Below are 57,671 nucleotides of genomic sequence, written 5' to 3' on the forward strand. Positions count from 1 at the left end.
AATTTCTACCAATTATCAATGATAATATATATCGATCAATCAACCAGTAAAAATCCACACAAGTTGTTCTTCATAATCTCTTAATGATCTTTCTAACATCTCGTCAATGCTAGAAGCTGGACTCGAAACACTTAACAACTCAGCAACCTGCTTCGCTCGTTTCCGTGTATCTCGTCGGTATGGGGTGCATTCTAGAGCATTTCGAAATCATTGCAACCCCTTATTTAAACAAAAACTCATGCATGTTTATTTTTTAAGCAAATTTATGTTTTTTACACTAAAAAATACACAAAAACGATTAATTAAATTAAAAAACCCCAATTAAATTGAGGTTTTTCAGATCAAAAAGCTCTAAATCTTATTCTATGTATTTTTGAGTACTATAATATGAAGTAGGTAATTTTCGAATTGTTTTTATTTCTTGATGACCATCTATTGAATTTAAGTAATTTAAGAATGCTTCTGCATAGTCCAATCCAACATCTATTCGACGATCACCTGTAATTTTTTTCAATGTTTGATAGTAATCAGCCCCATCAGCTAAAAAATTGATGGTTACAATTTTATATAACTGATTTAAATCTAATGGCACAAGCTGGTCAGACCTATTTCTGACTTGAATATTTGTAATACGCTTTCCATTAGGCTGCGTCATATCAACTTGCCAAGTTAATCCAGCCGTATATGGATAACTTCCAGTATTTTTTTGTTCAATCACGCCTGAAATGGCATCTTCAAGCGTATCTTTAATTTCTTGACCAGTCATATTCAATTGAACGAGCGTATTTTTGAAAGGTAAGACTTGGTAGATATCTGCTACAGTGATATTTCCTTTCGCCAAATCAACTCTTACTCCACCTGCATTTTGAAATGAAATATCAGCATTAAAATATTCTTTGCCTTGTTTAAGAAATGCTTCGGCAACCATTTGTTGAATATCACCACCATGGGCATCGACATGCACATTCAAATTACACACATCACCTAAAGATGATCGTGAGCGATCAAATTGAGTTCCCGGCACACGTCTTGAACATAAATTATCAACTGCCTGCCCAACAACTTTGACTGCAAATAATTTTTTAGATTGCTTATAGGGCTCTAAGACACTCAAAATATTTTGATCTTCTTTAATAATAGAAAAAGGAGCTCGTTCTTTTTCGAATTGATGTTCTATATATTTTTTTTCTCGATCACTGACTCTTTCATTATTTTGCTTACGTTTAAAATCATCGCCAATTAACACATGCGGTGTACCCATACAACTTTGAACCGCACCATCTGCATTAAATTTTACGTTAAGTTCACCAACCAAATAACTGTATTGCCATGCTTGAGCAACACAAACAGATTCGCCATTTTTATTTTTCAATTGTAATGGGTAGGTAGAGACAGGAGACATACCATACTTTTCTAATATATGAGGTCCAAACAATGTGTGAGAGTCGCCTCCAATTATCACATCCACATCCGTAAGTTCTTGTGCTAATTTTTGATCTAGTTCATAGCCTACATGTGTTTGTAAAATAATTTTTTTAATTCCCTGTTTTTTGAGTTGATTAATCTCATTTTGAGCTACTGTAATTTCATCTCGGAATAATGTGTCTTGATTTGGTTGAGAGGAATTTTTAGTTTTTGATGCAATGGTGAGCCCCACAACCCCATATTTTTCCCCATCCCGCTCAAGAACAATAGATTTTTGAATCCGATCTGTCTGATATAAAGGTGAACTCACCCCAAATTCAACATTTGCAGAAAGAATCTCTGTTTGCTCTTTACAGTGTCCTTCGTCTAAAAAACCAATAAAATCTTTTAAGCCTTGATCTTTTGCATCAAATTCATGATTTCCCAAGGTAAAAGTATCAAAACACACTGTATTCATCATTTCAGCGTCAGCTTTTCCATTTGAGAGGTTATAATACAAATCTCCTGTTATCGCATCACCAGCATGAATTTTCACTACATTCGGATGATTTTCTGCCATTAGATTCATAAATGTTGCTACACGAGAAAATCCACCACGCGAAACGACTAGTTGTTCTTCACCATGACCTAAATCAAAATTAAAGCTAAGCTCTTCACCATCTAAATGGGAGTGATGGTCATTAATATGAAGAATTTTTAACTCTGAGGGTTGTGTAATATTAGGATTAGATTTTTGGTCATCTCCACCACAACTACTTAGTAATAACGATGTCGTTAAGAGAAGAGCTGTTATTTTTTTCTTGTTCTTCATTTGAATACTCCTTTTTTAAACCAAGAGTATTCAACGAAGATATGACATTATGATGGTGGATTTATGACACTTTATCGAAATGACTGATTTTATATTTTTCCGCAAATCGCTCAGCTAATGCCGTAATGGTCAAACTCGGATTAACACCGACATTCACAGGAATCGCACTTCCATCAACCACATATAAGCCTTGATAGCCAAAAACCTGATGATTAGAGTCAATCACACCTTTAGAGGAATCTTCAGCCATAACTGCACCACCCAATATATGCGCTGTAACAGATAAGTGCCCCATACTTTCCAATATATTATTCTGTGCTTGACCACCACTTACTTCAGCAAATTTTTCCGCAGCTTCATTTGCTAACGGTATAAAAGACGGCGCTCTTTCTCCAACTGAAACCTGCGTTTTCAAAAAACGCCTAAAACCTCTGAGTGCAGTACGTCCATATACAAATCGTAGTTGATTGTCTGCCTGTTGCATGACGGTTAATACAGTGACACGTTTATGCCAGTTTTTAGAACGCCATGATCGAGTTGAAACAAAGGGGTGCAGAAAAAAATGCTTTAAAACATAGAGTGCACGTTTTACAGGTTGATCGCCATTGACCAGTGGTCCCATATAAAACTTCATAAACTCATAACTTGCTGGAAATCGATTCTGAGTAATATGTGTTTTGTCATCTGCATGAAAATGACTGGAAATGGTCGTCCCTCTCGTCAAATCTATTGTTTTATCATTATTAGAGATTGCAACAATCGCCTCACTATTGGTTCGAATATGCTCACCTAACTGACCAGAAATATTCGGTAAGGTTTTGTACACTTCTCTTGAAGCAAACAGAATTTCAACGGTTCCTATAACACCTGCGGATAGAATGACCTGTTTCGCAGAGTAATCTTGTTTTTCTTTGGAGTTAAATGACTGATATGTATGAATGATATATTTTCCATCAACATGTGAAAGATGAGTCACTTTGGTTTCTGGAATAATCTCAACTCCATTTTTCTCTGCAAGATATAAATAGTTTTTATCCAAACTATTCTTCGCACCCTGCGCACACCCCGTTATACAATTTCCGCACTGATTACAACCTATTCGTTCGGGACCTTGACCATTCAATAGCGGATCACTCACCCATTGATGAGGATCACCAAAGTAAATTCCCTGTGGTACGGTGTCGAAACTATCTCCAGAACCCATTTTTTCTGCTGTTTGTTTTAACCACTCATCTTGCTGACCTTTATATGGATTTAAACTTACACCTAGCATGGACTGAGCCATCTGATAGTGCGGTTGTAATTCCCTCTCCCAGTCTTCTGACAAATGACTCCAAGTTGGATCACGATAAAACTTTTGACCTGGTTTTAACAACACAGCAGCATAAATAACACTGCCACCACCAACGGCAACCCCTCGAACCACACCCATATGTTGGAATACGTCTTGTGCAAGAAAACCCTTCATCCCTAACGTCGGTGCCCAATTTAAGTATTTAGAACTCCGACTTGCTCGATGTAAATCATCTTCAGTGAGCCTTCTTCCCTGCTCTAGCACAGCTACTTTTAATCCAAGCTCAGAAAATCTTAGCGCAGATACACTTCCACCAAAGCCTGAACCTACAATAATGACATCATATTCAAATTTTGATTTCATACATCACGACTTAGAATAAATGGAAATGAAAAATGCTTTAAAAAAGGAAGATTAATGATAGTCATACACAACATCGTATGTTCATCAAGCTGTCTTAACTCATCAACCACCCAACGCCATGGAATTGGTGCTGTCTTGCCATAATACAAGGCGATCGTTTGTTTTCCATCAATCAAAGACGCCTCTTCTAGACACTCCATTTGAAGCTTTTCACTTCTCTGCCCGCGATTGAGTAAAATATTAGTGACTAAATTTTGATTGATGAATTTTTTCCCAACCCCCCCCCAATCCACTTAAAAATAAACTCGGTGCTGCAGACACTCTTAACCACCAAGGACCAATAAACTGAGCCTTATATTCTCCTTGTCTCATGGCAAGTGGCGCGGATGAAAGTTGTTGATAGGTTGCCTTAATCGAGGACAACGAAGCAGTGATTAAATGCTCCTTACGGATCATGAATTTCTCCCTCAATGATTTTTGTTTTATTCAGCATGTCCTATGCTTCTTAATGAAATATATCAATCGTTTAAATTTTATTCCACATACATCCTTTGATCGATTGCATAAAAAAAGCCGAATGTATGTCACATCCGGCTTTTAACTCAAATTAATTTCACTTTATTTCTTTAAAAATCCTGATACAAGATTCAACACATTTTGTATATCTGAATTCGCTTCTTGTGGATCGGTCTTATTTGCTTGAGGTGTAAGCGAATCAATAATTTGTGGTAAGACTGAAGAAATCGCACTGTATACATCCTGTTTAGGAACTTGCGCTTCTTGTGCAACTTGCTCTACATCTTGCTGATCAAATAAATTTTGAACCTGTTGCGTGCTGACATTGGCATTTTCGCCAGGACCAGTTGAAACCCAATCATCCACTTGACTCGTCAGACCCTGACCTTTCAGTTGATCAAGAGCACCTTGCAAACCGCCATTTTTTTGAATCCAATTGAGAATTAAAGGAACTACTGCGATTAATAAGGTTTGAGCGTTTAGACCTGATGATTTGCCTACACCACCAGATTGACTACCCGATAAACCACCAAGTACAGATCCCAAAATCCCTCCCAATCCACCTTGTTGTTGGTTTTGATTGGTCTGATTATTTTGTCCCGTTAAACTCCCGAGTACCGAACCAAGTACACCACCCAATCCCGATTGATTAGATTGTGGATTACCGCCTAAAGCCTGTTTCGCTAAAACTTCAACGATATTACTTAAATTTGTCATCAAGACACCTTTACATTCTTATTTTCATTGATCAGCATATCGTTAAAAACATGGCTTTGTACATTGAAATTGTTGTGTTTTGATAAACTCAAAGTTTGCCATTACCATCGAAACTTATTCCAATTTTCTGGATTAGCCCAAAACTTAGAATTAAACCAATCTGGCACATGCTTATAATTCAAAATATTGAATTGCCATAAGGCGAAATCTTGCTCTGTATTTTTTTGCTCAATGAGCTGCGTGAATCCCAGACTTCTTAATAATTGTTCATCTGCAATATGACTCAACACGACGATTCTTTTTGCCATTAAATCACGCAGTTTTACCAGCATTTGTGATTTATGATGGGTTGATAGTGTATCCATCTGTTCATTATTTAAAATCACAACACCTAGATCATAGCGTTGCTGAAAAGGAAGCATTAAAAATTCAGTTACGTTAAAATGATTCCATTGGATTGTTTGAGCATAGTCTTGGCTGAGATCCTGACCAAGACATACGGCAGTTTGAATTGGCTGTTCTTTAGATAAATCGTCTAGCATTGACGTGATGACATTTTTCTCAGCCATGAGCTGCACCTTATTTGAGTGAGATTAAAGCATGGAATTACAGGGCATTTGTCATAAAATGCACGCTGGTTTAACCAACCTAAGTGTAACTGAACAACAAACACAACAGGCAAATGTTGAATATAAATTTATTTTAGATCGTTCAGAAATCAATCTCCCGTTCAACTTAGGTCAAGAAATTGAAATTGAATGGACCGGCAAAATTTACTGTGTTTCCTGTGGGAATAAAACACCAAAATCATACTCCCAAGGTCACTGCTTTAAATGCATGAAAACGAAAGCAGCCTGTGATATGTGTATTATGAAGCCAGAAACATGCCATTACCATTTAGGGACTTGTCGTGAAGAAAGCTTTGCTCAAGAAGTATGCTTTCAACCCCATATTGTCTATCTTGCCAATTCAAGTGCATTAAAGGTTGGCATTACCCGTTTAGGTCAAATGCCAACACGTTGGCTAGATCAAGGGGCTACCCAAGCTTTACCTATTATGAAAGTGGGCTCTCGTCGGTTATCAGGACAACTTGAAGTCATGTTTGGTACGCAAGTCGCTGATAAAACAGACTGGAGAAAATTGCTGAAAGGTGAAGCGGAAAAGGTAAATTTGTTAGAGATCAGAGATGAATTGCTCACGGAGTTTGAACCTCAAATTGAAACCATTCGAGATGAGTTCAGCATGAGCCTAGATTTCAATGAAAATGTAGAAATTTTAGAAAACGAACTTCCTCGTGAATTCATTTATCCTGTCGATCAATATCCTGAAAAAATTAAATCGCATAACTTAGACAAAACGCCAGTCATACGTGGAAAACTGCACGGTATCAAAGGACAATATCTGATTATGGACACAGGTGTAATCAATATACGCAAATATACGGGTTATGAATTAAAAATTCGTGCTGATTCATAATGCTAAATCAATAAGGCCTCAATATGAGGCTTTTTTTAAAGGATAGATAGAATTGCGTGCACTGGATCTTCATTTTGATCCGACAATAGTTGCTTGTGCATCGTCAACAATTGCATAGATTGTATTTTTGAGTTTTCGATATTCATCAACAACTCAATCTCATGTGCTAAGTTTTCTGGAGTTGCATCATTCTGGATTAACTCCTGAATTACTTTTTTACCTGCAATAATATTAGGTAAAGAATAATAAGGAATTTTCACTAAAAGTTTCGCGATCCAGTAGGTCAAACTATTTAATTTATAAAAAGTCACCATAGGACGATGCAATAACATCGCCTCAAGTGTTGCTGTACCCGATGCCAACGCCACAATATCACTGGCATCCATGACCATCCGACCTATTTTAGATTCCGCGTCAATATTTTCCATTAACTTGATATTATCTCTGAACCTATCTGGGTAACCTATTAGGATCTGCTCAATTTGTTGTTTACGAGCCTCATTGATGGCTGGAATTAAAAATTGATACTCAGGATATTTTTGATGGACAATCTTCGCTGCATCTAATACAAGCGGTCCTAACTTATCAACTTCACCACGACGACTTCCAGGCAGTAATGCGATATGTTTTTGTGCAGGATTTAAACCAAGCGCCTGCTTTGCATCGAGTATAGGATTTTCCAGCGGTAGTTGATTAGCGAGAGGATGTCCAACGAATACCGCTGGCACATTAAATCGATCATAAAAAGTTTTTTCGAATGGAAATAGACAAAGTACCAAGTCAATTGTGGCTTTAATCCCATGAACACGACCTTGACGCCATGCCCAAACTGAAGGACTCACATATTGAACAGTCTTAATTGGCAACGATTTTTGCTTTATTTTTTTTGCTAAGCGCAAGTTAAAATCTGGTGCGTCTATCCCTATAAAAATATCAATAGGTTGTTTAGTCCATTGATCAACCAAGCCATCTCGAACCGCAAAAAGTTTTTTAATATCTTTTAATACTTCAACAATTCCCATCACCGATAGAATATCCATCGCATAATAGCTTTTAAAACCCTCTGCAATCATTTGAGGACCGCCAATTCCTTCAAATTCAGCATCAATTCCCTGCTCTCGAAAACGACGTATTAATTTGGCGCCTAAGGTATCACCTGAAACTTCACCAACCACAATGCCAATTTTAAGTTTTCGATTTTGCAAATGAATATCCTCTCTCATGCTCTACAAGTATCTTAACATAAGCAGCTCATAACAGATTGAGTTCTTGAAATATCTTAACTTAGCGATGCTTTATCTTATTTTTGAATAAGTAAATGAATAATCAAGACAACAGCTTATATTCAAAAATCATAAGATATGCCGGTTTTCTGATAAGTAGCATAAACGATGTACGGTTCTATTGAATATATTTTAGCAGGTGTTTTAGTTGGATTCTGTGTAGGGGTTACTGGCGTAGGTGGCGGCTCACTTATGACTCCTATCTTAATTGGTTTATTTAAAATTGAACCACATATTGCAATTGGTACAGATCTACTTTATGCCGCGATTTCTAAGTTTTGCGGCTCTTTTGTACATGCAAAAAAGCTTAATATTGTTTGGCCCATCGTCATTTGGCTTGCGATCGGAAGTATTCCAGCCTCTTTAGCCACAACTTGGGTTTTAGACAACTATTTGAGTCAATCTACACATTACAAAGCCATTCTCACGATGGTCTTAGGCTTTATGCTGACCATTACTGGTATTTCAATTGTATTCCGTACCCAGGTAGAAAAATTCTTCAAGAAATTTTCTAAAGAAGTTACTGAAGAGGAAGTTGAATTAACTCGAGAAAAATTAAAGCAGAAGCGTTTATATATTGCTTTAATGGGTATTGTATTGGGTATTTTTGTGACCTTATCTTCAGTTGGCGCGGGTGCATTCGGCATTATGGCGCTGATCATCATGTTCCCTAATTTACCTATGATTAGAATTATTGGTTCTGACGTTGTCCATGCAGTTTTACTGACGCTCGTGGCAGGTATGGGGCATATGAATTCAGGTAATGTGGATTTCAATTTATTGATGTGGCTTTTAGTCGGGTCAATTCCTGCAATCATCGTTGGTACGTTGGTGAGCTCCCATTTACCAGAAAAAATTATTCGTAAGGTACTGGGCATCACCTTATTTGCCATTGGTGTTAACTTCATGCTTAATCCAGTCAAAGCAAAACCTGTGACCGCGCCTGAGGCAGTTATTGAAACATCAACTCAAGCTCATTCTTAATTTAGTATCATGTTCAAACTATAACCTCAGTGAAGCTGTATATTTCACTGAGGTGAAATTAAATGATTTATTCGATTTAATAATTTTCAAAATTTAAAATCATTCTATACAATACAAGCAGAAACTCTGATTAATACCAAAAAGACAATTTCATTACTTTTTTTTATTAAATCCATTCAACTTTTTGATAACAAATGATCTACTGAATCATGCTATATTCAATAGATTGAACATTTTCTTGTAAAAACGAACCAGTGACGGCAATGAATACTTTACAGTCAAATTCTATCACCCAAAACGACATTGATGACGTGAATGTACAAAGCATTCAGCCTCTTGTTACTCCTGCTGAATTAAAAACAGAATTACCGTTAACTGATAATGCATACCAAACAGTCCTAAAAGGTCGTGAAACTGTACGTAATATCTTAGATGGCAACGACAAACGTTTATTCGTAGTCATTGGACCGTGCTCTATTCACGATCCTGCAGCAGCTCATGATTATGCTGATCGTTTAAAAGTTTTAAGCGAAAAAGTGAAAGACACGCTTTATATCATCATGCGCGTGTATTTCGAGAAGCCTCGTACAACAGTGGGTTGGAAAGGCTTAATTAATGACCCTGACATGAATGACTCTTTCAACATTGAAAAAGGTTTACGTTTAGGCCGTAAATTATTGCTGGAACTCAATGAGAAAGGTCTGCCATGCGCAACTGAAGCGCTTGATCCCAACTCTCCACAGTACTACCAAGACTTAATTTCTTGGTCAGCAATCGGTGCACGTACAACAGAGAGCCAGACACACCGAGAGATGTCTTCAGGTCTATCATCTCCTGTTGGCTTTAAAAATGGTACGGATGGCGGTCTCACTGTTGCGACCAATGCGATGCAGTCTGTAAAACATGGTCATAGTTTCCTTGGCTTAAATGACCAAGGTCAAGTTTCAGTTATTCGTACTAAAGGTAACCAATATGCCCATGTCGTTTTACGTGGTGGTAATGGCAAACCGAATTATGATGCTGGCTCTGTAGCAGAAGCTGAAAATGCATTAGCGAAAGCAAAAGTAAGCAACAAGATCATGATTGATGCGAGTCATGCCAACTCTAATAAAGACCCATACCTTCAGCCATTGGTTCTAAAAAATATCACTGAACAAATTTTAGATGGCAATAAATCGATCGTAGGTATTATGGTTGAAAGTCATTTAAAAGGTGGCCGCCAAGATATTCCTGCAAATCTTTGCGATTTAGAGTATGGTAAGTCTGTTACAGATGGATGCATCGATTGGGAAACAACTGAAAAAGTTTTGTTGGAAATGGATGCAGCTTTGAAAGACGTTCTACCACAACGTTAATCAGATAAAACGCCATCACACGATGGCGTTTTTTTATAAGGTTAAATCATGGATCAACTCGAAAAAGAACTTAGCTCAATCCCCCATTTTCAATTTGTTCATGAGCATTTGTTTAGCTCAGGTCAGCCAAACGAAGAACAACTTAAATCGATTAAAGCTTATGGTATCGATACCATCATTAATCTCGCTTTTAATGATGCTACACCGAACTTAAATCACGAGGATCGCTTAAGTGCTGAAATTGGTCTTAACTACATCCAAGTCCCTATTGATCCAGAATTTCCACATGACGATCAATGTTTATTTGTGCTCGATCTGATCGACCATCTCGTTAAAGAGAAAATGGTCTGGATACATTGCACCAAAAATCATCAATGTAGTTCATTAATCTATCTGTACCGACTACATTATATGAATATGGATTTATCTACAGCACATGAGCTATTACACCAAGTATGGGAACCCAACAACACTTGGACTGGGTTAATGCACGCAGTCGGCTTACAGTTGCAAGGACGTAAAGCCACTCAAGAACTGCAAGCCTCTTTGATGAAAGCGCAAAACTTTGAATGATCAAAATTGTTTATTGATGACTAATCAATACGGTCGCTGTAGACAGAATTCCTTCCTGACGACCAGTAAATCCTAATTTTTCAGTGGTAGTGGCTTTAATACTAATCTGATTGATATCCACACCAAGTACATCTGCAATACTTTGACGCATATCTAAATTATGTTTCGCTAATTTTGGACGCTCACAAGCCACTGTAATATCCGCGTTATTCAGTTGATAACCACGATCCAATATCAACTGATAAACATGCTTTAATAAAACCTTACTGTCCGCGCCTTTGAACTGTTCATCAGTATCTGGAAAGTGCTGTCCAATATCACCGAGCGCTAAAGCACCCAACAATGCATCACAAAGTGCATGTAAAACTACATCTCCATCAGAGTGTGCTTTCAAACCATGTGTATGCGGAATACGAATACCAGCCAATGTGACATAATCGCCTTCCTCAAAAGCATGAACATCAATACCTTGACCTATACGAATAGCTAAGCTCACATTGAACTCCTTTACACAGTTTTTGAAAATGAAATCTTGTATTCTTTGATTCTTGTTCGCTATAGTAGATGCGCAAACATTTGAAAGTATAAGCGATGATGTTGTCAAAAAGCGTATCAAGTTGGATGAAACCTTTAATTTCTATCTTTTTCATTGGATTAAGCAGTGTTTCTGTCGCACAGGCACAACTTATTCAATGCGATAAGCCTCAATCAAATTTTAAAAATTCCATGATTTGTTCTGTTGATTTTTCATCTTTGAGAGATGAATTGAATGAACGCTTTTTAACATCCTACTTAGTTACCGATGCACCAACTCGATTAATTCAAGATACACAACAGCTTTGGCTGAATCGACTGCAGCAGTGTAAAAATAAAAATTGTGTGTCATTACAAATCAATCAACGCATTGATGATTTAAACTTTTACATGTCAATGAATCAAACGCTTACTCAGCATTACATCAAGTTTGAACAAGGTAAAATTGCAGCGCAACCTGTACACCTTAAGATTCATCAATTAAGCAAGGATCGCGTCAAAATTGAAGGTATTGCTTATCGTAGCCCTAACAATCGCCTAGAAACCCAGACCATCCCATTATTGGCTTATACAACCACTCAAAACAAACACGAAATTATTGATAATGAGCATGATTGTCAGTACAAACTCAAATATCAAAAATCATTACTGATTGTCTCAACTGAGCAAACAGGCTGTGAGCGCTTTAGTGGAATCTATCGACTATATGATTAAACAGAGTGTATGCAAGTTCACAGTTAAATTGCGAATGCTAAACACAACACTCCTGTGATCGCTAACAGAATACCTAAGCTGTTTTTTAGGGTTATTTTTTCTTTAAAAACTAATATACCTGCGATCACACCTAACACTACGACTAGAATATTCATACCAGCGAATACGATTGCAGGTGAATCCTTTAACAACATATGTGCTTTCACATAAAGTGCAATATTGGCAAAATTCAATACACCTAAACTTAGTCCAGCAAGAAAATTTTGCAATGACCATGATGTTTGACGCAGGGACAAATATCCCATGGAAATAATGAAAGCAAACACAAACATCAAGTTTAAACTGACTGCAAATTTTAACCCTAAACTTGTACTGTATTTTAACAGAACATCTACGAGTGCATAGCCAAGCCAAACTGCGAGCAAATACATTCCTGCTTTTTTTGTTTGCAATGTTGGTGTCGATGTTTTAGAAAAAATGATCAAAACAATTGCACTCAAACCCAATGCAATACCAATCAATTTCAGGGTGCTAAATTTTTCTTGGAAAAGAAAATAGGCTGCCAACAATGAAAGAACAACGGATAATCTTTGCGCGATTTCAGTTCTGATAATTCCAGCTTGATCAAGTGATTTGGAAAGCAGCAAGAATATTGAGGGTAAAGCTATTCCCAACAACCCAATAAGCCACCAAGGTGTGGAGGTTAATGATATTTGGTAGAGATCTGGCTCAAACCAAAAAAAACAGAGTATCGTGGCGATGGCATAATTCCACGCAATCATTTGCATGACATCAAATCCACGAGACTTACTAAACTTCAATAAAATCGATACTAGTACACTGCATAAAGCTGCTGAAAAAATCAGTTCCATAATTTGCTCTTGTTTTTTATTCAAGAAAAAGCCCACAATCACTGTGGGCTTTTTAAAATTATAAATAATTTTATTAATTATTTATAACGATCTACCATTTTCTCTAAAGAAATTGGGCGAATCTTGTCAGCATGACCTGCTGTACCAAATGCAGTATAACGATCTACACAGATTTGCTTCATTGCTTCAACAGTTTGAGCAAAGAATTTTCGTGGATCAAATTCACTTGGTTTTTCAGCCATCATACGACGCATAGCACCTGTTGAAGCTAAACGTAAGTCAGTGTCGATATTGATTTTACGTACACCGTGTTTAATTGCTTCAACCAACTGCTCAACAGGAACACCGTAAGTTTCTTTGATGTCACCACCGTATTGGTTAATAATCGCTAACCATTCTTGTGGAACTGAACTTGAACCATGCATTACAAGATGAGTATTTGGAAGTGCAGCGTGGATCTCTTTAATACGATCAATCGCTAAAATATCACCTGTAGGTGGACGCGTAAATTTATAAGCGCCGTGTGAAGTACCAACCGCAATTGCTAACGCATCAACGTTAGTATCAGCGACAAATTGAGTCGCTTCCTCAACCGAAGTAAGGAGTTGTGAATGATCTAGAACGCCTTCAGCGCCAACACCATCCTCTTCACCAGCCAAACCAGTTTCAAGGCTACCTAGGCAACCAATCTCACCTTCTACAGATACACCACACGCATGTGCCATTTGAACAACACGACGAGTTACATCTACGTTGTAATCATAAGTTGTTGGTGTTTTACCATCTGCACCTAATGAACCATCCATCATTACAGATGAAAAGCCCAATTGGATTGAGCGTTGGCAAACGTCAGGATCAGTACCATGGTCTTGGTGCATCACAACTGGAATGTGTGGCCATTCTTCGATTGCAGCCAAAATAAGATGGCGTAAGAATGGAGCACCAGCATATTTACGAGCACCAGCAGATGCTTGAACAATAACAGGTGAATTTGTTTCATCTGCGGCTAACATAATCGCGCGCATTTGTTCTAAGTTGTTTACGTTAAACGCTGGTACGCCGTAACTATGTTCTGCGGCGTGATCCAAGAGCTGGCGCATTGAAATAAGAGCCATAATTTCCTCCCAGGTAATGCTCCATATTCTAACCTGACCTGTGTTTCAATTCAGCAACAATTGACAGTATTTCATAAAAAATCCCTGCAATTGCAGGGAGATTTTCAATTTAATACTTATTGAAGTAGAAAATCACTCCGCCGTTGCTTGATCAGCAGGTGCATTTGCAACTTCTTCAGGAACATCAGTATTATTTTCATCTTGTAATGGCTGATCAATAGCATCGATAGCCGCTTGTTGTTCAGCACTAATATCTGATGCTTCAACAGCAACTTCTGATGTTGATGTTTGATCTGCCGCTGGTGCACTTTCTTGTTTAGAACAAGCCGTCATTGCAAGAGTAGCAGTCAATAGTGCAATTACGCCTAATTGTAATTTCATGATGTTATTCCGCATGATAAATCAGATTATGATCATAATATTTCAAAATTATTTCATTTTCATGACGAAAATTAGTCATAAAAAAAGACCTTCTTAGAAGGTCTTTTTTCTTAAATCCAATTAAGCGCGTTCAAGTAGAACAGCGACTGCTGGTAATGTCTTGCCTTCTACAAATTCAAGGAAAGCACCCCCACCCGTTGAGATATAACCAATTTTGTCAGCAACTTCATACTTATCAATCGCAGCTAAAGTATCACCACCACCGGCAATAGAGAAACCTTCAGATTCTGCAATCGCTAAAGATAGCGCTTTCGTGCCCTCACCAAATTGATCAACCTCAAATACGCCTACTGGACCATTCCAAAGAATTGTTTTTGAAGTTTTTAAAATTTCAGCAAACGCTTGAGCTGTTTCTGGACCAACATCAAGAATCATGTCATTGTCAGCAACATCTTCAACTTTTTTCACTACGGCTTTTGCTGCCGCTAATGAGCCAAGGAAGTCATCAAAGTTAATTTCTGATGCGTCAGCAACAACAACATCTGTTGGCAATGGAACCGATACTTTCGCAGCAATTGCTTTAGCTGTATCGATTAAATCATTTTCACAAAGTGATTTACCAACGTTATAGCCCGCAGCTGCTAAGAATGTATTCGCAATACCGCCACCGACAATGAGCTGATCACAAATATCTGATAACGATGTTAAAACATCAAGTTTAGTCGATACTTTTGAACCCGCTACGATAGCAACCATTGGTTTTTCAGGCGTCTGAAGCGCACGACCGAGTGCGTCTAATTCAGCGGCAAGTAATGGACCTGCTGCTGCAACTTTAGCAAGACGAGCCACACCTTCTGTCGATGCTTCTGCACGATGTGCAGTACCAAATGCATCCATCACAAACACATCACAAAGTGCTGCATATTTTGCTGCTAACTCTGGATTATTTTTCTTTTCGCCTGTGTTAAAGCGACAGTTTTCAAGTAACACAACTTGGCCTGGCGCAACTTCAACACCATCCAAATATTCAGTGAGTAATTTAACTTCTCGACCCAATGCTTCAGTTAAGTAGGCAGCAACAGGTGCAAGTGATTGTTCAGCTTTAGGCTCACCTTCAACTGGACGACCAAGGTGAGAATAAACCATTACTGCTGCGCCTTTTTCAAGAGCGGCTTTAATTGTTGGCAATGCAGCGCGTAAACGTGCATCACTCGTAATCACACCATTTTTAACAGGAACGTTTAAGTCTTCACGGATCAGAACACGTTTACCTGCTAAATCGAGGTCAGTCATACGCTGAAAGTTCATGTATAGCTCACTTTATAGATATCAAAACCGCATAGATTCTAAATGATTATGCTAAAAAAGGTGAGTAAAATTTCAGAAAAGCTGTAGAAATCTTTAGATTTGATTATGATAGATGGAGTCGAACCACAAAGTGTTGCTATGTCTATCCATCCAGATCCAAGTATTAATCGTTTAAATGTTTTCGGCGAACCGCTCGCCAGTTGTTGTTTTGATCCTATTACAGGATATTTCAGAAATGGTTTTTGCCACACTGCGCCCTCTGATTTAGGTCAACATACAGTCTGTGCCGAAATGACGTCTGAATTCTTAAGTTTCTCGCAACGAATTGGGAATGATTTGACAACACCACTACCCGAAGTTGGTTTTCCCGGTTTAAAGCCTGGTGATTTCTGGTGTATTTGTGTGACGCGCTGGGTTGAAGCTTATCAGAATGATATGGCACCGAATTTAAAACTTCAGGCTTGTCATCAATCAGTACTTGCTTATGTCCCGATCGACATTTTAATGGAATTCTCAGTGTAATGAATCATCATGTTGCTTCAACGTCAGCAAGAATTATTTTAGCTTCTGGCAGTCAGACACGTAAGGAACTACTTAATCGATTACATATCGATTTTGAACAAATATCACCCGATATCGATGAGACTCCGCGTGGGGAAAGCCATGCCGATGATCTTGCCTATCGACTTGCATATGAAAAAGCAAAATATTTTGCTGAGAAAGATCCAGATGCGATCGTTATCGGTTCTGATCAGGTGGCTTGGCGTGAAGGCGCACCTGACATATTTATTGGAAAACCTTTATCTCCTGAAAAAGCAATCAAACAACTTCAAGCAAATTCAGGAAAAATTGTTTATTTCAGTACGGCATTGAGTGTTCAACACGCTTCATCTGGGTTTGAAGAAACCATTGTTGAACATTATAAGGTCAAATTTAGGCATTTAAATCTGGAAGAAATTCAGCGTTATGTCGCACTTGAACAACCTTTACAGTGTGCTGGAAGTTTCAAATGCGAAAGTTTGGGCATCAGCTTATTTGAAGAAATGATCGGTCAGGATCAAACAACTTTAATGGGTATGCCGATGATCCAATTGTGTAAGATTTTACGTGAATTGAAAATTCTAGTGCCTTGATACGTTGCTTATTAATAAATAAGACCGAGTTCAATGACTCGGTTTTTTTGGAATTATTTGTTACTAGCAACTGATGAATGAAATAAATACCCTATTTTTAGCTCAAATAATTACAACTGAGCTAAATTAATTTATCTACACAAAGCTGTGGAAAATTGATCGATAAGCGATCTCAAAACATAGAAATTGTAAAAAAGTTCAAATGATCATATTTGGGTTGTTCATTTCAAGTTAAGAATATGAATTACATGAACAAGTTAAGAAACTTTGTATAACATCCATTATCTTAGTTTAAGTTATCATTGTTAAAGTTTTTTTCAATTTTGGATAATATCTTTAGGGGGATACATATGCATGATAACTACTGGAATAGATTTCTACATATAGAAAAAAAACTAAAAGAATTTAGTACTCACGTAGATTTTGACATTAGAAACAATGAAACTTTTTCTATAGAAATAATGAATTTGTATCTTACAATTTGTTCAGAAATTGAAGCTATTTTTAAGGCTTGTACATCTAATATTGGTAATTCATTCAACTTTAGAGATTTTCGTGAATACTATAAAGATGAAACACAACTACAAAGTCTATCTCTCTTAAAGTCTGACGTAAAAATTAAATATACATCTTTAAAATTCACTCCATTTGATAAGATAGATAGCGATGAAACAATTTTATGGTGGAATCACCATAATAAAATTAAGCATGATCGTGAGATTAATAGAAATCTCGCGAACTTAAAAAATCTATTAGACTCAGCGAGCGCACTTTTTTTACTTAACTTAGTCTACAGATTTGTAGTTCAAGAAAAAATATACCTTATACCCCCTCCTGAAATTTTCGAAACAAAAGACTTCTTGGTCAGCATTCATTCTTCAGGAGGTGGGCTTCTATATACATCCAAAGCCTGTATAAATAGTTTTGGTGCTGAAAGCCCTTTTGATGATGATTAGTTTAGTTAATATTTGATTCAATAAATCTGCCTCATTTAACATAATGGCTGTTATACGATATGAAATTCCCCTCAAAGTGTAAATTAATTATTTCTTTAAAATAGCTATATTCATTTTTTTCATATTCATTTGTATCATCCATAAGCAAGAAAACATGCGCTTTTAAAGCCGTGTCACTTGCAGAACTTGCATCGTTCAAGGGACAATAAGCCAAACTAAATTGTAGTCCTTATTATGTCCCAAACTTTAGACGTTCTCGGCGGTATTAGCGCTGAACAATTCCTTACGGAATATTGGCAAAAAAAACCGCTCCTCGTTCGTAATGCAGTTCCTGAAATTGTGGGTTTACTTGAACCCAATGATGTTATGGAGCTTGCACTCGATGAAAACGTGACTGCACGTTTGATCAAACAAAAAGATCGTGACCCTAATCAATGGAATGTGAAGTCATCGCCACTGCTCAAAGCAGACTTCCAAAAAATGCCAAAATTATGGACACTACTCGTTCAAGCGGTCGATCACTATTCGTTTGATCTTGCTGAGTTATGGAAAAAATTTCCTTTTATTCCTCAATGGCGTCGTGAAGATATTATGGTGTCTTACGCACCACAAGGTGGTTCTGTCGGTAAACACTTCGATTTTTATGATGTATTTTTAGTTCAAGGTTACGGACATCGCCGTTGGCAATTAGGGCAAATGTGTGATGAACAGACAGCACTCGTTGCAGGTCAGCCTTTAAAACTTTTGCAAGAAATGGAAGTTCATTTTGATGAAGTTTTGGCGCCGGGAGATTTACTATACGTCCCACCTGGTCTTTCTCATTATGGCGTAGCTGAAGATGAGTGTTTAACCTATTCTTTCGGGTTCCGCATGCCAAATATCTCAGACATGATGGATAGTCTTGGTGATTCTTTTTCAGAACAAGAGCAACTGAAAAAACCATTATTAGATATCACACGCTCTGTCAGCACTGCTGTCGGCGAAATTTCAGATCATGAGCTTAGCTATTTGCGCGAACAACTTTTAGCTCAACTGCAAAATCCTGAGATGCTAAATGAAGCCATCATGTGTCTCGCTTCGCAACCTGGTTATCCTAACAATATTCCAGAAAATGACGAAATTGGAACAGGTGATTTAGAAGAAGCACTTGAAGAAGGTTATTTATTAAAAATCGAACCTGCTTCACGTTTGCTTTATAGCAACTTCAATGATGAACTTAACTTTTGGGCAAATGGAGAGCGCTTATGTATCTCCGAAGAATTTAAACCTCATTTAAAACGTATCGCTGATGGTGAAATGATCGCTTTAGATGAAAGTTTATATGATCAATATATTCTTGAAGATCTCGCGGAACTCTTGAATAGTTCGATCATTATGTTGCTTCCTTCGGAAGAAAACTAAACCCATAAATATAAATTGTTAGCTTACAGCTGTAAGCTAACAATTCACTACTTGTCTGATTCCATAGAAGTTCGTATGGTAATTGCAGTAAAGAACGATGGAAAATAAAAATGGCAAGTCCTGCTCAAGTAATAAGACATAAATTACTGAACACTTTTTTTTCAAGACATTCTGTATGGTTCGCTTGTATTATCATCGCCCTGAGTATTACGTGGCTTAGGCTATTTTACAGCCCCCATTATATTTATTATTTTCTATCCGACAGTGTCATTAATATTATTTGGCTACTGACCAGTTTACTCAGTGTCTTAGGCCTATATGATGTACTTCAAAATAAACATTCAATTTTAAAGAACTACCCAATCATGGGGCATTTTCGCTTCTTATTTGAAGATTTCAGACCCGAAATTCGTCAATATTTTATTGAATCAGACCAAGACGCTTTACCCTTTTCAAGAATGCAACGTAGCTTAGTTTATCAGCGTGCAAAGAATGAAAATGCTGATAAGCCTTTTGGTTCAATTATTGATGTATATCAAGATGACTATCGTTTCATTACTCACTCTCTTGCACCGAAACTCCCAGCTGATACCAGCACCTTCCGTATTAAAGTGGGTAATGATCAGTGTGCTCAACCTTATAGTGCATCAATCATGAATATCTCAGCAATGAGTTTTGGGAGTTTAAGTGCTAATGCAATACGCGCACTTAATCTCGGTGCCCACATGGGTCAGTTCTATCATGATACTGGCGAAGGAAGCCTAAGCCCCTACCATCTTGAAAATAATGGAGATATTGTTTGGCAAATCGCCAGTGGATATTTTGGTTGTCGAACTGAAGACGGTCTATTTGATCCTGAAAAATTTAAAGCTCAAGCCAAACATCCCAATATCAAAATGATTGAGCTAAAACTGTCTCAAGGTGCAAAACCAGGTCACGGCGGTATTTTACCCAAACATAAGATTACAGAAGAAATTTCGAAGATTCGTGGTGTTCCTCGTGATCGCGATTGTATTTCCCCGCCAAGCCACCCTAGCTTTAATACACCGATTGAAATGATGCATTTTATTCAAAAGTTACGTGAACTATCAGGTGGTAAACCTGTTGGATTCAAATTATGTATCGGACAGCCTTGGCAATTTATGAGTATTGTCAAAGCGATGCTTGAAACCAATATTGTTCCTGATTTTATCGTCGTAGATGGATCAGAAGGTGGAACCGGTGCTGCACCGATTGAATTTAGCGATAATATCGGAACGCCACTGCGTGAAGCGCTCTTATTTGCACACAATACCTTAGTAGGTGCTGGATTAAGAGATAAAGTAAAAATTGGCGCAAGTGGTAAAATCATCAGTGCTTTTGATATTGCGAGTACCTTTGCCTTAGGTGCAGATTGGGTGAATTCAGCTCGTGGATTTATGTTTGCTGTCGGTTGTATCCAAGCTCAAAGTTGCCATACCAATCAGTGTCCAGTTGGGGTAGCAACACAAGATGCTGAGCGCCAAAAAGCAGTCCATGTACCAACGAAAGCAGAACGTGTTTATAATTTCCACAAAAATACATTGCATGCACTGGCGGAAATGATAGCAGCTGCAGGTTTAAATCATCCGAGCGAAATTAAAGCTCATCATCTCGCGCAACGTATAAATGATCGTGAAATCAAAAATTATGCTCAATTACATTTTTGGTTAGAATCAGGTCAATTATTAAACTGTAAAGATAGAGATGAAGAAAATTTCTATTTCAGAATGTGGAATTTGGCAGATGCCAGCAAATTCTAGTTTCGTCAAAAAGGTGCTGAAATCAGCACCTTTATTTTAAAAGTATCCTTTGTGACTTTGAGCATGCAAGAACGCTGGGATTAAACCCGTTAATGCTGCCCGTATATCCGCACGCTCATTGATCAACTGATGAGATCCCTCCTCTAACATGAGCAAGGTCTGAAGGCGAAACTTTCTGCGTATAAATTCGATATTATAACGCCAGTCTACAGTTTGATCTTGGGCACCTTGAGCGAGCCAAACTGGAATTCGGCATGCAGGTCGATTTTCCATTTCCAACATCCACTTTGACATTGCTAATATCCAATCCATCCCCATCATGCGCGGTTGTAGTGGATCTTTTAGACGTACAAATCTTAAAAATTCAGGATTGTGATTATTGCGTTTAAAATGTCTTGGAACTTCACGTTTGATACGGCGAATGATGCCCAAGCCTACTGGATTATGCCACCATGCTGTTTTTGCAGGTCTGACTAATGGCGACAAGAGTAATACACGTTCTACAATTGGATTTTTACGTTGTTCAGCAAACTCCAACAAATGATGCATCCAAATTGCACCACCAGTACTCTGTCCAATACCTAGCCATGGTTTAGGCAATTGATCAGCTTGTTTTACATATTGGTGAACCGCATGGAGTACTTGCTGATAATGATCAAAGTTCTGAATGCTGGCAGCATTGCCATCACTTAACCCATGTCCTGGCAAATCATAGGTCAAAACACTAAACCCTTGATCCAGCAATTCACCAATAATTGGTTGGTAAATCCCACTGTGTTCCAAATAGCCATGCAATAAGAATACAGTACCTTTCACCTGCTCTATGCGAGGTTGATACACCTGCACATGAAGTTTGAACAAAGGCATTTTGATATAACCCTGCCAATAATTCGCTTCAAGACGATCAAGTGCGTAAAGATGACGATAAGCTTGAATCTCTTTCGAAGGTGAATAAGGTCGATTTAAGTTTAAAGGTTCCAACCTTAATGGTGTTTGTTCTCGATTCGGAATGGGTAAATCGAGTTGTTTCAACACATTTGGATTCAGAAATGGAATATCAGACATTATGGCACCTCCCGACAACCGCTAGAGCCAAACATTACATCTCTGATCGTGGCAAGTAATTCATAATTTGCACGACGACTGTGATCGTAATTTAATTGGCTAGGACGCCATGTTGTCAGCATTGTAGGCATGGGTGCTTCAACAGGAATTGTCTTGATACCGTTCAAAGCAAAAAGACGTCGTGTACGAGTCATATGATAACGATCGGTAATCAGAATCACTGTCGGCGCTCCTCCTTTTTTTTGTAATAATAATGAACTAAAGCGTGTATTCTCACAGGTATTCATGCTGCGTTGCTCTAATAGATTCGCTTCTACCCCACGCGATGCTAACCACGCTTGCATGTACGGTGCTTCAACACCACTCAACACAATAGGTAAATCCGTTTGCTTCTCAATCTCAAGTGTTTTTTCTAGTCTAGAGCGTGTGTAATCATTAACTACAATATCAATTTTATTATCCCCTAGCGTCAACCCACCACCCAACACAACTATCGCATAAGGTTTATCTTTCTGATTTGATAAAGTTTTATTTTCATTTTGAATCAACGCGATATCTTTATAGATTTGCGGATCTAATGTTTGAACCTCATCTTCTTCTAAGGGATGATTTCTAAGGAAAAATTCATATTTTTCCATTAAAGCCAAGCGCTGATTTTTTTCTTCATTGATGGATGAATTTGTTGAATCAGTTTGGCTTATGGCAACATCACTGGCTAAATCAGGCTGATCAATTGCGAAGACAACATCCTCTTTAGTTTCGTTCTTTGTATTTATATCTGTAAGCAATTCATCTTTAATTTTTTGTTTTAATAACACATAGCGAGTTTGAATTTCAGCAAGCTGTTCAGCCCCTTGATCATTCAATTGTTCTTCAATAAGTTTGAGATAAGCTTGTCTTGCAATCCACAGCCTTGAACCAGGCTCCAAATCCTCCTTATCAGTTAACGCTGCCATTTGCTGGCTCTTGGCCGCAATTTCGTCAACTTTGATAGGGACAAATGCGTGAAGTGATTTCACAACAAGTGCTGAATAAAATGGTGTATACCAGAAAACCATGAGACAGCCCAAAAGTGCGAATATGATCGCCATCATACGCACCGTTGTCACCATCCAATGTTTTCTAGACATACTGTCCTTTTTAAACCAAATGAGATTGAATAGAACCTTTTTGATCGAACAAAACAGGCTCAGGTTCTAATAAAATACCAAACTTATTTAACACATCTTGCTGCACAGAGCGATAGGTTGCCTGCACATCTGTGAGAGATGCATCGGCGTAATTGACTAAAACTAAAGCCTGTCGATCAAACATTCCCACTTTTCCTAATTTTTTTCCTTTCCAGCCTGATTGGTCAATCAACCAACCAGCTGCAACTTTTACGGAACCATCCGCTTGAGGATAGTGTGGAATCGTGGGATGAAGCTGTAAAACTTCCTCAAATTTCGTTTTAATTAAAATCGGATTTTTAAAAAAGCTCCCTGCATTTGGATATTCTGCAGGATCTGGGAGTTTACTTTGACGAATTTTGATCACTTGTTGCTGTAAATTATATGGCGTAATGTCATCGCCCATCGCAGCTTTTAAATCTCCATAATGCATTTTGAGTTGTGGGTGTTTAAGTAATTTAAAGATGACCGCAGTAATAACAAACCGCTCAGGGTGATCTTTAAAAATACTGTGTCGATATGAAAAATGACAATCACTCGCTTGGATTTGAACGATTTCATTTTTAGTACGATCAAAAGCCTCTACAAATTCAATAAATTCACCGACTTCAACGCCATAGGCACCGATGTTCTGAACAGGTGCAGCACCCACCCACCCTGGAATCAATGCGAGATTTTGCAATCCATAAAAACCTTGCTCTGTTGTCCATAGCACGAACTCATGCCAGTGACGTCCAGCACCTACTCGAATTGTTACATTGGTATCATCTTCAGCAAGCAGGACAAGATCATCTAAATGTAATTGAACAACTAAAGCATCTAGATGCTCAGGGAGCAGCATATTACTCCCCCCTGAAAGTATCATCATGTTTAATTGAGCTTGCTCAGCAAATTCAATTGCTTCACGCAAATCTTGAAGAGATCGAACAATACAATAATGAGATGCAACAGCATTTAAATTCAACGTATTGAAAGACTGGAGTTGTATATTAGTTTGAATATTAATCATATTTTTATCTTACTCAACGTTTGACTGCTGCAACATTGGTTTTAAGTAACTAATCCATGCTTTACTGTTCGACTCACATTGATCTAAGACCAACTCAAAGCCATCATCTCCACCATAGTAAGGATCTGGTACTGGTTGATTTAAATATGAAGGATCTTTGGCACTCATGAGCTCTATTTTTGCTCGTAGTTCATGGTTTTGAAATATTTGCGCTGCTTCAACTTGCAGTTTCTGAATATTGACTAGATTTTCATGATCCATCGCCAAGATTAAATCAAATTCCTTAAAGTCTTCAATACGAATCTGTCTCGCACGTAATGAAGATAAATCATATCCTCGTTTCAATGCGTGCTTTTGACTTCGATGATCAGGCGCTTTGTTTGGGTGATAATTACTGGTTCCAGCTGAATCAACTTGAATATTTAATTTTTCTAAATCCGCAAAGTGTTTCATTACCACTTCAGCTGTTGGGGAACGACAAATATTTCCTAAACATACACATAAAATTTTGTATGGCATTTTCGTCGTCATCTTCGCCTCAAAAATACATATACTTTCGCAGTGCATATGTTAAGTTATTTAAGGAGTGAATCCTATAGAACTGTAAAACAATAATCTTATTTAAAGCGCAAAAAGGATGTGTGATGAGCCAATTTCAATTTCAAACTGTCGGGAATATTATTTCTGGTTTAGGGAGTATTCAACAGCTTGGCTCAATTTTAAAACAACATCGATTTAATAAAGTTTTTCTCGTCACAGATCAAGGGATGATTGATCACCACCTCCACCAACCTATTCTTCACATTTTCAACGCTACTGGGACTGAGTTCAGTATTTTTTCCGATGTCGTTGCAGATCCTCCTGAAGATGTCATCTTAAATGCAGTAGATGAAGCAAAACGTTTACACATTGATGCAGTCATTGGTTTTGGCGGTGGTAGCTCCTTAGACGTGGCAAAAATTATTGCCGTACTTGCACACCCCAATCAAACCCAAACGATTTCTGAGTTATATGGCGTCAATCAAGCTCAATTGCCACGATTACCACTCATCTTAGTCCCTACAACTGCAGGTACGGGTTCTGAAGTTACACCAATCTCTATTGTCACTACAGGCAAAACAACAAAAACAGGAATTGTTTCACCCGTTCTGTATGCGGATACTGCCATTTTAGATGCAACTTTTACTCAAGGTCTTCCGGCTCACATCACTGCAGCAACAGGAATTGATGCAATGGTGCATGCAATTGAAGCCTACACCTCAAAACTAAAGAAAAATTTCTATTCTGATTTACTCGCTAAACAAGCATTGGATTTATTGAATCAAAATTTAAAACTTGTTCTAGAGCAACCCCAAAACCTAGAAGCGCGCCAAAAAATGCTCTTAGGTTCTATGTTGGCTGGACAAGCATTTGCAAATGCTCCTGTTGGAGCGGTTCATGCGCTTGCCTATCCTTTGGGCGGGCATTATCACTTATCGCATGGTCATACCAATGCAATCGTGCTTGTTGAAACACTGAAATTCAATGCACCTCAAGCGAAGAAATACTATGCTGAACTGATGCAATGGATTGACCCATATAGCAAAGGCAATACTGATGGCTTATGTGATTTATTTATAGATCATATGGAAAGGCTTGTTAGCCAGAGTGGGTTGAGCTTAAAACTCAATGAGCTAGGTGTACAAGAATCAGATTTAGAGATGTTAGCTAATGATGCGATGCAACAAACGCGCCTCTTACAAAACAATCCTAGAGCTCTAAGCTATGCTGATGCTTTAAGCATCTACCAAGCAATTTATCATTAAATGACTCGAAATCTTTAATCAACTTTCTGAATAAAATATGACAACTATTTTAAAAAAAACTAGAGCAGACTATAAATTCTTTTTTCCCATCCAAACCCGTTGGGCTGATAATGACGTGTATGGGCATGTCAATAACGTCACTTATTACAGCTACTTTGACACCGCCGCAAATGCGCTACTTATTCAACACGCACTATTTGACTTTAAAACTTCGCCTATCATTGGACTCGTTGTTGAATCAAAATGTACATATTTTTCTGAACTATCCTACCCCGAAGTGATTGATGTTGCTGTCGCTATCGAAAAGATTGGACGATCTTCAGTGACGTATAGCATTTCAATATTTAAGAAAAATCAATCAGAGCCTGCTGCTCAAGGTTATTTTGTGCATGTATTTGTCAACCGTGACTCTCGTAAAAATATTGAATTACCAAACTCAATACGCGAAGCCTTAACTACGTTTATGACAACTAAACTTAAGACTTAAGCTGAATATTATGTAGCTCACCGCCGAAAGTTTTTAATAAGTCTTCCACGACGGGTTCTTGATGAATCAATTCTTCAGCACGTCGATATGCCTTTTGCTTACGCTTTTCCTGCAGATCGAAAGGCGTTTCACCGTTTGGTTCGTTGTATTTTACGATTAATTGAGATTTTGAAAATGATTGCTTGAGTGCTGCTTCTAAACTCGGAATGAGTGAGTGCAATAAAGCTTCGTATTTTGCAGGGATATAGAATTCACATGTCCCATCAATTTGACCTTGCATAAGACCTTGTTGTGCTAATTCTTGTACCGCAGGTGTTAATGGACTATTTCTGAACCAATATTCCCACTTTTGAGTATCCCATTCACCTACCAATTCGACAGGCTCAAGTTTAAGAATATCTTGAGGCATTAAACCTTTTAAGCCAACATCTGTGACAACAATTTTATTCTCATCGGGTAGATCTAGACTTGGGAAATGAGAGCCATTCGATGTTCCTTCTTCTTGAACTGACAATTCAGCACTTTCAGCAGAAAGTTCATTTGGTTTAGGCTCTAAAAAGAAAATATTGTCTTGATCAACAATTGAAGATTCAACAGGTTCTGAATTAAAGCTTGCTCCAAATGAAGTCAGCTCAATCTCCCCACTGCCTACCACAGAGTTGGTTAAATTCTCTTGTTTCACCTCAACAGATACAGACTGACCGACATCATCCGCATGATTTAATTCTGTTGAATGTAAGCTTTCAGATTCAGATTTTTCAGGATGAACTGACTCCGTAGGAAAAGCCTCATCATCAGATGCCATCATCTGCTGAAACAAGATTAGATCCGTATTTTCCTCATCATTTACATCACGACTATGCTGAATCGAACTCGTATTATTCTCAGGCGAACTGATTTTCGATCCTGCTTCTTGATGATCTGCCGGTATAGATTCTGAATTCTCTGTCGAAATCTGATTGAAATTTTCAGCTTCTTTTAAGACATTTGATTGTTCTGGAGGTGCTTGAGTGGCCAGCTGCTCATTATTCGCCATCGGGCGGAATGCCAACAACCTGAGCACACACATTTCAAAGCCTTGTTCTTGAGTCACTGCAATTTGTAATTCAGCACGACCTTTACATGCAATTTGATAATACAATTGTAGATCTTGAGCCGAAATCAGGCGCGAAAGCTGCATAATTTTCTGATTGATCTCTGCACTATATTTTAAACTCAAGTCTGGTAAATATTGGAGTAAAGCCAACTCGTGTAAAGTTGAAATGAGTTGATCCAACACTAGAGAAACATCTAGTGCTTGTTGACGGAACTGGAGTAATAAAGCACTGACTTTAGCACGTTGATTTTGATGTATCGCCAAAATAAGGTTGAAAATAATCGTGCGATCAATCAAACCCAGCATTTCTTTCACATCTTGGTGGTGAATCGCACCTTGCCCATATGCAATTGCTTGATCTGTTAGCGACAGTGCATCACGTAAAGAACCTTGTGCTGACTCAGCGATCTGCCAAATCGCATCAGCTTCCGCATTAATTGATTCTTTAGTTAAAATTTGTGTGAGATGTGAAGTGATTTCATCAACCGCCAATGGGCGTAAAGTAAATTGCAAACAACGTGAAATAACCGTAATTGGAAGTTTTTGAGGATCTGTCGTCGCAAATAAAAATTTGACATGTTCAGGCGGTTCTTCAAGTGTCTTGAGTAAAGCATTGAATGAATGTGTGGACAGCATGTGTACTTCATCAATGAGATACACTTTAAAACGACCTTGCGTTGGTGCATAAGGTACGTTATCCAATAATTCTCGTGTATCCTCAACTTTGGTTCGGGATGCTGCGTCAATTTCAATTAAGTCTATAAATCGACCTTCATTGACTGCGGTACACGTTGGACATACTTCACACGGTGTAGATGTTATACCTGTTTCACAGTTCAGACATTTAGCAAGAATCCTTGCAATCGTCGTTTTACCAACGCCACGCGTCCCCGTAAAAAGATAAGCATGATGCAGTCGACCACGCTCCAAAGCACTGGTTAATGCACGCGACACATGGTTTTGACCAACCAATTCTAAAAAATTACGTGGACGATATTTACGCGCAAGAACCTGATACATGAATGCTCCCTAATTACAGGACTAAGCATACTGTTTTTTTTGGCAAGAGTGAATGCGTTACAGATGATTCATACATTCAAAAAACAATTTAAACCCAACTCTTTTTTCTTGGGAAAATTTAACCTGTTAAATTCAAACTATAATCATCGAAATTTTCGTATTCCTCACCAGTCCCATCGATACGAATTTCTAGTATTTTGTTGACCAAATCGACAAGAATGATATTTCTGGTTGGGACACCGCTTAATTGAATCACAGACTTCTCAGTATTAATGAATTTAAACTGACCTTTTATTTCTTCTGCTTGGTTATGACCACTTAGACTTAATCGTGATAATACATACGTTTGGTCTGCGTTAAGTTGTAAATCAACAGCCATACCAGGACAATCCTCACAACGCGAAAAACACCCCATACATGGCGTAGTACCTTGATACAAACCAATATATTGAGGTGTTACTTGATTTTTTATTGAATCATTCTGTTTCAAGAGTTGATTTGATTGCGTGGACTGATCGCAAGAAGCCATATGAATCGACGAGATCAAAACGAATGGGATGACAGTACTACGGCGCATAATCACAAATCAATTTTAACAATTTTGTGAAAATTACCATATCTCAAGTCTGCATATGAATCAATGCGTATGTTGGTGCACGTGAACCCCATCATCATGTAAAACTTGATCAGGGTAAGCGAGTCCAATCCCTTTAATTACTTCAGCAAAATATGACCCTTTATCTGTATAAACTTTAATAATTGCATATTGATCTTCAATACTTTGAGTAATCGTAAAATAGTTTAGATCAGCAGGATAATCCTCAAATTGCCCCTTATATCGCACAATTCCATCCTCAACTTGTTCAATCTCAGTAATTTCAGCCACACGGTTGATACCAAATTGCAAAAGTTTCAAGGGAAATTTACTGCCCTCTTTCATGCTCGCCACTTGATCAGGACTAAACTTAAATAAATAACCCGAGTCAGCCCGATGCTGAAAACTTTCTGGAAGAATCATATGCCGTTCAACATTTTGTTCTAGTACAGGCATAAGCTCAGGCATCAGATGAGAACTCGATGATTCATTCTTATTTTCAAGCCGTTCGTCATGAGCATTAACATTTTGACCCAGTTCATTTTCAACTTGATGCTGCTGTAAGCTTGCAGATGATTTGTCTTTTTCGGGTTTTAGATATAACGTAAATGTAGCAGTCACAAAAACTGCTACACCCAATAAAATATAAATTACTTTCATACGTTATTTGAATAGCGACACTGCTTTAGCATTTTTATTAATCATAGTGACAGCATCACGATCATTCGTACCCCCTAATTGGTATCCATACTTTGGATGGAATAAATCTGGGCTTGAGAAATAAGAGATACTATTACCTCCCATAATCGTACCACCCAATGGATGCTCCAAACCACGTGCTGGTCCAGCGGTATCATCATGATTCACCCCCATATTATGACCGAATTCATGACGTAAAACCGTGATTCCACAGTTAATACTTCCACTACCGATCATATAATTAGAGTTAGGGTTTTCAAGCAAGTAAGCTAAACCACAGCCTTCTTCATCACCTTCATAATATACAGCATCAGCTTTTAAGCGATTACGCTCATTCTGAATAACTTTGTCCACACGACCAATATCAAGGACATTGTTTAATGTTTTAGAACCTGGTGTTTTATATTGCAGATAACCAACGTTGCGCAGATAAAACTTGGCATTTGAATTCTCTGCAGACACATTGGTTAGATCAAAGCCTTCAATCAACCTCATTTTCGCTGCATTTGCACCTAATTTCTCTGCAACAGCAGTACTACTCACCAAAAGCATGTCAATGGTTGCACTATCAGCTTGCCATCCTTGAGATGTATAGAGAAAACGTTGCGTTTCACCAGTTTGAATCGTTTGTCGTAAATTATTGGATGCCTGAATTGTGCTGCTCCACGCCGCTCCAGAACTTATGATTATCTTGTCATTGATTTGAGCGCGATCAGGTAAATTAATTACTGATTGCCAATTTCCATTTGCCAACTTAACACGTGTCACTGGTTGTTTAGGATCAGGAACTTTTTGATTATTTAAATCTTTCGCTTGTATCACACGTTCTGGTGCAGAAACTAAAATCCACTTCGCTAATTCTTTTACAAACATAAATTCATATCGTTCACCTCTATTTAGTTTTAAAGTTGCTGAGGTATTGATATTCTGATTTGAAATAGTAGCTTCCCATGTTGCAGTCGACTTCACGATCACACGATCACGGTCATATGCTGAACTTGGTAATGTGAATTGTGACACCCAGTTTCCATCACCAAAAATAATTTCAGTTAAAGGGCTATCGGTTTTATTTAACTGAGTACCCACTGAACTAACATTTAGTTGTCTCGGCTTGATATATTCAGGCACCCATTTTTTTAGATTTTGATTAAATACAAACCAATAGCGATCTCCTTTTTTTAAATTAAAATTACTCGAAAAAAGAAGATTTGTTGTATCAATTGATGAATCCCTGCCTGCATCAGATTCAATCAACATTACCGTATTGTTAGCAACATCGCTCGGCAATACTATTTTCTTTGCCCAAGCGCCATCTTTTAGATGAACTCGCTGTATTGTTTGTTGATTAGATATAATATTTTGTACACTTGAATTATCTAAAATGACACTGGGTGTACTGTTGATTCGCCATTTTTTTAAAGATTCACTATAAATAAAGTCGAATGTGTTTCCTTTATTGATTTGAATTGATTCAAGGGGAATATCAATATTGGAAGTATCTAGATATGTAGCATATCCCGCCGATGAGGAAATTCTAATCTTGTCATTATTTTTTGGATTGTTTGGCAGATAGATTTGTTTCGTCCAATTTCCATCACGCAATTTAAATTCTAATTCAGCATAACCGCTCGGAATCTGCCCGCTTTGCTGATTTTGGTTTGGTGTAAGTACTGTACTTGCCACAACACCACTCATCAAACAACCCATTAGTAAAAAGGTAATTTTTTTATTCATCATGTCACTATTTGTTTATTTTAGTTAAAGTTAGTATACATTATAAATACAAATTCTCCTTTGTAAATGTTAAAACCATCCCTTTTTACCATTATTAATGTGATCCACACATCTTAATGCCTCTTGCGATAAACTCCACAAACGATAATCCCCTGTAATTGACCCAACAGGATAATTATGGGTATAGGCAAAGCTTAATTTTCTTTCAGGATCACACCAAGCCCCTGATCCGTTGTAGCCCATATGACCAAATCCATTTTTTGCACTTTTACCCAGCGTGATAACTCTGTGATAACCCAAACGCCAATGCATAGGTATTGGCATCACCTTGTCTCGATCATAGCTTTGAATTTGCGAAAGTTGTTTGAATACAAGTGGCTTGATAAATTGTCTTGATTCGAACTGACCATAGTGCGCCATCATGGCATAGATTTTCGCTAAACTTCTGGCTGTAAAGACACCATTAGCAGCAGGAATGGGTTGAGTCAGAACACGATCATCAAAAAAGCTAAACCCCTTCATTCCCTTTGGAATCATTGCATCTATAAAATCATCAGGATTTTGACCAGAATATTGAATGATACGATCCGAAAATGAAACTTTCTGTTTTTTCTTCTTTTGTTGTGCAACTTGAGTAGGTGATGACTTTTTTTCAATATTTGTTTTTTCTAGAGGTTTGGCTATTCTTGAAAGTTGATCCTGAGGGACACCAAAATAGGCACCATCTAATTGAAGTGGTTCTACTAAATATTGATTCATCAGCTCAGAAAGATTTTGCTGAGTCGCTTTTTCAATCAGCCCTCCTAATAACCAGCCATACGTAAGTGCTTGATATGCATAATTTGAATTGGGTTTAAAACGTGGTGTCGCGCTAGCCATCACATTGAGCATGTGATCCCAGTCTGCCATTTCAGATGCTTGAGCAATGACATTTCTAACATCATATAAACCACTACGGTGACTCAATACGTCAGCCAAAGTAATCTCAGATTTTCCATGTTCAGCAAATTCTGGCCAATAATCAGCTATGGATTGACGATAATCTAATTTCCCTTCACTCACTAGAATATGCGACAAAGTCGCTAAGATCCCTTTTCCGGTGGAATAGCACATCGCCATCGTGTCTTCTGACCACTCTTCACTCGAAGACTTTTTTCCAACATAAATATCAACCACTTTTTCTTGACCATAATATACAGCCAATGATGCACCACCTTGTTCAGTACGAGAGTCTTGTAAACGACTAAATAAATGTGCCAAATCTGCAAACTGATGGTGAACGATACCCTTATAATTATGTGTGTCAGCGTAAATTAAATCTTTTAGAATTTTCATCTTCTATCCTTGATTTATAGTTATAAAAAAGCCTAACAAACATGTTAGGCCTAGAGCATCTATTAAAGTGGTTTCACAACACCAGAAACATGAGGTTTTTGTGATTTTGCATTACGAACTAACAAATATGTCGTTTGATCTCGCTCACCCGTTAAAAATTCAACCTCAGATGGTAAAAACATAGGCAACTTAAAATAAACATCAGCATCATAAGCATCCGGTAAACTAATACTTGCTAATGCTTTAGCTTTACTCCACATGCCATGCGCAATCGCTTGTTTAAAACCAAATGCTTTTGCTGTAACTGCATGAATATGAATGAGGTTAAAATCACCTGAAACGAGCGCATAGCGACGACCCGTGTTTTCAGCGACTTTCCAATTACCCTGTGATTTAAATTCAGGCAACTGATCTTCTTTCGCCTTTGAAGAGGATGAAGTATTTGTATTTTCACGAGAAAGATAGGTTGTTAAACCCTCCATCACCACATCATTACCTACTTTCGCAGTGGTAATGAAGTCAAATTGCAAACCTTTGTCATGTGGTTTTAACTCACCAAATTTGCATGATAGCGTGATGGTTTCATTCACTCCAATTTTGCGATACTGCTTAACTTGATTACGAATATGAACTAAACCCAGCAAAGCAAATGGGAAAGGTTCTTGTGTCATCATTTGCATCTGCAAACTTTGAGAAATGACTGCCAAGTAAGTCGATGGTACATATCCATTATTCTTATAACCACAAATTTCGTTATAAGATTTTAAATGGTCATGATCAACACGATATTCATCAACGATGTAATCCACTTGTGGCAGTGTCTTTTCGCCTTTCGGTTTTTTAAAAATTAAACCTTTAATGACTTTAGGATAAGCTAAATAAGCTTTTGGCAATTGACTAAAGTGACGTGTTTTCATGTTAAAAATTCCCATTTATCTTTATAAAAAATTTAAAGTTTGCAGCTCAACAAAACGATCATAACAAATCATACGAGCAATAAAGAGAGCAATGCCTGAACATTACTCTCTTTCATTTAACAATCTATGACCACTAAAGCTTAAGCACCTAATAAACTTTGACCGCACACACGTACAATGTTTCCATTCAGCCCCGTTGAAGCAGATGAAGCAAATAATGCGATTGTTTCAGCCACATCAACTGGTTGACCACCTTGACTCATCGAATTCATACGGCGACCCGCTTCACGAATTGCGAATGGAATCGCTGCTGTCATTTGAGTTTCAATAAATCCAGGAGCAACAGCATTAATCGTTACACCATTTTTCAAAATTGGTGCTGTAAATTTCACTAAACCAATCACACCAGCTTTAGAAGCTGCGTAGTTCGTTTGACCGAGGTTACCCGCAATACCTGAAATCGAAGATACGCAAACGATGCGACCATTTTCATTGATGCCTTCATTAGACAACAAATAGTCATTCACACGCTCAATCGCAGATAAGTTAATGTTAATCACAAGATCCCAAAGCTCTGGCTTCATATTAGCAAGCGTTTTATCACGTGTAATACCGGCATTATGGACAATCACATCTAGCCCGCCTTGAGCAGCCGCTGCAGCTTTGATTTTTTCTCCAGCATCTGGTGCAGTGATATCAATCGCTAAAGTCGATCCACCAATTTCACTCGCAACACGATCAAGATCTGCTTGTTGTTGTGGTACATCTAAGCAAATGACATGAGCACCATCACGCGACAAAACATGCGCAATCGCTTCACCAATACCACGACTTGCACCTGTGACCACTGCAGTTTTGCCCGCAAGTGGTTTAGTCCAATCAACATCAACAACATTTGCTTTTGAAACACGAATGACTTGACCTGATACATACGCTGAGCGCGGAGAAAGTACAAAACGAAGTGTAGATTCAAGATTTAAAGCAGCATCTTGATCTACATAAACCAATTGTGCAGCAATACCTTTCTTAAATTCTTTACCTACAGATTTCACGAAACCTTCTAATGCACGTTGAGCAATCGCTTGTTTCACTGTAGGTGCTGATTCTGGTGTCAAGCCAACGACGACTACACGACCTGAAGTTTGAATTTGGCGAGCAATTGGATTAAAGAATTTATACAATTCAATTAACTGTTCAGAGTCCTGAATACCCGAAGCATCAAACACAACTGCTTTGAATTTCGACTCTTTATCGCCTTCATTAAACGCACCTAAGTTCAACCCTACTTTAGCTGCAGCTTGTTGTAACTCAGCATTGTTTCCCGCATAGCTGTTGGCATGAATATTACTCAGAACTTGCGCAATTTCACCATTAAAAAGACTTTTAGACGCAGAACCGAATAAAACAGCGCCTTGAACAACAGGCGTTGCTGATTCAAAGCGATCTAAGTGAATTGGAGATGGTAAACCTAAATTTTTGATGACAAATTTACCAATTGGAGATTTTGCAAAAGCTTGATATTGGTCAGTCATGAATATGATCTCTCGATAGAATAATTTTTTGAAGGATCTATGGTGTAGATGAAGTTCAGTTCAAACTCTGATACTTAGTAAATTAATCGATCCCTGCGTTTCAGTTAAATAATACTTGAGTTACTCTATGTATGTCTTGACCTGAAAGCATTGCTAAATGTCATTTTAGTCAATACGACCTCTTAGCGATTATGCTAATGTAGCACTCAAGAATATCCCAAATATGCTTGGAAAAGCCTTATGAGCAAAACAACTCAAGAAAATCCAACAACTGAGAATTCTGCGAAAGCGACTGTGTCAAATACATCAAAAGCTCGTTCAAATACGAGTAGTGGTAATGCAAACAGTGCCAACAACGCAAATACTCCAAAAGCGACTCGCCCTCGTACGTCGACGACTCGCAAAAAAACAGCAGCAACAAATAAAACTAAAGCTGAAAATCAAACTTCAGCAACTACGACTCAATCTTCCGCTGAACAGGAAAAAACTATGACTCAAAATACTGTACGCCGTGTTGCAATTATCGGTGGTAATCGTATTCCTTTCGCACGTTCTAATGGTGCTTATTTCACAGCTACAAATACGGATATGCTTACAGCAGCATTGAATGGTCTAGTTGAGCGTTTTAATCTTCAAGGTCAACGTCTGGGTGAAGTTGTTGCTGGTGCTGTACTGAAGCACAGCCGTGATTTCAATATGACGCGTGAATGTGTGTTAAGCACAGAGCTTGCACCTGAAACTCCAGCTTACGATATCCAACAAGCTTGTGGTACTGGGCTTCAAGCCGCTTTCCTCGTAGCGAACAAAATTGCACTTGGTCAAATTGAGGTGGGTATTGCAGGTGGTGTGGATACCACTTCAGATGCTCCTATCGCATTTGGTGATGGATTACGTAAAGCCCTCTTAGAACTCAACGTTGCAAAAACAGGTAAAGATCGTCTTAAAGCGTTAACTAAAATTAACGTAAAAGATTTGCTAGATGCTCCTAAAAATGGTGAACCTCGTACTGGCTTATCTATGGGCGATCACCAAGCGATCACAACACTTGAGTGGGGCATTTCTCGTGAAGCTCAAGATGAACTTGCTGCATCGTCTCATCAGAAAATGGCTGCAGCTTATGAAGCAGGATTCTTTGACGATTTAATGACGCCATTCCTTGGCCTTGAGCGCGACAACAACTTACGTCCTGATTCAACTGTAGAAAAGCTTGCAAAACTTAAGCCAGCGTTTGGTAAAGGTGATGCCCGTACAATGACTGCTGGTAACTCTACTCCACTTACCGATGGTGCTTCTTGTGTATTATTAGCATCAGAAGAATGGGCTAAAGCAAATGGTCACGAAATTTTAGCGTATTTAAGTTTCTCTGAAACTGCTGCTGTAGATTTCATTGGTAAAAAAGAAGGTTTGTTAATGGCTCCTGCTTACGCAGTTCCACGTATGCTCGAGCGTGCTAATTTAAAACTTCAAGATTTTGACTACTATGAAATTCATGAAGCATTTGCATCTCAAGTTCTTTCTACATTAAAAGCTTGGGAAGATCCTAAATTCTGTAAAGAACGTCTAGGCTTAGATGCGCCTTTAGGTTCAATTGATCGTGCGAAGTTAAACGTTAAAGGCTCTTCGTTGGCTGCGGGTCACCCATTTGCCGCAACGGGTGGTCGTATTATCGCAACTGCTGCAAAAATTTTAAATGAAAAAGGTTCAGGTCGTGTACTTGTGTCGATCTGTGCTGCAGGTGGTCAAGGTGTAACGGCAATTATTGAAAAATAATTCGATGTTCTTAACAAATAAGCCCCTCGATTGAGGGGCTTTTTTTATTTTCATAAAAAAGATTGACAGAGTATTTATTTTTTTTAGACGAATGACTGACATTAAACTTTAAAAATTAGCATTTTATTACATAATTAAAGAGCTAAAAATGGATTTTAGCCAATTAAAGGAAAAAAAATGAAAAAGATACAAAACATATACTCAGTAATTCTATTATGTTGCATCAGTACCACAATTTTGGCGAACTCAGTTGAGCCTAAATATAAATGGTCTGTTAGTACTGGATGGCTACATATAATGCCTCAGGGGAAATATGGAAATACGTCGATTAATACAGCCGTTGATCCTGATTATGAGTACGACCTATGGAAAAATATGGGCATAACCTCAAAAATGGACGGATTAAGCAATTGGACTGAAAATGCTGGCTTAAAACCTAAGGATGGGGATACTTTGGGTTTAATGATTAATTATTATGTCAATGATAACATTTCACTTCAAATGATTGGAGGTGTTCCACCCAAAATTGATATTAAGGGGAAAGGTCAGATTAATGCAAAACCTATTGCACTTAATCCAATGATTGATGCTGCTATTATTGATATATTAGGGCCTGATCGAAATTTGTTTGTAACTGATCTTGGGAGCAGATCAAAGTTGGCAGAAGCAACAGCTTGGACTCCAGCTGCAACCGCACAGTACCACTTTGGTACTACAGGTATAAATAAATTTAGACCTTATGTCGGTGCAGGTGTCATGTATGCAACATTTACTGGACTAAAAATTGATAAAGGTCTTGAGGAAGAACTAATAACTGCTGGACATCGTATCGGTCATATTACAAATATTGTTAGAGATAGTGATCCATCAAAGGATATCAATGGAAATCTATTAGATGCTCTTGTAGATCCTATAGCAGTAAGAATTAATTCTCCAGTAGATCCAAAGGTTAAAGTGAAAGCCACTGATGCTTTAGGAGCAGTATTCACTTTAGGTGCAAATTACGACATTTCAAATAGAATCTATATTACCGGATCACTAACCTATGTAGATTTATCGAATAAGTCGAAAATTACAGTTTATGACCAAATATCAGGGCGTCCATTAGTTTCATCATCAACAAAAATCAATCTTAATCCTTTAATCAGCTATATTGGAATTGGTTACAAATTTTAAATAAAAAAAGCATCTCAATAGAGATGCTTTTTTATTTTAAGTTTTAATGATTTAAAGCCTCAGGTGCATAACCCAGTTTAGCCTCCATCCCATCATAGAACCATTGAAATATAAACGTATACACCAGAATACTAAGCGTCAAAGCTAAGTCGACGATAAAAGCTTGTATGAGCGTCATATCCATCATATATGCAACAATTGGAATGGTCACTAACATCAAGCCACCTTCAAATCCTAGCGCATGCAATATACGAACTTTTACAGTACGCTTCCACTGATTGCGCGCTTCAATTTTTTCAAAATAATGATTGAAAATCATATTCCAGATCACTGAAAGTACGGCCATAATCACACCTAATGAACCTGCAATCTCCAGGGGAACTTCAAAAATAAAACTCAAAGAAATTGCGATGATCACCAATAGAATGATTTCATAGCTTATTGCGTGAATAATTCTTCTCTTTGAAAAAAACATGCGTTCACTCATCAACATTGTTATTCATGAGCGCATTTTATTTTCATAATATTGAATGATCGAGTTAGAATCTATCAAAATTTTTGAAAGAATAAACATGAATATTAATCAAGAACAATTGGTCGTTTTTAAAACTGTGATGGAAACAGGTTCTTTTTCCGCAGCCGCACGTCAGTTAGGCAAGGTCCCCTCTGCTGTCAGTATGGCGATTTCCAATTTAGAGATTGATCTGAATCTTCAACTGTTTGAAAGAGTAGGACGTGAACCACAGCCAACACTTCAAGCCAAAGTTTTGTATGAACGTACTAATCATTTATTGATTGAAATGAATCAATGGAAACAACATGCATTTGGTTTGAGTAGCGGCATCGAAACCGAATTAAATATTGTGGTGGTATCAGAATTACTACATAGTAGATGGACTGATTATATTGTTTTATTAGAACAACAATTTCCTCAACTACAAATCAATATATTCAGCGCACCACAAGAAGATGCTCAACAAATGATTTTAACGGGTAAAGCACATTTAGCATTGATGTTTGAGCGTGAACATATTGAGGCGAATGAACAATTTGTGGAATTAATGAAAGAAAGTTTAATTCCAGTTGCATCTGTTCATCATCCGCTGTGCCAAAATCAAAAAGTGAGCTATGAAGAAATTTTTCAAAGTCGTCAGATTGTAGTCGCTAGTCGCGATCGGAACATTAAGCCTGAATTACTCTTTTCCAAAGATGCATGGCGTACAGACAATCACCATTCTGCATGTAGATTAATTTCACAAGGACTTGGATGGGGAGTTTTACCCACTGAAATGCTTATCGAACAACCAACATTAAAGAAAAAACTTAAAGTTCTACGATTTTCAGATTTCACTCCAAAATTTGATTATTTTATCGATCTGGTTTGGAGTAAAGAGCAACCATTGGGCAAAGCTGCTCAATTTTTAATTCATCACATCAGAAATAAAAGAAAAATGTAGGAAAATAACTTGATTTAAAACTTTTGTAGCATGTTTCAAAATAATCATGTGTTATAAAGATGGTATAAGTAATGAAACAAAGAATTAGATCGCAATGACTGAAACAGCTTTATCTCAATTAAAAAACTTCACTACAATTGTTGCAGACACAGGTGACTTAAACGCTATAAAAAAATTTAAGCCATTGGATGCTACCACTAACCCTTCACTCATCACGGCAGCAGCTTCATTCCCTGAAAACAAAGAACTGATTGAAGCTGCATTTGATCAAGCAAAGTCAGAGGGTTATCAGTCAGATGAGTTAATCGATAGAACAATTGATATCCTGACTGTCAAATTAGGTGTGGAAATTCTAAAAGTAGTTGAAGGTCGAGTATCAACAGAAGTTGATGCAGCACTTTCATACGATACAGCCGCGACAATTGCTAAAGCTAAAGAATTACTCGCTCTCTATGCGACTTATGGTGTTGATCAAAACCGAATTTTAATTAAAATCGCCTCAACATGGGAAGGTATTCAAGCTGCTAAGGTTCTTGAAGCAGAAGGCATTCATTGCAACTTAACTTTGTTGTTTGGCTTACATCAAGCAAAAGCATGTGCGGATGCTCAGGTCACATTAATTTCACCATTTGTAGGTCGTATTCTCGATTGGTATAAAAAAGCTGAAAATGTGGATCACTATCCAATTGAACATGATCCTGGTGTGCAATCCGTTAAACAAATTTACGAGTTCTACAAACAAAATCAGGTGAAAACTGAAGTTATGGGCGCAAGCTTTCGTAGCATAGAACAGGTTCTCGGACTTGCTGGATGCGACCTCTTAACTGTATCACCGAATTTACTTGACGAATTGGCTCAAGATCATCGCCAAGTTGAAGTTCAGTTAAATGCAAATGCACACAGCTCAAATATCGAATCACTTAGTCCAATCACTGAAATAGATTTTAAAGCGCAAATTCAGAAAGATCTTATGGCATCGCAATTATTGCAAGGCGGTATAGATGGCTTTATTAAGGCAAGAGATCAACTCAGCTCTCTGTTAAAACAATCATTTGGCATAGATGCTGATATAAAAGCTTAATTGCACCTATCCATCATTCTTTCAATCGAGCTCTTAGGAGCTCGATTATTTTTTAAGAGATAAATGAGTGTTTGGTATAACTGATCTTCCAACCTATTTAATAGGTACATTACTTATTATTTTATTACCTGGACCTAACTCGCTCTATGTCATGTCTATTGCGACTCGCTTTGGCATAAAAGTGGGCTATCAAGGTGCTTTCGGTATTTTGTGTGGAGATACCATCCTTATTTTGCTAACTGTCTTAGGTGCCGCAACATTATTGCATCAATTTCCCTGGATTTTTTTCGCCCTAAAAATTATTGGTGCTTTATATCTTAGTTATTTAGGTATCCGTTTAATATATGCAGCCTATTTAACTTGGAAACGTCCAAGTAAAGATCAAGCTAATGTTTCTATTGTACAAAAACAAGAAAAATTTCATCCTTTTCGTACCGCATTACTCATTAGTCTGATTAACCCAAAGGCAATACTGTTCTTTTTATCGTTTTTTGTTCAATTTGTAGATCCAGCTTATCCTTATCCAGCCCAAAGCTTTTTAATGCTTGCTGTAATTTTACAATTAATGAGTATAGCCTACTTAAGTATGTTGATCTTCACAGGTATCAAAATTTCAAATTACTTCAACACGCATTATAAATTAGCAGCTGCTTCTGTTGCCGCTATTGGTATTTTATTTGGATTGTTTGGGATCAAACTTGCGACATCAACAATGTAATCTTAACTTCACAGAATCATTAGGGAAATAATATAAAAATGCTCATAGACGTGATAACAAGAATAAAAAAAGATTTAAGTCTACCTGCTGTTTTCGCTGGCTTTATTACATTTTTAATTGGCATTAGCGTTTCATCTGTACTGGTTATTCATGCTGGACAAGTATTAGGTGCAAATCAAGCACAGATTAGCTCATGGTTTTGGGCACTGGGTTTGAGTATAGGATTATCAGGACTGATCTTAAGCTGGAAGTTTAAATATCCAGTTGCAACATCATGGTCAACAGCAGGACTAGCACTGATTATCGCTACAGGCTCAGGATACAATTTGAATGAGGCGATAGGGGCATTTTTAATATGCGGAATTATGACTGCTGTATTGGGCTTTTTTGGAATATTTCAAAGAATTCTTGAATTTTTACCGCAATCTCTTACAAGCGCCATGTTAGCTGGAGTGTTATTAAAATTTGGCATTTCATTATTTACGGTCATGCAAGACCAATTGATCTATGTTCTAATCTTGATCAGTACATATTTTATAAGTAAAAAAGCATTACCCCGTCACTCCATTGTCATTACATTGTTAGCTTGCATTATCGCCACACCTTTTTTCTTTGAATATACAGCAACCAAAATTCACTACGGAATGACGTATCCAGTATGGATTCAGCCTGAATTTCACTGGTCAAGTATTCTGGGTTTAGCTATTCCCCTCTTGATCATCAATATGGCTTCACAATATTTACCTGGTTTAGCAATGATCAGATCCTATGGTTACAAACCTCATGTCAACCAATTAGTAAGTTGGACAGGAATTGCTCAAGCAATATTCGCTCCGTTCGGGGCATTTTCAACCAATATCGCAGCAATTAGTGCAGCTGTGAGCCTTGATGAACAAGTTCATCAAGACCCTGCTAAACGCTATATTGCAGGTATGGCTTGTGGAGTGTTCTATATCTTTATGGGCATTTTTGCAGCGACACTAACGGGATTATTACTGTCATTCCCTAGAGAAATGATCACCACTTTGGCGGCGATCGCACTTTTTGCAACGATTGGACATAACATCAGTATCGCATTTAAAGAAGATTTAGATCGTGATGCTGCTTTAATCACTTTTTTAATGTCTGCATCTGGAGTTCAGTTTTTGGGCATTGGATCTGCTTTTTGGGGATTGGTTATTGGATTTATTATTTATCATTTGATGCGTATACAAATTAAAAAGCCTATTTAAAAAAATAGGCTTTTGGGAATTAAATTACAGGATATTCACTCGTACCTTCAGGCCAAGGTGTCAATAATTCATATCCTTCATCAGTCACAGCAACCATATGTTCCCATTGTGCAGACCAAGATTTATCTGCTGTAACTACTGTCCATCCGTCTTTTAATTCTTTAACTTTGGCTTTGCCTGCATTCACCATAGGCTCAATGGTAAACACCATTCCTTTTCTTAATACTAATCCCTGACCAGGCTGTCCGTAATGCAATACATTCGGTTGCTCATGGTAGGTTTTTCCAATACCGTGACCACAATATTCACGTACAATCGTATAACCTTCGCGTTGCGCAACTTGTTGAATAGCATGACCCACGTCACCAAGTGTCGCGCCAGGTTTAACCGTTTTAATACCTGCAAGCATCGCTTCATAAGTCGTATCGACTAATTTTTTTGCTTCAGGTTTAATTGTACCCACATAGTACATTCGACTGGTATCACCAAAATAACCATCCTTGATGATTGCAACATCAATATTAATGATGTCTCCATCCTCTAAGATAATATTGGAAGCAGGGATACCATGACATACAACTTCATTTTTCGAAATACAGGTTGTTTTTGTATATCCGTAATAACCGACATTTGCTGGCGTCACCTTAAGTGTATTGACGATGTAATCATTACAGATATCATCAAGATACTCAGTACTCACACCTGGCTTCACATAATCACCAATCATCGCAAGCACTTGTGCCGCAAGCCGACCCGATATTCTTAGTTTTTCAATATCTTGTTCAGTTTTAATGGTGACAGCTGTTGCCTTCATGATGAACCCCTTTTTAATTCAGGATTCATTATAGGACTTTCATTTGTCGATCACAAACGCTATAGACTGTCTGTAACTTAATCATTTTCGACTATTATTTAACCATTCAGTACATTATTTTATTTTGCGAATCTAGATCTACGCTCTGCTTGATTTCAATTTAATAAATAAATTTATTTTATTAGTTTTATAAATACATAGACTTAATTTAACTCATAATTTCCCATCCAATAAAATTATTCGCTTCTTGCTTTTTTACTATTCCATTCGATGGATGACCACCCTCCCTATTTACTGACATTTGCTCTAAAATCGATTTCTTTTTTCTTGAACCGATCTCCCTTATGACCAATTTGCGTACACGGGACATTATTGCCTTAGGTTTTATGACCTTTGCACTATTTATCGGTGCAGGCAATATTATCTTCCCACCTATTGTTGCTCAACAAGCGGGTGAACATGTTTGGTTAGCTGCTTTTGGCTTCTTAATTACTGCTGTTGGCCTTCCTGTTATCACGATCATTGCGCTATCGCGTGTTGAAGGCTCTATTCAACTTTTAAGCTCTCCACTGGGTAAGATTGCAAGTTTAATCTTAACCGTAGCATGCTATCTTGCTGTTGGACCACTTTTCGCGACACCTCGGACAGCTACAGTTTCTTTTGAAATTGGTTTTTCGAGTTATTTTGGAACGTCTTCATCGACCTTGTTGATCTACAGTGCAATTTACTTTGCATTTGTAACGTTAATCGCACTTTATCCGAATAAAATTTTGGATACTGTCGGCTATGTTTTATCTCCACTCAAAATTCTCTCTTTGATCATTTTAGGTGGTAGTGCCTTTTTAGTTTCTGCAGATTATATCCCTGCACCTATTGGAAACTATATCAATAGTCCTGTTTCAGAAGGTTTTGTTAATGGTTATTTAACCATGGACACTTTAGGGGCTTTAGTATTTGGTATTGTCATTATTAATGCGATACGTTCACGTGGTGTAACTGATCAAAAGTTAATTACCAAATATGCAGTGATCGCAAGTTTAATTTCAGGTATTGGCCTTACACTGGTTTACATTAGCCTATTTAAGCTTGGACTGGGTAGTCACGAAGCTGCACCTAACGCTGCAAATGGTGCCATTATTCTCCATGGCTATGTTCAGCATGCCTTTGGTGACTTTGGCTCATATTTTCTAGGGGCGATGATTTTTATTGCATGCATGGTTACGGCAATTGGTTTGACTTGTGCATGTGCAGAATATTTCTCACAAATCACGAAGATTACTTACAAAAAATGGGTTTTCATTCTTGTTGGTTTCTCATTTGTCATTTCCAACTTAGGTTTAACCAAGTTAATCGCCTTCTCTGTACCTGTATTAAGTGCAATCTACCCACCAGCGATTGTGGTGATCATGATGGGATTTATGTGGAAGTTCTTTAATTCCGCTCCACGCGTCATTGCGCCTGTTACGGCGGTTGCTTTCATATTCGGTATTATTGATGGACTTAAGGTTGCAGAATTAGATCATTTCTTGCCAGCATTTATGAACAATCTACCATTGGCTGAACAAAATTTAGCATGGTTGATTCCTTCTTTAGTTGTATTTGTCATTGTCTACATACTGGATAGACTGAAGAAGTAAATTCAGGTGATTTATCAATAAATATTGTTTTACCCAAGCCGTATTTGTTCTCTAATCAATAATTGTCTCGTTTATCCAACAGACTATTATTGCTTACCCACCTTAACTTTGACCTCATCAGTCTGATTTGGAATGACTTTTGCTACTATTTATTTGTTTTGCAAGATGCTAAAAAGTAAATAGATTAAAGAATTACAAGAAACTCTATTCATCTCATCACGATTTATCGAAATAATTCTAGCACTTAGCTCACGTAGTATCTTAATTTCAAATATTTCGACTTTTGTCATATTAATGTCATAATTTATTTACATAATAGAGTGTTAAAAACTTGCTTTATTCTTCAATCCCCTGTACAAGTATGTAAACAAAGTCGACTAAATCATTCAGATTTGTCATGAATTATCAGGAGGGATGGAGATGTTATCATTACATTTCAACAAGCAAGTCTTCATTAATACTCTTAAAGCAAACAACAATGCTGTCGTTTTTTTAAGCACAATGTTTGCTCTCATGCTGACACTTGTTGTGCAAGGTACAATTCAAGGCACGTTGAAGCTTGAATATTTTGCTTATGCACTTGCTGCGACGCTAGCATTTTACGTGTGGGCCTTTATTGACACGAAATATCGTACTCAAAAGCTTTCTGATCAAGAAGCACATTTAGACTAAGAGATGGATGCCAAAGCATCCATCTTAAAGTCAATGTCATCATTTAAAGCACTCTATCAAAATAACAAGTTTTTCAATTCTGCTCTACTTATTAGAATAACCCAACATATAAACCATAAAGCAAACCTAAGGTCGCCCCAACCTCACCTACGACCAATAGTACCATCGCACCTCTCATGAGCAATTTTGGTAATTCAATACGCCCTAATTGATGTGGTTCTTTGAACTGATTTGTCGTATCTTTCAATAAGCCATGCAAAATATAACTTAAAATTGAAAATGCAAAAAAGAAAATATTAATCAAAATAAAGAGCAAATTTGTCGATTCATTCAACGCTGAAAAATATGCCATAACCGCTAGAATTAACGTTGCAGGTGCATATAACAAACTACTCCTATGCGCAATATCAACATAATAATGTGCTCGAGCTTGTTTAGATAAGCTGATTTGCACATACTTCCATACACCAGTAAGCATACCGGTCAATAAAAAAATACCACTAAAAAAAATAGCAAGTCTTACCGATAATTCCATTTGGTCGATCATGATCTGACATTCCTTCGCTATAAAACAGATTGCAATATGTTTAGCATCTTATCTCATATTTCATACTACGACTTCGCTAACTCCATACCTTATATAGAAATTTAAGCAAAAAAAAGCTCCAATAAGGAGCTTTTTTATTAGAGTTTAAAGCGTGATTTTAACGGTTTTAATTCGATTATCTTCCATTTCTAGAATTTCGAAATTAACCCCTTGGTGTTCAATCAACATACCAACTTCAACCGCCCCACTCGTTTTATCTAAAATCAGTCCTGCAACACTAAAGTAACCTGAGTCTTCTTGCACCAGATCTAAATCTAATATATCGAGCGCCAGCTCTAATTGATATAAATCTAACATACCAGACGCCTTCCAAGTGGTATCATCGATTTTAACCAATTCAAGCTGTTCATCAGCATCTGGGAATTCACCAGCAATTGCTTCAAAAACATCTAATGGTGAGATTAAGCCTTGAATATTGCCATATTCATTTGTAACAAGTACCAATGAACCTTTAGAAGTTCTTAATGTATTAATTGCATCAATCACTTTCATTTTTTCATAAATGAAAATAGGACGGACACGTTTCATCAAATCTTTTAGTTGATCTGGATCATCTAATGCATCAATCAATTCTTTTGCACGTACAATCGTGATGACTTTATCCAATTGTCCACGACAAACTGGGAAAAGACTATGAGGTACAGCTAATACCTGTTCACGAATTGCTTCGGCATCGTCCTCAATATTAACCCAAGAAATTTGATTTCGAGGTGTCATAATTGAAGCAACTGAACGTTCAGCAAGTGATAGCACACCACCAACCATATAACGCTCTTCATCACCAAAAGCTTGTTGAATTTCTTCAACTTCTTTGGATGTTGCAATATCGGCATCCAATTTACTGCCCATCAATTTCAAAATTGAATCTGCAGTTCGATGACGTAACGGGATCTTCGCTTGATTTTTTTCAAGATTACGATTCGAAAATTGATTGAATGCTTCAATTAGAATTGCAACACCAATACCTGAATAAATATAACCTTTAGGGATATGGAATCCAAAACCTTCAGCGATTAGACTTACACCGATCAATAACAAGAAACTTAAACAAAGGATAACCACCGTAGGATGACGGTTAACAAACGTAGTTAACGGTTTTGATGCAATTAACATGACAACCATAGCCACAATCATCGCAGCCATCATCACGTAAATATTATCCACCATACCAATCGCAGTGATCACTGAGTCGAGTGAAAATACCGCATCAAGCACGACGATCTGAGCCACAACTGCAGCAAAACCAGCGTATACGACATTGTTATTCGTTTTAATCTCGGGTTTACCCTCCATTTTTTCATGGAGTTCATTGACAGCCTTATACACAAGGAATAGACCACCAAACAGTAATATCAAATCCCGACCTGAGAATGTTTTTCCAAAAATTTCAATCAATGGTTGAGTTAAAGTCACTAACCACGAGATCGCAAAAAGTAGACCTAGACGCATTAATAATGCGAGGGATAAACCGATTACACGGGCTTTATCACGTTGTTCTGGAGGAAGTTTTTCTGCAAGTATCGCAATAAATACTAAGTTATCAATACCTAAAACGATTTCAAGAATGATAAGGGTAATTAACCCTATCCAAATGCCAGGATCCAATAAAAATTCCATATTAGATCTCCTGGTTCTTATTATTTAAGATAATGTAAGAAGCTAAATTAGGCCAACACGGCGACGGGTCCATATATAAAGTTACCTTTTCAGAAATGATGAAACTATTATGCATAAGAATTTTATTTTGTAATTACTTTTTTTATGTTTAAAACAATTTTTTATGTAAATTTAGATCATATCTTTAGTCGTAATTGCCATCCTTGAATAGTCTTTGACATTTTCGACACAAAAAAAAATATCAGTGCCAAGTTATAGTTCCTATATTTTTCAATAGAATTTGGTCAGCGTGGAATTGACATAAAGATATAATCATGAAGATCAGAATAGCTGTATTTTTCGAATCTTCTGTTTTGATACACATAAAGATATTTACAGATCATTGAAATATGTTTTATAAAACTGAAGTCAATAGGTGTCATACCTTTTGTCTGATTTAAGGTAAGCGCTTGAACATAAGTTGATTATTTGAACATAGTTCTTTTAATATAGGTTATGCTTCATGTAATATTTAAATTAATAAAAACAATTAAGTTACACTGACAAGGACGTAGCGATGTCAAAAAAATATGCAAAATTTTTACCTTCATCTGAAAATTTTGAACTCGAAAATTTTCCATTCTATTGGATCACTCAAGTCCATTCTCAGTATGTACTGAATGTTGACCATGTGCTCAAAAAGTATGGCGTTGATAATTCTCGTCGACGTTTGCTTGTCGCATTGTCTACTAAACCAGATGCAAGTGTTTCAGAACTCTCTGACATGATTGTGTCAAAAATGTCGACGACTACAAAAATCGTTTACCGTTTAAAAGATGAAGGAATGGTTGACACTTACTCGTGTGAAAACGATGCCCGTATTACGCGTGTGGTACTAACACCAAAAGGTTTAGAAATGACAAAAAAAATTAATGACCTGATGAGTGTGGTTCTTGAACAAACATTTGAGGGATTAACCCCACTTCAAATTGAAAAACTAATGGAAAGCTTAAAGCATATTTTCAAAAATTTAGCGCATTAATTTTCCTAAACTTTAGATTAAAGCCCATCATCAAACATATTGAGTTGGGCTGTATTGTTCTGCCGTGGTTTTGGACAATAAAAACATTCAAATTCCCCTACTGGAAAGCCTTCAACAAAGTTCTGAATGTCGGGGGATTTTAAACTCAACCACTGATCTAATTTATGGTGCGGAATAATAATTACTGACCGTTTAACATCTCCAGGCTCATGAAAATCCTTCATCATTTCGTGATGAATAGCATCCATGGTAATCATCGTTGCTGAACGATAAATAATTTGATCAATTTTCGTGATTTCATACAACGCTGCGATATAAAATGCCTGACCATCTTTTCTTCTCACACCCCATCGTTGCGGTCGTCCATTAATATATTTTGCTTCATAAAACTCAGTGACTGGAATTACACCAAATTTACATTTTTCAAATGCTTCTTGAAAACTTCTTTTTTCGCTTAATGTTTCATTGCGTGCATTATAGGTTTTCTTCGCTATTTCTGTATCAGTTGCCCATTTTGGTATAAAACCAAAATTAACTAACCTCCACTCGTAGCTATGATCAGATTTAAATAATAACGGGGTTTCGTAGATTGGATAAACCTCTTCCACATATTCAAATGAAATATGTGGAAGTTCTAATGCTTGGATTTGATGCGCTTGTATTGGCTTAAAGTTGGCACACATAGCATAATTTTCAATACTATAAAAAACTTAGGCTATTATAGCCGATCCAATTCAGTTCATTATGATGATATTGGTACTGTCATCCAGTGTGTACGCGTGAATTCATCCATAATCCAATGCCCATTAAAGCGCCCTAATCCAGAGTTCTTTTCTCCACCGAATGGTGCATTAGCATGGTCCGCGACACTTATATCATTAATATGTGTCATTCCAATATCGAGTTTTGAAGCGATTTCTACTCCGCGCTCAATATCAGATGTACATACAGCACCAGATAAACCAAACGGTGTGTCATTGGCGATTTTTATTGCATGTGCTTCATCATCTGCTCTGATGATCGGCAGAATTGGTCCGAAGCTTTCCTCTTGAGCAATTGCATATGTCGGCAATACATCGATAAACACATGAGGTGAAACCAAATTATTCTCAATACCCCCAGCATAGACCAACTTAGCACCTTCTATTTGAGCCTGATCAATGATTCGTTGATGCTGTTTCACTTGTGTATTATTAATAATAGGTCCTATAAGCGTCTCATCAAGATTAGGATCACCCACAGGAATATCTTTGACTTTGTTTAAAAGCTTTTCAACATATTCATTGTGAATCGATTGATCTACGATGACACGATTAGTGCTCATACAGATTTGACCTTGGTGAAGGAAGCGCCCCTTGATCGTCAAATCGACTGCCAAATCTAAATCTGCATCTTTAAGAATTAATAATGGCGCATTCCCCCCAAGCTCTAAAGCAAGTCGTTTGATTCTAGAGCTGGCCATCGCTTTAGCACCAACATTTTGTCCTACTTCTGTAGAGCCAGTGAATGAAATCATCTTCGGGATAGGATGCTCGACAAAATAATCCCCTATTTCACTACCACTACCCACAATGACATTCAGTACACCAGCGGGCACACCCGCCTCTTCAAACAATTTCCCTAATAATGTTCCACCTGTAACAGGTGTGTCACTCGCAGGTTTTAGTACCACTGTATTTCCACATGCGATTGCGCAAACAACCGATCGCATTGACAAATGAAATGGAAAATTCCAAGGGCTAATGACAGCAATAACACCCAACGCTTTGCGTTGATAAAAACTTTTTCTCGCAGGATCTTTACTTTCTAGCTGAACAGTTTGGATTTGATCAGGAAAAGTGAATGATTCTGAGATAATACCAAGCGCAGCACCTACTTCAATATTTGCCTTGAGACGCGTACTTCCAGACTCGGTAATCAGCCAATCTATAATTTCGTCTTTACGTAATTGTATGATGTCATGCAGCTTCTGAATGATTTTCTTGCGATCTATAGCAGAGGTAATTAAGCCAAGATCAAATGCTTGTTGTGCTGCAGAAAAAGCGAGATCAACATCAGACTGATTCGCCGCTTGAATTTGGTGTATTTCTTTTAAATCAAATGGATTAAAATTTTGTATGACACGCTCTGAAGAGCCTTTTAACCAAGAACCGTTAATATACTGTTGATTTAAATTTGAATATCGCGTCATTTTATGTCCCTCTACATGCCACTTTTTACCCAATGGTCAACTATTTTACACAATCGTAAAAAAAGCCTCCGGAGAGGCTTTTTTATTTTAATTAGTCACCAGTATAACCTTTAAGCTTCAAGCGGTAAGCATGAAGTAATGGTTCTGTATAACCTGATGGTTGTTCAGCACCTTTAAACACTAAATCATATGCTGCTTGGTAAGCATAACCGTCAAACCCAGGCGCCATTGGTGTGTACGCTGGATCGTTCGCATTTTGCTCATCTACAATTTTAGCCATACGTTGCATTACTTCTTCAACTTGCTCTTTAGTCACGATACCGTGACGTAACCAGTTAGCAACGTGTTGAGATGAAATACGTAAAGTTGCACGGTCTTCCATCAAACCAACGTTGTTGATGTCTGGAACTTTAGAACAACCAACACCCAAATCAACCCAACGAACAACATAACCAAGAATACCCTGAAGGTTATTTTCTAACTCTTTGGTTTTCTCTTCATCAGTCCAATTCGTATCAGTCGCTAATGGTGGAGTTAATAAATCATCTAAAGGTAATGCTTCAGTTTTTAACAACTCTTGTTGACGCGCTGAAACATTACATTGGTGATAGTGAATCGCATGAATTACAGCACCAGATGGTGATGGAACCCAAGCACAGCTCGCACCAGCTTCAGGATGCTCAATTTTGGTTTTATACATATCTAAAAGCATATCTGGTTTAGGCCACATGCCTTTACCAATTTGTGCTTTGCCACGTAAGCCTGCTTGTAAACCAACCATCACGTTACGGTTTTCATATGCAGGGAACCAAATTTGAGATTTAACTTCACCCTTACGAACGAATGGACCTGCTTCCATAAAGGTATGGATTTCGTCACCTGTACGGTCCATGAATCCTGTGTTAATGAAGATGGTACGATCTTTCGCTTGAGCAATACAGTTTTTCAAGTTTACAGAAGTACGGCGCTCTTCATCCATGATCCCGATTTTAAGCGTTTTTGCTGGCAAACCTAGAGCTTGTTCTGCACGCTCAAATAGTTCAACTGCAAATGCAACTTCTTCAGGGCCATGCATCTTAGGTTTAACGATATACATAGAACCTTTACGAGAGTTCTTGATTTCATTTTGACCTTTGATGTCAGCAAACGTTAATAACGGTGTGATCAATGCATCCATGATACCTTCATAGATTTCTTGACCATCCACTAGGATCGCCGGGTTCGTCATCAAATGACCAACGTTACGAAGAAGCATCAATGAACGACCGTGTAAAGTTGTTTCGCCACCGATCAGATTTTTGTGGGTACGGTCTTTGTTTAAAGCACGAGTAATGGTTTTACCATTTTTCTCGATTTTCTCTTCCAAAGTACCCTTCATCAAACCTAACCAGTTACGGTAGCCTTCAACTTTTTCTTCAGCATCAACCGCAGCAATTGAGTCTTCCAAATCTTGGATCGTTGTTACCGCAGATTCTAAAACAAGATCTTTTACGCCAGCAGCATCCGTTTGACCAATTGGGCTTGTCGCATCGATTTCAATGATGACATGCAAACCATTATTTAATAAAACGATTTCTGTCGGCGCAGACTCTTCACCATTAAAACCTACAAATTGAGCTTCTTTAGCCAAATTCGTTGTGCTGCCATCTTTAAGCGTTACCACTAATTTTTTTGCTTCAACAGCGTATTTCGTAGCATCCGCATGTGATCCATTTGCTAAAGGGAAAGTTTCATTTAAGAAATTTTTAGCAAAAGCGATAACTTTTTCGCCACGAACAGGGTTATACCCCTTACCTTTTTCCGCACCGCCTTCTTCCGAGATGACATCGAAACCATACAATGCGTCATATAAAGAGCCCCAACGAGCATTTGCAGCGTTCAAGCAGTAACGTGCATTACGTACAGGCACAACCAATTGTGCACCCGCCAATAGTGCGATTTCTTCATCTACATTTTCAGTTGTAATTTGAAAATCTTCTACTTCTGGTAATAAGTAGCCAATTTCTGTCAGGAAAGCTTTGTAAGCTCCTAATTCAAATTTATTATTGCGGTGCCATTCATCAATTTTCGCTTGAATGTCATCACGCTTAGCCAAGAGTGCTTTATTTTTTGGGCTAAGATCAACAACGACTTGTTCAAAGTTTTTCCAGTAAGTTTCACTGTCTAAACCAGAACCTGGTAGTGCTTCATTTTCGATGAAATCGTAGAGTTCTTTAGCAATCGCTAACTTGCCTTTCTGAATACGTGCAGTCATTGTCTTTCCTGATATTGCTACTTTTTATACAAGAGAATCTAGTATACCCATTTATAAATTGCTGAATAGTAATATCACATTGCTAAATAGTGATCATTTATTATAGACACCAATCAGATGAGACTTTTGATCTATTACTTATTGAGTCGTTTTAATTCAACAATCTAATTACAGTGTATAAAGTTTTATAAAGGTAGAAATTAGACTTAAGTGCCAATTTCCATCAAATCTGATTTAATTTAAACCAATATGTCTATTTTCTCTACGCTTTTAAGCGACGATTTCAAATTTATTCCACTCCAAATAAAAAAACCCAAACATCATCTGTTTGGGTTCGTTTTTGAATTTTCACATTTATTCTGCAGGCATATCAATTTGTCGATGCGCAGATTGTAAATAGTCATCTGATTGCATTTCGAGTAAGCGTGAACGTGTGCGTTCGATTTCAAACGCTAATTTTTCGCCACTATATATATCAATGATACTGGCATGTGAGGTTAGTAATAATTTAACACCACGATCATAGAACTCATCGACTAAATAAATGAATCGGCGTGTTCCTTCTGATAAATAATCATTCAGATCGGGAACATTACTGACTAGGACAGTGTTATAAGTGTTCGCAATTTCGATAAAGTCCGCAGGACTTCGTGGCTTCATACAGAGTTCAGAAAACTCACACCATAATACATCTTCAGTATGACCAATTGTATCGACATTACGTCCATTAATGATGATCGGTTCTTCACTCACATTTTGAGCACTGGTTAATGCTGAAAAACGTTGTGCCATCCATACCTGATTATCATGGCTTAAAGGTGATTTGAACAACTGCGCTTGTTTCAGTACACGCAAACGATAGTCAACACCTGCATCCACATTCAAAATGACACAATTCTTTTTTACCATTTCAATCGTTGGAATAAAGCGGTCGCGATGAATACCGTTCTTGTATAAACCATCTGGTGCAATGTTTGATGTCGCAACAAGTGTAATTCCACGAACAAATAGCTTTTGGAATAAATCACTTAAAATCATCGCATCCGTGACATTTGATACAAAGAATTCATCAAAACAGATCACAACCGCATCTTTGTAAATTTGATCAGCAACGATGTCGAGTGGATTTTGCTGTCCTGAATTTTTATTTAACTCTTTATGCACATATTGCATAAAATGATGGAAATGCATACGCGTCTTACGACGGAATGGTATCGCATCATAAAACTGGTCCATCAACCAAGTTTTTCCACGCCCAACACCACCCCACATATAAACACCCTTCGGGGCTGTTTGACGGCGAAAACGTCGAAACGCTTTTTTAGAAGCTTTATATCGTAAGATCAGTTCTTCCCAAACACGATTAAGTTCATGTACAGCTTGAGCTTGAGCATCATCAGGCATAAATTGTCCTGACGAAATTGCGTGAGCATAACGTTCTGCAGGTGATTGCGGAGTGTGACTTAAACTATTTTGCGAAGAATGAGAATGGAACATAGATATTGATTACTTTTTTAGGCCGTCGGAAGTATAACGAATATTTAAAAAAATGATAAATAACACTTTGGCATATACCATTTGAGCATACATGCTGAGGTTATTTCCCATACTGTCGTGGACTTTGTCCAAACCATCTTTTAAAAGCATGGTTAAATGCTGCAGGTTCTGAATATCCAAGCATTTCAGCTATTACTTCGATTGAATACTCTTTGTACTCAATTAATCGAAGCGCTTTCTCTCGAATGAGTTGCTCCCGTATTTGCTTATAGCTTGTATCCAGTTGGTTAAGCTGATGTCGCAAAGTACGCTCTGGAATATTCAAAGCTTGAGCAGTTTCTGCCATTGTTGGAATCTGCCCCGTTTGTAAATCCAAATAATCGTGAATTCTTTGAATCAACTGGTGTTGATTCAATTGTTGCGCATTCAATCTTTCGATCTCAGCATTACATCTTTGTTGGTGGACATTAAATGTGATTTGATCAGCTGAAGGCAACTTCAATTCTAAAATTTCTGCATCAAAAATCAGTCGAAATTTATCATGTTCAAACCGAACTTGCGCACCGAAATAATTCAAATACTTGTTCAAAAAAATAGATTCTTTCGGTCGTGAAAACGGCAATTCAATCTGCACTTCAGGAAAAGGCAATCCTATCATTTTGTAGATATCTTGCACGAATTTAACCGTACCTGAAATTTCACATTGAGCCCTGAACTCATCAACTTCACTTTGTAAATTGAGAGGCTCATAACATAAAGCCGCATAGACACTCGTCTGCTCTAATGTAAGTCTACCCGATAAATGGGTAAGCGCTTGATAGCGTATTCCATTTGTGAGAGCCGCACCGACATTCGGGCTTGTGACCAATAGCATGAGAAGCGGACCATAGCCTGCGAGCGCATAATGTTGACCGACATCTAAACCGAGCAGCGGGTTAACCCCTTTAGCAATAATTCTTTGAATGATTTGTTCTAATTCAGGTTGAATCGTTGAACTCGGATCTAAGGCATCCGCCTTTAAACCGACAGCTTCCAATCTTTCGTCCACATTTATTCCGACTTGTCGCATACCCTGTATGAGATACAACAAACCGAGAATCGACCTTTTCATAAATCAGAATTTTAAAATTAAAGTTGCATATGTTTTACCCTAAAAAAAAGGGAAAGAATATTGCCGAAAATATCAATATTAAATGTCAATGAAATCATGTCAGTTTCAATCCAGACTGCTTATGATAGCTTCAAATAATATGAACGAGTATTAAAATGGAAGTTACATCAGATCAGCTAGATACAAATTCAGTCGACTTGACTGAAACGCAATTCATCAAGAAAAATACTAAAATTGCGATTATCGGCGCCGGATTTGGAGGATTAGCCACAGCGATTCAACTTCTTAAACGCGGTATCAAAGATTTTGTTATTCTTGAAAAAGCTACAGATGTAGGTGGTACTTGGCGCGAAAATCAATATCCGGGTGCTGCATGTGATGTGCAGTCTCATATGTATTCGTTATCTTTTGCCCCCAAATCTGATTGGACAAAACGATATGCTGAAGCACCTGAAATTTTCCAATATATTCAAGATCTTATTCAAGAATATGATTTAAAAAAATTTATTCAATTTGATAGCGAAGTCGTTTCGACACGCTTCGATGAGCAAGCTCATACGTGGGAAATATCCATTAAGAATCAAAGTGCTCTACACAGTCAATTCCTTATTTTTGCCTCTGGTCCATTGCATATTCCTCAAATTCCAAAGATTAAAGGAATCGAAAAATTTAAAGGCGAAGTATTCCACTCCTCATCTTGGAATCATGCTTATGACCTGAATGGTAAACGTGTAGCCAGTATCGGCACAGGTGGAAGTGCAATTCAATATATTCCTGAGATTGCACCAAAAACCAAACAGTTATACGTGTTTCAAAGAACGGCTGCATGGGTAATACCGCGCGATGAACGAGCTTATAATGCTTTAGACAAAAAACTATTTGCCCAATACGACTGGTTTAGAAAATTGCATCGAGCACGCTTATATTGGTCTAACGAATCACGCGTAGTTCCGATTGTAAAACCTCAAATGATGCGACTGGGTCAAAAACTTGCAGAAGCTTTCATTCGCTTCCAAGTCAAAGATAAAGAAATAGCAAAAAAACTGACACCAGATTACACCATGGGGTGTAAAAGAATCTTGGTATCAAATCGATATTTCCCAACATTTAATCGCAAGAATGTAGAGCTCGTGACGGACAGCATTCAAGAAATTACTGAAAATGCGATTGTTACCAAAGATGGTCAAGTTCGAGAAATAGATTGCTTAATTTACGGTACTGGTTTTATTACTGATCCACGAATTTATTTAAAAGATTTTAAATGTTATGGCGAAAATGGTATTGAGTTGAAAGAAGCATGGAAAGAGGGTGCTGAAAGCTACTATGGAATTTCTACCAAAGGATTTCCAAATCTCTTTCAA

General features: G+C 37.6%; 54 protein-coding genes (1 of these 54 running past the window's edge). 22 read left to right on the forward strand and 32 right to left on the reverse strand.

Annotation, left to right across the window (positions count from 1 at the left end):
* Positions 1 to 358 precede the first annotated feature (358 nt).
* The 6 genes from AC1M9M_RS11100 to AC1M9M_RS11125 all read right to left on the reverse strand — a co-directional run bounded on the left by AC1M9M_RS11100 (position 359) and on the right by AC1M9M_RS11125 (position 5,695).
* The gene (locus tag AC1M9M_RS11100; RefSeq protein ID WP_481596351.1) at positions 359 to 2,236 is read right to left on the reverse strand and encodes a 5'-nucleotidase C-terminal domain-containing protein; all 1,878 of its coding nucleotides are present in this window, start codon (positions 2,234 to 2,236) and stop codon (positions 359 to 361) included.
* 61 nt (positions 2,237 to 2,297) lie between these two features.
* Complete coding sequence (locus AC1M9M_RS11105) at positions 2,298 to 3,893, reverse strand: FAD-dependent oxidoreductase (protein WP_481596352.1); 1,596 nt, start codon at positions 3,891 to 3,893, stop codon at positions 2,298 to 2,300.
* Entirely contained in the window at positions 3,890 to 4,093 is a 204-nt protein-coding gene (locus AC1M9M_RS11110; protein ID WP_481596353.1) for a hypothetical protein, read from the reverse strand. The genes AC1M9M_RS11105 and AC1M9M_RS11110 overlap by 4 nt, the downstream gene beginning before the upstream one ends.
* A 40-nt stretch (positions 4,094 to 4,133) precedes the next feature.
* Positions 4,134 to 4,349, reverse strand: coding sequence for a hypothetical protein (locus AC1M9M_RS11115; protein ID WP_481596354.1), 216 nt, complete (start codon positions 4,347 to 4,349; stop codon positions 4,134 to 4,136).
* A gap of 162 nt (positions 4,350 to 4,511) precedes the next feature.
* Positions 4,512 to 5,126 carry a YidB family protein gene (locus tag AC1M9M_RS11120; protein ID WP_481593701.1) on the reverse strand — a complete coding sequence of 205 codons (615 nt, stop codon included), beginning with the start codon at positions 5,124 to 5,126 and terminating at the stop codon, positions 4,512 to 4,514.
* A gap of 101 nt (positions 5,127 to 5,227) precedes the next feature.
* Positions 5,228 to 5,695 carry a DUF6231 family protein gene (locus tag AC1M9M_RS11125; protein ID WP_092767830.1) on the reverse strand — a complete coding sequence of 156 codons (468 nt, stop codon included), beginning with the start codon at positions 5,693 to 5,695 and terminating at the stop codon, positions 5,228 to 5,230.
* A 31-nt stretch (positions 5,696 to 5,726) separates the two neighbouring features.
* On the opposite strand from AC1M9M_RS11125, the gene AC1M9M_RS11130 reads away from it, so the two are divergent.
* On the forward strand, positions 5,727 to 6,602 hold the full coding sequence (locus AC1M9M_RS11130; RefSeq protein WP_092767828.1) for a DUF2797 domain-containing protein: 876 nt from the start codon (positions 5,727 to 5,729) through the stop codon (positions 6,600 to 6,602).
* A gap of 35 nt (positions 6,603 to 6,637) precedes the next feature.
* On the opposite strand, the gene lpxB is transcribed toward AC1M9M_RS11130, so the two are convergent.
* Positions 6,638 to 7,807 (reverse strand): lipid-A-disaccharide synthase, encoded by a 1,170-nt coding sequence (lpxB, locus tag AC1M9M_RS11135; protein WP_481596355.1) that lies wholly within the window; start codon positions 7,805 to 7,807, stop codon positions 6,638 to 6,640.
* Between the two features lie 186 nt (positions 7,808 to 7,993).
* Here lpxB and AC1M9M_RS11140 point away from each other — a divergent pair, with 186 nt between their 5' ends.
* The 3 genes from AC1M9M_RS11140 to AC1M9M_RS11150 all read left to right on the forward strand — a co-directional run bounded on the left by AC1M9M_RS11140 (position 7,994) and on the right by AC1M9M_RS11150 (position 10,797).
* Positions 7,994 to 8,869, forward strand: coding sequence for a sulfite exporter TauE/SafE family protein (locus AC1M9M_RS11140; protein ID WP_481596356.1), 876 nt, complete (start codon positions 7,994 to 7,996; stop codon positions 8,867 to 8,869).
* A 263-nt stretch (positions 8,870 to 9,132) separates the two neighbouring features.
* Positions 9,133 to 10,224 (forward strand): 3-deoxy-7-phosphoheptulonate synthase, encoded by a 1,092-nt coding sequence (locus AC1M9M_RS11145; protein ID WP_051586615.1) that lies wholly within the window; start codon positions 9,133 to 9,135, stop codon positions 10,222 to 10,224.
* Between the two features lie 48 nt (positions 10,225 to 10,272).
* On the forward strand, positions 10,273 to 10,797 hold the full coding sequence (locus AC1M9M_RS11150) for a protein-tyrosine phosphatase family protein (protein ID WP_481596357.1): 525 nt from the start codon (positions 10,273 to 10,275) through the stop codon (positions 10,795 to 10,797).
* A 10-nt stretch (positions 10,798 to 10,807) separates the two neighbouring features.
* Here the strand turns inward: AC1M9M_RS11150 and ispF are convergent, their stop codons facing one another.
* The gene (gene ispF, locus AC1M9M_RS11155) at positions 10,808 to 11,293 is read right to left on the reverse strand and encodes a 2-C-methyl-D-erythritol 2,4-cyclodiphosphate synthase (RefSeq protein WP_481596358.1); all 486 of its coding nucleotides are present in this window, start codon (positions 11,291 to 11,293) and stop codon (positions 10,808 to 10,810) included.
* Positions 11,294 to 11,391: 98 nt separating this feature from the next.
* On the opposite strand from ispF, the gene AC1M9M_RS11160 reads away from it, so the two are divergent.
* On the forward strand, positions 11,392 to 12,045 hold the full coding sequence (locus AC1M9M_RS11160) for an A1S_1983 family putative colistin resistance protein (RefSeq protein ID WP_481596406.1): 654 nt from the start codon (positions 11,392 to 11,394) through the stop codon (positions 12,043 to 12,045).
* Between the two features lie 23 nt (positions 12,046 to 12,068).
* Here AC1M9M_RS11160 and AC1M9M_RS11165 read toward each other — a convergent pair whose 3' ends face one another.
* The 4 genes from AC1M9M_RS11165 to AC1M9M_RS11180 form a co-directional block, all read right to left on the reverse strand.
* Positions 12,069 to 12,917 carry an EamA family transporter gene (locus tag AC1M9M_RS11165; RefSeq protein WP_481596359.1) on the reverse strand — a complete coding sequence of 283 codons (849 nt, stop codon included), beginning with the start codon at positions 12,915 to 12,917 and terminating at the stop codon, positions 12,069 to 12,071.
* Between the two features lie 77 nt (positions 12,918 to 12,994).
* Complete coding sequence (gene fba / locus AC1M9M_RS11170) at positions 12,995 to 14,032, reverse strand: class II fructose-bisphosphate aldolase (protein ID WP_035269168.1); 1,038 nt, start codon at positions 14,030 to 14,032, stop codon at positions 12,995 to 12,997.
* A 132-nt stretch (positions 14,033 to 14,164) separates the two neighbouring features.
* Positions 14,165 to 14,413, reverse strand: a complete 249-nt coding sequence (locus tag AC1M9M_RS11175; RefSeq protein ID WP_481592481.1) for a hypothetical protein — start codon at positions 14,411 to 14,413, stop codon at positions 14,165 to 14,167.
* Positions 14,414 to 14,533: 120 nt separating this feature from the next.
* Positions 14,534 to 15,721 carry a phosphoglycerate kinase gene (locus AC1M9M_RS11180; RefSeq protein ID WP_481596360.1) on the reverse strand — a complete coding sequence of 396 codons (1,188 nt, stop codon included), beginning with the start codon at positions 15,719 to 15,721 and terminating at the stop codon, positions 14,534 to 14,536.
* A 138-nt stretch (positions 15,722 to 15,859) separates the two neighbouring features.
* Between AC1M9M_RS11180 and AC1M9M_RS11185 the strand changes: the two genes are divergently transcribed.
* From AC1M9M_RS11185 to AC1M9M_RS11205, 5 genes are all read left to right on the forward strand, one after another.
* Positions 15,860 to 16,243 (forward strand): DUF2237 family protein, encoded by a 384-nt coding sequence (locus AC1M9M_RS11185; RefSeq protein ID WP_035269188.1) that lies wholly within the window; start codon positions 15,860 to 15,862, stop codon positions 16,241 to 16,243.
* Entirely contained in the window at positions 16,243 to 16,854 is a 612-nt protein-coding gene (locus AC1M9M_RS11190) for a Maf family protein (protein ID WP_481592480.1), read from the forward strand. Before AC1M9M_RS11185 ends, AC1M9M_RS11190 begins: the two co-directional genes overlap by 1 nt.
* 350 nt (positions 16,855 to 17,204) lie before the next feature.
* A complete protein-coding gene (locus AC1M9M_RS11195; RefSeq protein WP_481596361.1) occupies positions 17,205 to 17,810 on the forward strand; it encodes a hypothetical protein in 606 nt (201 codons plus the stop codon).
* Between the two features lie 234 nt (positions 17,811 to 18,044).
* Positions 18,045 to 19,211, forward strand: a complete 1,167-nt coding sequence (locus AC1M9M_RS11200; RefSeq protein ID WP_481596362.1) for a ribosomal protein uL16 3-hydroxylase — start codon at positions 18,045 to 18,047, stop codon at positions 19,209 to 19,211.
* A gap of 110 nt (positions 19,212 to 19,321) precedes the next feature.
* Positions 19,322 to 20,992 carry an FMN-binding glutamate synthase family protein gene (locus tag AC1M9M_RS11205; protein ID WP_481596363.1) on the forward strand — a complete coding sequence of 557 codons (1,671 nt, stop codon included), beginning with the start codon at positions 19,322 to 19,324 and terminating at the stop codon, positions 20,990 to 20,992.
* A 36-nt stretch (positions 20,993 to 21,028) separates the two neighbouring features.
* Here AC1M9M_RS11205 and AC1M9M_RS11210 read toward each other — a convergent pair whose 3' ends face one another.
* The 4 genes from AC1M9M_RS11210 to AC1M9M_RS11225 are packed head-to-tail and all read right to left on the reverse strand — an operon-like array spanning position 21,029 to position 24,766.
* Positions 21,029 to 22,057: an alpha/beta hydrolase gene (locus tag AC1M9M_RS11210; protein WP_035266046.1), complete on the reverse strand. Its 1,029-nt coding sequence runs from the start codon at positions 22,055 to 22,057 to the stop codon at positions 21,029 to 21,031.
* Positions 22,057 to 23,187, reverse strand: a complete 1,131-nt coding sequence (locus AC1M9M_RS11215) for a YdcF family protein (RefSeq protein ID WP_481596364.1) — start codon at positions 23,185 to 23,187, stop codon at positions 22,057 to 22,059. The genes AC1M9M_RS11210 and AC1M9M_RS11215 overlap by 1 nt, the downstream gene beginning before the upstream one ends.
* A gap of 10 nt (positions 23,188 to 23,197) precedes the next feature.
* A complete protein-coding gene (murB, locus tag AC1M9M_RS11220) occupies positions 23,198 to 24,232 on the reverse strand; it encodes a UDP-N-acetylmuramate dehydrogenase (RefSeq protein WP_481596407.1) in 1,035 nt (344 codons plus the stop codon).
* Positions 24,233 to 24,244: 12 nt separating this feature from the next.
* Positions 24,245 to 24,766, reverse strand: coding sequence for a low molecular weight protein-tyrosine-phosphatase (locus AC1M9M_RS11225; protein WP_179999475.1), 522 nt, complete (start codon positions 24,764 to 24,766; stop codon positions 24,245 to 24,247).
* Between the two features lie 113 nt (positions 24,767 to 24,879).
* On the opposite strand from AC1M9M_RS11225, the gene AC1M9M_RS11230 reads away from it, so the two are divergent.
* Together AC1M9M_RS11230 and AC1M9M_RS11235 are read left to right on the forward strand one after the other, a co-directional pair.
* Positions 24,880 to 26,040, forward strand: a complete 1,161-nt coding sequence (locus AC1M9M_RS11230; RefSeq protein ID WP_481596365.1) for an iron-containing alcohol dehydrogenase — start codon at positions 24,880 to 24,882, stop codon at positions 26,038 to 26,040.
* Between the two features lie 37 nt (positions 26,041 to 26,077).
* The gene (locus AC1M9M_RS11235) at positions 26,078 to 26,527 is read left to right on the forward strand and encodes an acyl-CoA thioesterase (protein WP_481596366.1); all 450 of its coding nucleotides are present in this window, start codon (positions 26,078 to 26,080) and stop codon (positions 26,525 to 26,527) included.
* Here the strand turns inward: AC1M9M_RS11235 and dnaX are convergent.
* From dnaX to AC1M9M_RS11270, 7 genes are all read right to left on the reverse strand, one after another.
* Positions 26,517 to 28,643, reverse strand: coding sequence for a DNA polymerase III subunit gamma/tau (dnaX, locus tag AC1M9M_RS11240; protein WP_481596367.1), 2,127 nt, complete (start codon positions 28,641 to 28,643; stop codon positions 26,517 to 26,519). The genes AC1M9M_RS11235 and dnaX overlap by 11 nt on opposite strands.
* Before the next feature lie 118 nt (positions 28,644 to 28,761).
* The gene (locus AC1M9M_RS11245; RefSeq protein WP_481596368.1) at positions 28,762 to 29,220 is read right to left on the reverse strand and encodes a copper resistance protein NlpE N-terminal domain-containing protein; all 459 of its coding nucleotides are present in this window, start codon (positions 29,218 to 29,220) and stop codon (positions 28,762 to 28,764) included.
* 60 nt (positions 29,221 to 29,280) lie between these two features.
* Positions 29,281 to 29,898, reverse strand: a complete 618-nt coding sequence (cpaB, locus tag AC1M9M_RS11250) for a metalloprotease secretion chaperone CpaB (RefSeq protein WP_481596369.1) — start codon at positions 29,896 to 29,898, stop codon at positions 29,281 to 29,283.
* A gap of 3 nt (positions 29,899 to 29,901) precedes the next feature.
* Positions 29,902 to 31,632 (reverse strand): metalloendopeptidase CpaA, encoded by a 1,731-nt coding sequence (gene cpaA / locus AC1M9M_RS11255; RefSeq protein WP_481596370.1) that lies wholly within the window; start codon positions 31,630 to 31,632, stop codon positions 29,902 to 29,904.
* A gap of 108 nt (positions 31,633 to 31,740) precedes the next feature.
* Positions 31,741 to 33,000 carry a serine hydrolase domain-containing protein gene (locus tag AC1M9M_RS11260; protein WP_481596408.1) on the reverse strand — a complete coding sequence of 420 codons (1,260 nt, stop codon included), beginning with the start codon at positions 32,998 to 33,000 and terminating at the stop codon, positions 31,741 to 31,743.
* A gap of 68 nt (positions 33,001 to 33,068) precedes the next feature.
* The gene (locus AC1M9M_RS11265) at positions 33,069 to 33,923 is read right to left on the reverse strand and encodes a MaoC family dehydratase (protein ID WP_481596371.1); all 855 of its coding nucleotides are present in this window, start codon (positions 33,921 to 33,923) and stop codon (positions 33,069 to 33,071) included.
* Positions 33,924 to 34,063: 140 nt separating this feature from the next.
* Positions 34,064 to 35,455, reverse strand: coding sequence for a 3-oxoacyl-ACP reductase (locus tag AC1M9M_RS11270; RefSeq protein ID WP_035266061.1), 1,392 nt, complete (start codon positions 35,453 to 35,455; stop codon positions 34,064 to 34,066).
* A gap of 240 nt (positions 35,456 to 35,695) precedes the next feature.
* Here AC1M9M_RS11270 and AC1M9M_RS11275 point away from each other — a divergent pair, with 240 nt between their 5' ends.
* Complete coding sequence (locus AC1M9M_RS11275; RefSeq protein WP_481596372.1) at positions 35,696 to 37,225, forward strand: acetyl-CoA C-acetyltransferase; 1,530 nt, start codon at positions 35,696 to 35,698, stop codon at positions 37,223 to 37,225.
* Between the two features lie 177 nt (positions 37,226 to 37,402).
* Positions 37,403 to 38,401 carry an OmpW/AlkL family protein gene (locus AC1M9M_RS11280; RefSeq protein WP_481596373.1) on the forward strand — a complete coding sequence of 333 codons (999 nt, stop codon included), beginning with the start codon at positions 37,403 to 37,405 and terminating at the stop codon, positions 38,399 to 38,401.
* A gap of 43 nt (positions 38,402 to 38,444) precedes the next feature.
* Here the strand turns inward: AC1M9M_RS11280 and aceI are convergent, their stop codons facing one another.
* Positions 38,445 to 38,876, reverse strand: coding sequence for a chlorhexidine efflux PACE transporter AceI (aceI, locus tag AC1M9M_RS11285; RefSeq protein WP_481596374.1), 432 nt, complete (start codon positions 38,874 to 38,876; stop codon positions 38,445 to 38,447).
* Between the two features lie 97 nt (positions 38,877 to 38,973).
* Here aceI and aceR point away from each other — a divergent pair, with 97 nt between their 5' ends.
* The 4 genes from aceR to AC1M9M_RS11305 all read left to right on the forward strand — a co-directional run bounded on the left by aceR (position 38,974) and on the right by AC1M9M_RS11305 (position 42,889).
* The gene (gene aceR, locus AC1M9M_RS11290; protein WP_092767852.1) at positions 38,974 to 39,858 is read left to right on the forward strand and encodes an HTH-type transcriptional regulator AceR; all 885 of its coding nucleotides are present in this window, start codon (positions 38,974 to 38,976) and stop codon (positions 39,856 to 39,858) included.
* Positions 39,859 to 39,952: 94 nt separating this feature from the next.
* Positions 39,953 to 40,939 carry a transaldolase gene (tal, locus tag AC1M9M_RS11295; RefSeq protein WP_481596375.1) on the forward strand — a complete coding sequence of 329 codons (987 nt, stop codon included), beginning with the start codon at positions 39,953 to 39,955 and terminating at the stop codon, positions 40,937 to 40,939.
* 67 nt (positions 40,940 to 41,006) lie between these two features.
* Complete coding sequence (gene leuE / locus AC1M9M_RS11300) at positions 41,007 to 41,657, forward strand: leucine efflux protein LeuE (protein ID WP_481596376.1); 651 nt, start codon at positions 41,007 to 41,009, stop codon at positions 41,655 to 41,657.
* 53 nt (positions 41,658 to 41,710) lie between these two features.
* A complete protein-coding gene (locus AC1M9M_RS11305; protein ID WP_481596409.1) occupies positions 41,711 to 42,889 on the forward strand; it encodes a benzoate/H(+) symporter BenE family transporter in 1,179 nt (392 codons plus the stop codon).
* Positions 42,890 to 42,908: 19 nt separating this feature from the next.
* Here the strand turns inward: AC1M9M_RS11305 and map are convergent, their stop codons facing one another.
* Complete coding sequence (gene map, locus AC1M9M_RS11310; RefSeq protein WP_481596377.1) at positions 42,909 to 43,703, reverse strand: type I methionyl aminopeptidase; 795 nt, start codon at positions 43,701 to 43,703, stop codon at positions 42,909 to 42,911.
* Positions 43,704 to 44,047: 344 nt separating this feature from the next.
* Between map and brnQ the strand changes: the two genes are divergently transcribed.
* Together brnQ and AC1M9M_RS11320 are read left to right on the forward strand one after the other, a co-directional pair.
* A complete protein-coding gene (gene brnQ / locus AC1M9M_RS11315; RefSeq protein WP_481596378.1) occupies positions 44,048 to 45,340 on the forward strand; it encodes a branched-chain amino acid transport system II carrier protein in 1,293 nt (430 codons plus the stop codon).
* A gap of 420 nt (positions 45,341 to 45,760) precedes the next feature.
* Entirely contained in the window at positions 45,761 to 46,012 is a 252-nt protein-coding gene (locus tag AC1M9M_RS11320; RefSeq protein ID WP_035266079.1) for a hypothetical protein, read from the forward strand.
* A gap of 91 nt (positions 46,013 to 46,103) precedes the next feature.
* Here the strand turns inward: AC1M9M_RS11320 and AC1M9M_RS11325 are convergent, their stop codons facing one another.
* Both AC1M9M_RS11325 and AC1M9M_RS11330 read right to left on the reverse strand, forming a co-directional pair.
* A complete protein-coding gene (locus AC1M9M_RS11325; RefSeq protein ID WP_416224324.1) occupies positions 46,104 to 46,559 on the reverse strand; it encodes a hypothetical protein in 456 nt (151 codons plus the stop codon).
* A 144-nt stretch (positions 46,560 to 46,703) separates the two neighbouring features.
* Positions 46,704 to 48,236, reverse strand: a complete 1,533-nt coding sequence (locus AC1M9M_RS11330) for a TerC family protein (RefSeq protein WP_092767773.1) — start codon at positions 48,234 to 48,236, stop codon at positions 46,704 to 46,706.
* Positions 48,237 to 48,792: 556 nt separating this feature from the next.
* Here AC1M9M_RS11330 and AC1M9M_RS11335 point away from each other — a divergent pair.
* Positions 48,793 to 49,257 (forward strand): MarR family winged helix-turn-helix transcriptional regulator, encoded by a 465-nt coding sequence (locus AC1M9M_RS11335; RefSeq protein WP_035266085.1) that lies wholly within the window; start codon positions 48,793 to 48,795, stop codon positions 49,255 to 49,257.
* 17 nt (positions 49,258 to 49,274) lie between these two features.
* Here the strand turns inward: AC1M9M_RS11335 and AC1M9M_RS11340 are convergent, their stop codons facing one another.
* The 5 genes from AC1M9M_RS11340 to AC1M9M_RS11360 all read right to left on the reverse strand — a co-directional run bounded on the left by AC1M9M_RS11340 (position 49,275) and on the right by AC1M9M_RS11360 (position 56,310).
* Positions 49,275 to 49,940, reverse strand: a complete 666-nt coding sequence (locus AC1M9M_RS11340; RefSeq protein WP_481596379.1) for an SOS response-associated peptidase — start codon at positions 49,938 to 49,940, stop codon at positions 49,275 to 49,277.
* Positions 49,941 to 49,999: 59 nt separating this feature from the next.
* A complete protein-coding gene (locus AC1M9M_RS11345; protein ID WP_481596380.1) occupies positions 50,000 to 51,448 on the reverse strand; it encodes an aldehyde dehydrogenase family protein in 1,449 nt (482 codons plus the stop codon).
* Positions 51,449 to 51,539: 91 nt separating this feature from the next.
* Positions 51,540 to 53,702: a malate synthase G gene (locus AC1M9M_RS11350; RefSeq protein ID WP_092767767.1), complete on the reverse strand. Its 2,163-nt coding sequence runs from the start codon at positions 53,700 to 53,702 to the stop codon at positions 51,540 to 51,542.
* Positions 53,703 to 54,056: 354 nt separating this feature from the next.
* On the reverse strand, positions 54,057 to 55,199 hold the full coding sequence (gene zapE / locus AC1M9M_RS11355) for a cell division protein ZapE (RefSeq protein WP_481587652.1): 1,143 nt from the start codon (positions 55,197 to 55,199) through the stop codon (positions 54,057 to 54,059).
* 100 nt (positions 55,200 to 55,299) lie between these two features.
* Positions 55,300 to 56,310: an AraC family transcriptional regulator gene (locus AC1M9M_RS11360; RefSeq protein WP_481596381.1), complete on the reverse strand. Its 1,011-nt coding sequence runs from the start codon at positions 56,308 to 56,310 to the stop codon at positions 55,300 to 55,302.
* A 155-nt stretch (positions 56,311 to 56,465) separates the two neighbouring features.
* On the opposite strand from AC1M9M_RS11360, the gene AC1M9M_RS11365 reads away from it, so the two are divergent.
* Positions 56,466 to 57,671: the 5' portion of a flavin-containing monooxygenase gene (locus AC1M9M_RS11365; protein WP_481596382.1), read on the forward strand. 315 nt of this gene lie beyond the right edge of the window; 1,206 of the gene's 1,521 nt are visible here — the first part of the coding sequence; the start codon lies at positions 56,466 to 56,468; its stop codon lies beyond the right edge, outside the window.

It is taken from the genome of Acinetobacter sp. ANC_7503, assembly GCF_056780035.1.

Bases quoted from the DNA above. Each gene is read 5' to 3' on its own strand.
- AC1M9M_RS11125 (WP_092767830.1), bottom strand. From the start codon at position 5,695: ATGGCTGAGAAAAATGTCATCACGTCAATGCTAGACGATTTATCTAAA.
- AC1M9M_RS11320 (WP_035266079.1), top strand. From the start codon at position 45,761: ATGTTATCATTACATTTCAACAAGCAAGTCTTCATTAATACTCTTAAA.
- aceI (WP_481596374.1), bottom strand. From the start codon at position 38,876: ATGTTTTTTTCAAAGAGAAGAATTATTCACGCAATAAGCTATGAAATC.
- AC1M9M_RS11120 (WP_481593701.1), bottom strand. From the start codon at position 5,126: ATGACAAATTTAAGTAATATCGTTGAAGTTTTAGCGAAACAGGCTTTA.
- AC1M9M_RS11165 (WP_481596359.1), bottom strand. From the start codon at position 12,917: ATGGAACTGATTTTTTCAGCAGCTTTATGCAGTGTACTAGTATCGATT.
- AC1M9M_RS11105 (WP_481596352.1), bottom strand. From the start codon at position 3,893: ATGAAATCAAAATTTGAATATGATGTCATTATTGTAGGTTCAGGCTTT.
- map (WP_481596377.1), bottom strand. From the start codon at position 43,703: ATGAAGGCAACAGCTGTCACCATTAAAACTGAACAAGATATTGAAAAA.
- brnQ (WP_481596378.1), top strand. From the start codon at position 44,048: ATGACCAATTTGCGTACACGGGACATTATTGCCTTAGGTTTTATGACC.
- AC1M9M_RS11145 (WP_051586615.1), top strand. From the start codon at position 9,133: ATGAATACTTTACAGTCAAATTCTATCACCCAAAACGACATTGATGAC.
- AC1M9M_RS11275 (WP_481596372.1), top strand. From the start codon at position 35,696: ATGAGCAAAACAACTCAAGAAAATCCAACAACTGAGAATTCTGCGAAA.
- AC1M9M_RS11160 (WP_481596406.1), top strand. From the start codon at position 11,392: ATGTTGTCAAAAAGCGTATCAAGTTGGATGAAACCTTTAATTTCTATC.
- AC1M9M_RS11110 (WP_481596353.1), bottom strand. From the start codon at position 4,093: ATGGAGTGTCTAGAAGAGGCGTCTTTGATTGATGGAAAACAAACGATC.
- AC1M9M_RS11195 (WP_481596361.1), top strand. From the start codon at position 17,205: ATGCATGATAACTACTGGAATAGATTTCTACATATAGAAAAAAAACTA.
- AC1M9M_RS11235 (WP_481596366.1), top strand. From the start codon at position 26,078: ATGACAACTATTTTAAAAAAAACTAGAGCAGACTATAAATTCTTTTTT.
- AC1M9M_RS11180 (WP_481596360.1), bottom strand. From the start codon at position 15,721: ATGAACTTTCAGCGTATGACTGACCTCGATTTAGCAGGTAAACGTGTT.
- AC1M9M_RS11115 (WP_481596354.1), bottom strand. From the start codon at position 4,349: ATGATCCGTAAGGAGCATTTAATCACTGCTTCGTTGTCCTCGATTAAG.
- AC1M9M_RS11190 (WP_481592480.1), top strand. From the start codon at position 16,243: ATGAATCATCATGTTGCTTCAACGTCAGCAAGAATTATTTTAGCTTCT.
- AC1M9M_RS11350 (WP_092767767.1), bottom strand. From the start codon at position 53,702: ATGACTGCACGTATTCAGAAAGGCAAGTTAGCGATTGCTAAAGAACTC.
- AC1M9M_RS11150 (WP_481596357.1), top strand. From the start codon at position 10,273: ATGGATCAACTCGAAAAAGAACTTAGCTCAATCCCCCATTTTCAATTT.
- AC1M9M_RS11230 (WP_481596365.1), top strand. From the start codon at position 24,880: ATGAGCCAATTTCAATTTCAAACTGTCGGGAATATTATTTCTGGTTTA.
- AC1M9M_RS11200 (WP_481596362.1), top strand. From the start codon at position 18,045: ATGTCCCAAACTTTAGACGTTCTCGGCGGTATTAGCGCTGAACAATTC.
- AC1M9M_RS11205 (WP_481596363.1), top strand. From the start codon at position 19,322: ATGGCAAGTCCTGCTCAAGTAATAAGACATAAATTACTGAACACTTTT.
- AC1M9M_RS11340 (WP_481596379.1), bottom strand. From the start codon at position 49,940: ATGTGTGCCAACTTTAAGCCAATACAAGCGCATCAAATCCAAGCATTA.
- fba (WP_035269168.1), bottom strand. From the start codon at position 14,032: ATGGCTCTTATTTCAATGCGCCAGCTCTTGGATCACGCCGCAGAACAT.
- AC1M9M_RS11360 (WP_481596381.1), bottom strand. From the start codon at position 56,310: ATGAAAAGGTCGATTCTCGGTTTGTTGTATCTCATACAGGGTATGCGA.
- AC1M9M_RS11265 (WP_481596371.1), bottom strand. From the start codon at position 33,923: ATGAAAACACGTCACTTTAGTCAATTGCCAAAAGCTTATTTAGCTTAT.
- aceR (WP_092767852.1), top strand. From the start codon at position 38,974: ATGAATATTAATCAAGAACAATTGGTCGTTTTTAAAACTGTGATGGAA.
- dnaX (WP_481596367.1), bottom strand. From the start codon at position 28,643: ATGTATCAGGTTCTTGCGCGTAAATATCGTCCACGTAATTTTTTAGAA.
- AC1M9M_RS11100 (WP_481596351.1), bottom strand. From the start codon at position 2,236: ATGAAGAACAAGAAAAAAATAACAGCTCTTCTCTTAACGACATCGTTA.
- AC1M9M_RS11280 (WP_481596373.1), top strand. From the start codon at position 37,403: ATGAAAAAGATACAAAACATATACTCAGTAATTCTATTATGTTGCATC.
- zapE (WP_481587652.1), bottom strand. From the start codon at position 55,199: ATGTTCCATTCTCATTCTTCGCAAAATAGTTTAAGTCACACTCCGCAA.
- AC1M9M_RS11225 (WP_179999475.1), bottom strand. From the start codon at position 24,766: ATGACGACGAAAATGCCATACAAAATTTTATGTGTATGTTTAGGAAAT.
- AC1M9M_RS11215 (WP_481596364.1), bottom strand. From the start codon at position 23,187: ATGTCTAGAAAACATTGGATGGTGACAACGGTGCGTATGATGGCGATC.
- AC1M9M_RS11335 (WP_035266085.1), top strand. From the start codon at position 48,793: ATGTCAAAAAAATATGCAAAATTTTTACCTTCATCTGAAAATTTTGAA.
- AC1M9M_RS11130 (WP_092767828.1), top strand. From the start codon at position 5,727: ATGGAATTACAGGGCATTTGTCATAAAATGCACGCTGGTTTAACCAAC.
- tal (WP_481596375.1), top strand. From the start codon at position 39,953: ATGACTGAAACAGCTTTATCTCAATTAAAAAACTTCACTACAATTGTT.
- AC1M9M_RS11175 (WP_481592481.1), bottom strand. From the start codon at position 14,413: ATGAAATTACAATTAGGCGTAATTGCACTATTGACTGCTACTCTTGCA.
- AC1M9M_RS11185 (WP_035269188.1), top strand. From the start codon at position 15,860: ATGTCTATCCATCCAGATCCAAGTATTAATCGTTTAAATGTTTTCGGC.
- cpaB (WP_481596369.1), bottom strand. From the start codon at position 29,898: ATGAAAGTAATTTATATTTTATTGGGTGTAGCAGTTTTTGTGACTGCT.
- AC1M9M_RS11345 (WP_481596380.1), bottom strand. From the start codon at position 51,448: ATGACGCGATATTCAAATTTAAATCAACAGTATATTAACGGTTCTTGG.
- AC1M9M_RS11210 (WP_035266046.1), bottom strand. From the start codon at position 22,057: ATGTCTGATATTCCATTTCTGAATCCAAATGTGTTGAAACAACTCGAT.
- AC1M9M_RS11325 (WP_416224324.1), bottom strand. From the start codon at position 46,559: ATGATCGACCAAATGGAATTATCGGTAAGACTTGCTATTTTTTTTAGT.
- AC1M9M_RS11270 (WP_035266061.1), bottom strand. From the start codon at position 35,455: ATGACTGACCAATATCAAGCTTTTGCAAAATCTCCAATTGGTAAATTT.
- AC1M9M_RS11245 (WP_481596368.1), bottom strand. From the start codon at position 29,220: ATGCGCCGTAGTACTGTCATCCCATTCGTTTTGATCTCGTCGATTCAT.
- cpaA (WP_481596370.1), bottom strand. From the start codon at position 31,632: ATGAGTGGTGTTGTGGCAAGTACAGTACTTACACCAAACCAAAATCAG.
- AC1M9M_RS11140 (WP_481596356.1), top strand. From the start codon at position 7,994: ATGTACGGTTCTATTGAATATATTTTAGCAGGTGTTTTAGTTGGATTC.
- AC1M9M_RS11330 (WP_092767773.1), bottom strand. From the start codon at position 48,236: ATGGAATTTTTATTGGATCCTGGCATTTGGATAGGGTTAATTACCCTT.